The organism is Lentzea sp. NPDC058436 (genome assembly GCF_042721515.1).
GTDB lineage: Bacteria > Actinomycetota > Actinomycetes > Mycobacteriales > Pseudonocardiaceae > Lentzea.
Genome location: NZ_JBHXLF010000002.1, coordinates 1,025,715 through 1,081,551 on the forward strand (window position 1 = coordinate 1,025,715; position 55,837 = coordinate 1,081,551).

A 55,837-nucleotide genomic window follows, 5' to 3' on the forward strand; every position below is an offset into this window, starting at 1 on the left:
CGCACGGCAACGGTCTGCGATCATGCTGCGCCATGGACCGCTATGAACAGTTCCGCCTCGCGGCGATCGATCGAGGCATTCCCGAGGACGAGATCGCCGTGTTCGCCGACCAGCTCCGCTTCGCGATCTGGCTCGGCACCGGCGACCCCGACGAGCAGGCGGTCGGTCAGAAGGGCGGCCTTCCCCGGTTACCGGTGGGCGCGGAGTGGCCGGGCAGTGCGAACGGCTCCCCGCTGCCGTTCATCGCCTCGATCGACTGCGCCGCCCTCCCGAGAGCCGAGGGACTTCCTCTGCCGGCGGACGGCTCGCTGCTCTTCTTCCTGCACCACGAGGACGACGTGGAGGACGAGGCCCACACCAGCGTGCCGGTGCACGCGCGGGCCCTGCACGTCCCGGCCGGCACCGAAACGGCGGTCGCGTCACCGCCGTCCGACCACGACACCAGGACGTTCTTCCACGAGAACATCCCGTTCCTCCTCCCGGAGCACCCGATCTCCGCGTGGATCGAGACCGCGCTGCCGAAGTGGATCAGTGAGGAGGAGTACGACTTCAACTCGGAGGTCGAGGAACGGCTGTTCGACGACCTCAAGCACGTCGAACAGCTGCGCGAGCTGGTGGACGAGCTCTGGCCGGACTCGGGCCGGGGCGCGACGATCCGCATCGGCGGCTACGTCTCGAACATCGGCGGCCAGGACACCCCGTGGACGCAGATGGCGTACGCCGGCCTCACGAGCCAGCTGGACCACCCCGCCCTGCCCGGGCAGGAACGCCTGAACCGCAGCGAGGTGGAGGAGTACCGGCTGATCCGGGAGTGGCTGCCGCTCGCCCAGTTCTACACGACGAGCGAGTTCTACTACGGGTGCTTCCTGATCAGCTCCGACGACCTCGCCGGCGGGCACTTCGACCGGATGCTCTCGTTCACCATGTTCAGCGAGTAGTCAGCGGTGCGTCACGCGACGTTGGCGGCATGATGCGAACTCCGCCGGCAACGTCGCGAGCCACTCCGTCAGCGCAGGGCGGCTTCGATCGCCTCGACGACGGCGGCGTCCTCGGGCTCGGTCCGGGGACGGAACCGCCCGACGACCTGCCCGTCCCGCGAGACGAGGAACTTCTCGAAGTTCCACTGCACGTCACCGGCGGTGCCGTCGGCGTCGGCGTGCTGCGTCAGCTCCCGGTAGACGGGGTGCTGGTCGGGCCCGTTGACCTCGATCTTCTCGAACAGCGGGAACGACACCCCGTAGGTGGCCGAGCAGAACGTGGCGATCTCCTCGGACGTGCCCGGCTCCTGCCCCATGAACTGGTTGCACGGGAACCCGACCACGGAGAAGCCCTCGGCCCCGTACTTCGCCTGCAGCCGCTCCAGCCCGGCGTACTGCGGGGTGAGGCCGCAGCGCGAGGCGACGTTGACGACGAGCGCCACCTTGCCCCGCAACCCGCTCAGGTCACCGGCCTCACCGGCGAGGGTGCTGACGGGGATGTCGTAGATCTCCATGCCCCCAACGTAGTTCATGCCTCGCGCCCACCAGGGGCCGGCACGATCCGCTCACGCACCGCAGCCGGGGGAGCGGCCAGCCCTGGCCCGCCGGCGTCCACCCAGTCGATCACCCCGAGCACCGACTCGTCGTCCAGCACGCTCCCGACCCACACAGGCCGGGCGCCCTTCACCCGTGCGGCCCGGCTGGGCTGCACGACGACCACGTTCGACACCTCGCACGCGTCCAGGCAGTCCGCCACCCGCACCGACAACCGCCCCCGCAACACCTCGAGCTGCCGCTCGTGGTCGACCTCGGGATGCTTGCGCTCGGTGCCGCAACAACAACCGCGGCACACGGTGATCCGTGACTCCATGATCACCGTTCTACTCAGTCGACAGTCCGTTACACAACGCGCACGGTCCCCTCGCCGTCCGGGGACATCGCTCCGCCACCGTTGACGTCGTGGCTGGTAAAGCAACTTCGATCGCACTTGTAGTCCTGCTCACAACGGCCTGCGCCTCGCCGCCGACGAGCACCCCGGTCAAGCCGGACGCAGACGGCAGCATCCCGAAGAACGAGAGCATCTCGCTCGACGACGACACCCACGCCGCCATCGCCAACCTCGACCCCGCCCTCCTCTCCGCCATGCGCAAGGCGGCGGCCGACGCGAAGCTCGCGGGCGTCGAGTTCCGGGTGACCTCCGGCTGGCGCAGCAAAGAGCACCAGCAGCGCCTGCTGGACGAGGCCGTCGAGCTCTACCGCTCGGAGGAGGAAGCACGGCGGTGGGTGCACCCGCCCGAGAAGTCCGCGCACGTCACGGGCAAGGCGATCGACATCGGCCCGACGAACGCCGACGACTGGCTCATCCAGCACGGCTCCGACTACGGCCTGTGTCAGGCGTACGCGAACGAGATGTGGCACTTCGAGCTGCTGACGACGCCGGGCGGCGAATGCCCCCAACCGCAGAGCAACGCGGTGGAGTAGGCCTCACGCACCGTGGATGACAGCCAGCGCGTGCTCACGGGCCGGTGCGCTCAACGACCCGTTGAGCTGCTCGAACAACGCCTCAGCCGTGACCCCGTTCCACCCCGGGGGCAGCAACGCCAGCGGCAGTCCGGGATCGCTGTACGGCAACCGCCGCCAAGCGGTCAACATCGGCACGTAAGCCTGGAAGGCCTGCAGAACGGACAAGCCCTCACCCCCGAGAACAGGCCGATGCCGACGCACGAAGTCGGCGTACAGATCCGTCAGCTCGTCCAGATCCCACCAGGACCGGACCTTCGACCGCAGATCACCGAAAGCGAAGTGCTGCCCGGAGAACAGATCCACGTACTCGGCCAGCCCGCGCCGCTCCAACACCCGTCGCGTCTCCACGGCGAGGTTCCCAGGCGCCACCCACACGCCAGGCGCTGCCGTACCGAACCCGAGCTGCGTCAGGCAGGTCCGCAACGCGTGCCGCTTCTCCCGCTCCGACTCGGGCACCGAGAACACCACCACGAGCCAGCCGTCCTCGACGCCGGCCCGCCGCCGTTCGAAGATCCGCGTGTCCCCCTCGGCCAACGTCTCCAAAGTGGACTCGGCCAGCGCGTACCCGGCACCGTCACGACGTTCTGCCCGGACGACACCACGCCGCTTCAACCGGGAGATGGACGACCGGGCCGCCGCGCCCTCGACGCCGAGGTCGGCCATGAGCTGCACGACGGACGCCACGGAGAGCCAGTTGTGCTCCCCGCGCGCATAGAGGCCGAAGATCGTGATGATGAGCGGGCCGAGCCGGTCGCGCCCGGCGGGAGCCGCGGTCTCCACGGTCATGTCCGCGACGTCCAGTGCCCTCTCCTCACCTTGATCAGCCGAGCTTAACGTCCGCCGAGGTCCGTCAGCGTCACGGTGTTGCGCAGCTCGCCGAGCCCGCTGACCCGCGTCACCACGACGTCGCCGTCGCCCAGGAACACCTGCGGTTCGCGGGCCTGGCCGACGCCGCTGGGGGTGCCGGTCAGGACGACGTCGCCCGCGCGGAGGGTCATGCCCTCGCTCAGTTCGGCGATGATCTGCGCGAACGAGAACGCCATCTGCGCGCTCGACGCGTCCTGCATCAGCACGCCGTTGACCTTGCACTGCACCCGCATGCCGGTGAGATCGACGTCCTCCACGGTCGTGAGCCACGGGCCGAGCGGCATCGTCGCGTCGAGGCTCTTGCCCTTGAGCCACTGGCCGCCGTGCGCGCGTTGGAGGTCGCGTTGCGACACGTCGTTGGCCACGAGGAAGCCGAACACGTGGTCCAGCGCCTTCTCCTCCGGGATCGAACGGCCGTCGCGGCCGATGACCATCGCGATCTCGGCCTCGTAGTCCCACTTCTGCGACAACGACGGGTCGTAGGCGATGGGGTCGAACGGCCCGATGACCGTGTCCGGTCCCTTCGTGAAGAACGTCGGGCGCAGCGGGCGCGACACCGGGTCCTGCCCCTCGCGCTTGCCCGCCGACTCCTCGAAGTGGTCCCAGTAGTTCCAGCCGGTGCACAGCACGTCGCGGTTGAAGCGGTGCAACGGCGACTCCAGCCGCACCTCCGGCAACGGCAGGTCCCCGGCGACGACCACCGGCGCACCGCGCACGATGTCGTCGACCGTGGCGGACAACAACGAGACGGACCGTCTCGTCTCGTTGACGAGCGCACCACGACGCACGCCGTCGACGGTCACGGAAGCCAGCTTCACCCGCGCACCTCCAGGAAATATCGCGCACACGTTTCGTAGATCATGGAAACGCTATCGACAACGAGACGAGACGGTCCGTCTCGTTTCAGTGCGGCCTGACCAGGCGCTCGTCGGGGATCACCGCGACCCCGAGGATCTCGATCAGGGCCTCCGGCTGCCACAGCGCCGTGCAGCCGATGCCCGCCATGGACGGGTAGACCGCGCCGGCGAGCTCGCGCCACACCTTGCCGATCTCCTTGCCGTGTGCCTGGTAGTCCGGGATGTCCGTGAGGTAGATCGTGATGCTGACCAGGTCTTCCGGTTCGCCGCCCGCCGCGCGCAACGTCGTCAGCACGTTGCCGAACGCCTGGCGGAACTGCTCGACGATCCCGCCGGGGACGATCCTCATCTGAGCGTCCAGGGCGGTCTGGCCGCCGAGGTACAGGGTGTTGCCGGAGAGCGTGCCGTGGGAGTAGCCGCTCGGCGCGGGAAGGCTGGCCGGGTTCACTGCTGCGGGCCTCATGAGTATTGACACTATCTGACGGTCGTGAAGAATACGAGATATGGAGCCCGACCTCAGCAAGTACCGGCTCGAAGGCGACAACTCGATGTACCGGCTGCCCAGCGGACTGGTCGCGCCGGTCGTGACGCGCGGCGGTGCCGAGAACCCGGACACCGCGAACTCCGGTGGCGCGATCCGGATCTCGGGCGTGAGCGTCCAGCACACCCCGGCCACCCGGCTGTGGTTCGGCAAGGTCACCAACGAACCTGGCTACCGCTCGGTCACCCACCACCACGGCGAGGCCGAGACCGGCGGGTACGTGCTCTCCGGCCGCGCGCGGATCTACTTCGGCGAGAAGTTCGAGGACTACCTCGACATGGAGGAGGGCGACTGGGTCTTCGTCCCGCCCTTCATGCCGCACATCGAGTGCAACCTCGACCGCAACAACCCGCTCACGTGGATGACGACCCGGACGCCGGAGAACATCGTCGTGAACCTGGACGACGTGCCGGACGAGGACCTGCGCGACTGGCTGACCCGATGACGACCTCGGCGACGACTTCCGCGATCTTCACCGACGCCGTCGCGCTGGAGAAGGCCGAGCCCGAGCACTTCGACCTCGCCTTCACCGCCGTCACGCAGCCCTGCCCGTGGCCCAAGGCGTACGGGGGAGACCTGGTCGCCGCCGCTGCCGCCGCGGCCATGCGCTCGGTCACCGACGGCAAGACGCTGCACTCCATGCACAGCTACTTCCTGCGCCCCGCCGACATCGGCGCCCAGGTGCGGTACGAGGTCGAACTGCTGCGCGACGGACGCGGCTACAGCACCCGGCAGGTCCGCGGCTACCAGAACGGCAAGCCCCTCTACGTCGCCCTGGCGAACTTCGCCGCGGGGGAACCGGGCGGCAGCTACCGGGCCGAGACGACCGGGCTGGCAAGCCCTGAGGACCTGCCCAGCTCCGAAGCGTTCCTCGCCGAACGCTCAGGCGGCACGATGACCGACGAGTCGAAGCGGTACTGGATGCAGGGGCGCAGCTTCGACATGCGGCACGTGCCCGGCCCCGTCTACCTCGCCGTCGAGGGCGAGAAGGTGCCGCACCAGGCCGTCTGGGTCAAGCCGTTCGACCCGCTGCGCCCGGTCGACGGGCTGACCGATGCCCAGCGCGACCTCGCCGCGCTGGCCTACGTCTGCGACTACACGATCCTCGAACCGGTCCTGCGCGTGCTCGACCTGCCCTGGGCGCGTCCAGGACTCGTCACGGCGAGCCTCGACCACGCCATGTGGTTCCACCGCGAGGGTCCGGTCGACGACTGGCTGCTCTACGCGCAGGAGGCCGTCGCCGCCGACTCGGGCCGGGGCCTCGGCCTGGGCCGCTTCTTCACCCGCGATGGTCTCCACCTCGCCACCGTTGCCCAGGAGGGCATGATCCGCGCTTCCTGACCCGCCGCCCGCGGAAGGACTCACTGATGGACACCTTCGCCCGCGACCACTTACCCCCTTCGGCGCTGTGGCCGACGATCGAGTTCACGACGCCGGAACTGCGGTACCAGGACAGGCTCAACGCCGCCACCGAGCTGATCGACGTTCCGGTGGCGCGGTTCGGCCCCGGCCGCCCGGCGCTGCGCACGCCGGCGGGGGAGGTGTGGTCCTACGGCGAGCTGCTCACCCGCGCCAACCAGGTGGCTCGAGTGCTGACCGAGGACCTCGGTCTTGTTGCGGGACAACGGGTCCTGCTTCGCTCGCCCAACAACCCGTGGACCGTGGCGGCCTGGCTCGGCGTCCTCAAGGCGGGCGGTGTCGTGGTCACGACGATGGCTGCGTTGCGCGCCCGCGAACTCGCGCCGATCATCGAACGCACGCGCCCGTCGCTCGCGTTGGCGGACCCGAGGTTCGCCGACGAGATCCGCGACCTGCTGACCACTGTGGACTACGACGACCTCGCGGCATGCGCCGAGACCAAGCCGGGGGAGTTCACGGCCGTGGACACCGCCGCCGACGACGTGGCACTGCTCGCGCCCACGTCCGGCAGCACCGGGTCGCCCAAGATCACCGCGCACTTCCACCGCGACGTCCTGTCCATCGACAACACCTTCGGCCGGCACGTGCTGCGTCTGGACGAGAACGACCTCGTGGCCTGCACGGCCCCGTTCGCCTTCACGTTCGGCCTCGGCATGCTCGTCGTGTTCCCGCTCAGGGCGGGCGCCTGCGCGCTGCTGACCGAGGCCGCCACACCGGCCCAGGTCGCGGACTTCGTCGCACAGCAGGGAGTCACGGTCCTCGCGACGGCGCCGACCGCGTACAAGGCGATCCTGCGCGACGGCGTCGAGTCCAAGCTGAGCGGTCTGCGGACGGCGGTCTCGGCCGGCGAGCACATCCCCCGGGAGACCTGGCAACGGCTGCACGACCGGCTCGGGCTCCGCGTGATCGACGGCATCGGCGCCACGGAGCTGCTGCACATCTTCATCTCCGCCGCGGGAGACGACATCCGGCCGGGCTCGACAGGCAAGCCGGTGCCCGGCTACCGCGCCACCGTGCTCGGCCTCGACGGCGAGGAGCTCGGCCCAGGTGAGGTCGGACGGCTGGGCGTCATCGGCCCGGTCGGCTGCCGCTACCTCGACGACGAACGGCAGAAGGACTACGTGGTGGGCGGCTGGAACGTCACCGGCGACGTCTTCCACCGCGACGAGGACGGCTACTTCCACTACCACGCCCGCAGCGACCACATGATCGTCTCCTCCGGCTACAACATCGGCGGGCCCGAGGTGGAGGAGGCCATCGACACCCACCCGGACGTGCTGGAGTCCGCCGTCGTCGCCAAGCCCGACGACGAACGCGGCTCGGTCGTCTGCGCCTTCGTGGTGCTGCGAGAAGGTGTCGACGGGGACGACGCGAAGGCGCGCGAGATCCAGGACCACGTGAAGCGCACGATCGCGCCGTACAAGTACCCGCGCGAGGTGCGGTTCCGGACCTCGTTGCCCCGCAACGCGAGCGGCAAGCTGCAGCGCTTCGCACTCCGCGAGCTCGTCGAGGAGGAGGTGCCGCGATGAAGGTCGCGATCGTCGGAGGTGGCCCCGGTGGGCTGTACCTCGCCGCGCTGATGAAGCAGCTCGACCCGTCGCACGACGTCACCATCTGGGAACGCGACGCCGCCGACGTCACGTTCGGCTTCGGCGTGGTGTTCTCCGACGAGACGCTGGGCGGGATCGAGAACGCCGACCCGGAGTTCGCCGACGCCATGGCGCGCCGGTTCGCGCGGTGGACGGACATCGACATCCACCACCGCGGCGAGAGCCACACCGTCGGCGGGCAGGGGTTCGCCGCGATGAGCCGCAAGGAGCTGCTCGGCCTGCTGCAACAGCGGTGCCACGAGCTCGGGGTGGTCGTCCACTTCTCGACGCCGGCGCCCGCCGTCGAGGTCCTGCGCGCGGAGCACGACCTGGTCGTCGGCGCGGACGGCGTCAACTCCCTGGTGCGGCAGTCGTTCGCGGACGTCTTCAAATCCACTGTGGACCGCAGGCGCAACAAGTACATGTGGCTCGGCACGGACCGCGTCTTCGAGGCGTTCCAGTTCTTCATCAAGGACACGCCGTGGGGAACCATGCAGATCCACGGCTATCCCTACTCCGACGGCGGATCCACGTTCATCGTCGAGATGCACGAGGACGTCTGGAGCCGTGCAGGGTTCGACACCGGCGAGGAGTTCCCGCCGGGAGCCTCCGACGAACGCGCCGTCGACCGGATCCGCGAGCTGTTCGCCGAAGAGCTCGACGGCCACGAGCTGTTCGCCAACAACTCGAAGTGGCTCAGCTTCACCACCGTGCGCAACGAGCGCTGGCACCACGGCAACCTCGTCCTCGTCGGCGACGCCGCCCACACCGCGCACTTCTCCATCGGCTCGGGCACGAAGCTCGCGATGGAGGACTCGCTCGCCCTCGCGGCGTGCCTGCACGAGCACCGGGACGTCGAAGCCGCGCTGACCGCCTACGAGACCGAACGCCGCCCCGTCGTCGAGTCCACGCAACGCGCCGCGCAGGCGTCCCTGGAGTGGTTCGAGAACATCGGCATGTACGCGGACCAGGAGCCGGCCCGGTTCTGCTTCAACCTGCTCACCCGCTCGCGCCGCATCACCTACGACAACCTCCGCACCCGCGACCAGGAGTTCGCCGACCGCGTCGACGCCGCCTTCGCCGCCTCCCAGGGACTTCGGACCGTCGTGCCCGCGATGTTCCAGCCGTTCCGCCTGGGAGAGCTGGAACTCAAGAACCGCGTGATCGTCTCCGCGATGGACATGTACTCCGCTGTCGACGGCGTGCCGGGCGACTTCCACCTCGTCCACCTCGGCTCGAAGGCCATGGGCGGCGCGGGCCTGGTGATGACCGAGATGGTCTGCGTGTCCCCGGAGGGCCGCATCACGCCGGGCTGCACGGGCCTGTGGACCGACGAGCAGCGCGACTCGTGGGCGCGCATCGTGTCGTTCGCGCACGAGCGGAGCACTGCCCGAATCGGTCTGCAACTGGGCCACTCCGGCCGCAAGGGCTCCACCCGCCTGATGTGGGAGGGCATGGACGAACCGCTGCCCGAGGGCGGCTGGGACGTCGTCGGTCCCTCACCGCTGCCGTACGGCCCCGGATCGGCCGTGCCGTCCGAAGCGGGCCGCGAGGACCTTGACCGGATCACCGAGGAGTTCGTCGCGGCGGCCCGCCGAGGAGCCGAAGCGGGCTTCGACCTGCTCGAACTGCACTGCGCACACGGCTACCTGCTGTCGTCGTTCCTCTCACCGATCGCGAACCGGCGCACGGACGAGTACGGCGGCTCCGTCCAGAACCGCCTGAGGTATCCGCTGGAGGTCTTCGACGCCGTCCGCGCGGTGTGGCCGGCCGACCGGCCGATGATCGTGCGCATCTCCGCGACCGACTGGGTCGACGGCGGCAACACCGAGCACGACGCCGTGGAGATCGCCCGAGCGTTCGTCGCCCACGGCGCGGACGCGATCGACGTGTCCACCGGCCAGGTCACGGCCGACGAACGCCCTGCCTACGGCCGCAGCTACCAGACCCCGTTCGCCGACCGGATCCGCCACGAGGTGACGGGCGCGGCCGTGATCGCGGTCGGGGCCATCGCGTCGTACGACGACGTCAACTCCATCCTGCTGGCGGGCCGCGCCGACCTGTGCGCGCTCGGCCGCACGCACCTCTACGACCCGCACTGGACGCTGCACGCGGCCGCGGAACAGGGTCATCCTGCCGAGTGGCCGGTCCAGTACCGGGCGGGCAGCCGCAAGCCGCCCTCGGCGCGCACCGACGCCGTGCGCCCGCGGTTGTCGCTGCTGCGGGCCGACCCGCCGGACCGCACCGTCCACCTGCGCTGGACCCCGCACCGCGAACATTCGGTTCTCGGATAGGCACTTCGCACGCGTTCAGGTGAAAGTTGATTCGGCAATGAAATGGAATCCGTTGTCCGGTCACATGTTCCGCCGGTCCACGTTGGTCTGATGGGGCAGACATGCTGTGCACGCGGGTGAGGGGGTGTTTCGGGCACGGGCGACGTCCCTAGCGTCGGCGGTCGAGTTCCCACACCGCCACCGAAGGGATCATCGTGCGAAGACGTTTGCCGGCAATGGTGCTCGCGGGCGTGCTCGCCGGCGCCACCCTCACCGCCGCAGTTCCGGTGGTCGCCCAGCCACCCGTTTCCACGCTCACGAAGTCCGTGCAGGGCGTGTCCGATCCCGCCTCCCACGGCGACACGGCCACCTGGGTCGTGTCCTACGACAGCGGTGCCAACGGCGCCGCCACCATCACCGACCCGATCGGCGCCGGCCAGAGCTACCTGCAGGGTTCGCTGCAGGTGCCGCCGGGCTGGACCGGGACCGAGGGGAACCCGCTCAGCGCGACGAACCCCAACGTGCGCAACGGCGGCAGGGCCCTGTCCACCCTGCTCACGCCACCCGTGCAGGCCAGCGCCGCGTTCACCGGCGGTGACGGGTTCATCCCGATCCTGCACCGCACGCCGGAGGGCCGCCTGCAGGCGTGGAACATCTACCACCATTCGTTGGCCCCGGCCAGGAAGCTGGTGTGCACCGACGTCGCGACGAACGCGCCGTGCCCCGGTGGTCCGTGGCCGAAGCCTCTCAACACGACGCCCGGTCCGTTCGGGACGGGCAACACCGGCGACATCGCCAGCCCCATGGCGCCGCAGTACGTCCGCGACGCGGCCAACTCCGCGCGCGTGTACTACTCGGCCACCACCGCGACCTCGGTCGGCGTCGCCTGCCTCGACCTCGCCGCGCCCGGCAACTGCGGCTACTGGCCGCTGATGAACCGGTCCGCGCAGACGTTCGAGATGGCGGGACTCGTCCAGATCGGCGGAAACCTCTACGGCGTCGCGAACTCCGGCCACGTGCTGTGCTGGACGCCCGCGTCGCAGAGCGCCTGCGGTGGCCAGCCCTACGCGCCGATCGTGCCATTCACCAACCACGGCAACTACTACCTCGGCGCGCTGGCCGTCGCCGGGGGCAAGCTGTTCGCCTCGTCGTCGATGATGAGCGGCACCAACCCGATGATGGGCTGCTTCGACCCCGGCACCGCGGCCGCGTGCGCGGGCTGGCCGTCGCCGAAGTCGCTCGGGCCGCTGAACAACCACACCTACAACGCCTACACCGCTTACGGCACAACGGGTCAGGAGACCGGCGCGTGTGCCAGCACGGCCGGCTCCTTCAACGTGACCACGTGCTACGCCATAGACGGCTCGTCCCTGCCCGCGCCCGCCGCCGTGGCGAGCCTGGAGAGCCTGAGCCTGGTGTTCACCCCGGAGGTCGTCCGCACCGGCGACCGCGTCCGCAGCTACTTCGGCATCTGGGGCGGCCCGTACGCGGGTGTGACGGCCTGCCACGACTGGAGCACGGGAACGGCCTGCCCCGGCATGCCGTTGCGCACCACCCACCCGAACGTCAACAACGGTGTGACCCGTGACTACGGCTACGCCTACGACCCTCCCACCGGCTGCCTGCTCGGCCTCGGAGACGCCCAGGTGCTGTTCTCCCTCGATCCTGACACGGGGGTGTCGCCCTGCGTGCGCAGCGGCGCCTCCGTGTCGCTCAAACCCTCGCAGTTCTACTGCGACGGCAAACCGCACGCCACCACGTACACCAAGGCACGGCTCGTGGGCGTGACCCCGGCGAACGTCAACTTCGGCGCGTCCACCGCGAAGGTCGTGGACGGCGGCGGAAACCCCGTCACCACACCGGGTTTCGCCTCGGACGGCACCATCGACCTGTCCGGCGTCACGGCCGACGCGGTGACCGTCACGGCGTCGATCGTGCTCAACAACGCGGCGGACTTCGGTGGCGGCAACCAGCCGTCGCTGGCCGTGGAGTTCACCGGTGACGCGCCGCAGGTGTGCTTCCGCACGGCGATCTCCGCGGAGTGCCCGGTGACGTCGGTGGCGAACACCGCGAACGGGACGGACGCGACCGGTGCCGTCACGTCCAACACGGTGACGCGTCAGGTCGCACCCGGTTCGGGGTGCGCGCCGAACGTGGTGGTGGACAAGGAGATCTGCGGGTCGTACACGCCCGCGAACTGCAAGGCGGGCGGCGCAGGTCCGTGGGTCAAGCAAGCGCCCGTGGGTGTGCTCGGGTTGCTGAACGCGACGGCGTACTGGCGCGTCACGGTCAAGAACAACGGCCCGATCCCCGTTGTGGACGCGTACGTGGTCGACGACGTGGAACCGAACTGCCAGACCGGCCCGTTCACGCTGCAACCCGGTGAGTCCAAAGTGGTGCACTGCTCTACCTACGCACTGCTGGCGTTGTTCCCCTTGACCAACAAGGCGAAGGCGAAGTTCACGCCGGTCAACGGCACGAAGACGTACAGCGACTGGTCGTCCGCGAAGGCGTGCTCGTTGCTCTGCGTGCTGTGAGGGAGGTGGAGGAGCATCAGCCGTACTCGGCCAGGTAGGTCAGGACGGCCAGCACCCGGCGGTGCTCCTCCACGTTCGCCGCCAGACCCAGCTTGGCCATGATGCTGCCGACGTGGGTTTCCACGGTGCGTTCGGTGAGCCAGAGCCGCCGCGCGATGGCCACGTTCGTGCAGCCCTCGGCCATCAGACCGAGCACCTCGCGTTCGCGCGGGGTGAGCGCCCCGGTGGTGGGCCGTCCGAGCAGCCGGCCCACCACCTCGGGGTCGAGGGCGGACCCGCCCGCGGCGACGCGGGTGATCGACTCCAGGAAGTCGTCGACCTCCAGCACGCGGTCCTTGAGCAGGTACCCGAACGCGCCCTGGCTGACGAGGTCGACGGAGTGCCGCGTCTCGATGTGCTGGGAGAGCAGCAGGATCGCGACGCCGGGCTGCGACTTGCGGATCCTGCGAGCGGCTCGCGCACCGTCGTCGGTCAGGTCGGGCGGCATCCGGACGTCCACGATGGCCAGATCGGGTTCGTGCTCCGCCACCACGCTCACCAGCGTCTCGGCGTCCGCCGCCCGGCCCACCACCTCGTGGCCCGCGTGGGAGAGCAGGCTCGCGAGGCCCTCCCGGAACAGCGTCGAGTCCTCACCGATCACGATGCGCACGGCAGCACCGCCTGGATCGTCGTGCCGGCACCCGGCCGGCTGTGCAGTCGCAGCGATCCGCCCAGCGCCGCCACGCGGTCCGCCAGTCCCGCCAGGCCGGAACCGCTCCTCGGGTCGGCGCCCCCGCACCCGTCGTCCTTCACCCACACGTTGACCTCGTCGGCCTGCTGCGTGACGCGGACGGTGATGGCGCTGGCGTGCGCGTGCTTGGCGGCGTTCGTGATGGCCTCGGCGGCGACGTAGTAGGCGGTGATCGCGATGTCGTCGGCCAGCGGCTCGGGCATGATCTCCAGCCGCACCGGTACCGGCAGCTTGTGCGTGAGGGCGGCGAGTGCGGAGTGCAGGCCGTCGTCGAGGCTGGTGGGGCGCAGTCCGTGCGCGATCTGCCTGAGCTCGGCGATCGCGGTGGCCAGTTCGGCGACGCCCTGGTCGAGCAGTGCGTGCACGTCGAGGTCCTGGGACGGCAGCTGCCGCTGGGCGAGCCGCATCGCCATGCCCAATGACACCAGCCGTTGCTGGGCGCCGTCGTGCAGGTCGCGTTCGAGCCGGTGCCGTTCGGCGTCCCCTGCCTGGATGATCCGCGTGCGGCTGGCCTCAACCTCGCGCAGGGCGTGCGCGAGTTCGCCGCGCAGACGCGCCACCTCGACCAGGCTGGCAGCGGCACCTGCGACGATCTTCAGCACCGACGGGGTGGTACCGGACGCCGCGAGCACACCGATCTGCGTGCCGCCGAGGGTGATCGGGACCAGTCCGCTGTCGGCCACCGGCACGCCCCTGGCGTCGACGAAGCCCGAGGACGTCGGGATGAGCAGCCCGACCCGGAGCGTCGGGTCCTTGAGGGCCGCGCGCAGCGTCGCTTCGAGCTCTTCCGGTTGTGCGGCCTGGGTGTGCACGCGGTGTTGCAGGTCTTCGACGGCGAGGAGCGCGGCGCGCGTCCGGGGGAAGAGCCTCCGGTCCACGGCACGGTGCAGTCGACGGCGGAGCGGGGTGAGCAGCACGGCGCAGACCGCCGTGGCACCGGCCGCAGCGACGGGGGAGTCCCGGCCCGCGACGACGCCGAGGGTCAAGGCCGACACCGCGTACGCGCCGATCAGGACCAGCAGGACGATTGTGTAGCTGATCGTGTCGGCCAGCACGCGGTCGACGTCGTACAGGTCGTGGCGCAACATGGCGACACCGACCGAGCAGAACAGCGCCACGATCGTCACCACGCCGAAGACCGTTGCCACGACACCACTTCGGCCGGTCACGACGATCTCGGCGAGACACACCACCGGGTACGACGTCACGGCCAAACCGGCGAACGCGAGCCACTTCAGCTGTGCCCTCTCGACCCCGGAGGATCGGCGGAACCGCGCCACGAGCGAGGCACCGGCCGCGAGCAACGTCAGCAGCAGGCCGATGTTCACCACGTAGCTCAGCACGTGGGCCAGGTCGGACGGCGGTCCCCAGGGGTGCGCGAGCCCGTCCATCGGTTCGGTGAACGGTTCCCTCGGCCTGGCACCGAATCCCTGCTGGGCCAGGGCGAGCACGATGATCAGTGCTCGCAGCACCCGCCACCTCCGGCTGGGCAGCGCGCCGTTCGGGAAGTGGAGCAGCAGCAACGCCACGGCGGCGAGGAGCCACCAGCCGCTCTCGTTGAGCAGCGCCACCACGCGGGCGTCGAGCGGCACGGAGGCGGGGTCGGCGAGCCAGGTGCGGTAGTAGACGTCGCGCGCGGCCAGGAAGACCACGATCGCACCGACCCAGGCGAGGAGCGGGCCGACGGGGTTCGCCCGCACCCGGAGCTCGATCGTCACGCCGAGCGCGGCCATGGCGAGCCCGAGGAGTGCGAAACCGGCGAACGCGACAGGCTGCTCCGGCACGCGGAACAGCAGCCAGGCGCCGCCCGCCGCCAGCACGACGGAGACGCCCAGAAGACCCAGCGCTGCCGGTCGCGGCCACCTCATCGGCTCAGGGTAAGGCCGGTGCGGCCGGCCGGCCTCCGTGTCAGCACGGAGAACGCGTCCGGGGGCGGCACCGATGTGGCCGGCCTGCGCGCGGCGGTTGCATGGAGCCCGTCCCCGCACCCTCCGAAAGGACCGAGACCATGTCCGTCGACATCAGCGCGGCACCCGGCACCGCCGCGACCTCCACCCGCAGCCGTCTCGCCGTCCTCGCGTTCGTCCTCGGCGTCACGTCCGTCGCCGCCGTCGCGGGAGGACTGCTCTGGCCGGAACCGGCGGGCGGCGGCGAGACCTACTCCTACGCCGACATCGCGCCCGTCCGAGACCTGTGGTGGATGCTGCTCACCGGTCTCGCGGCCATGCAGGTGCTCAACATCCCGTTGCAGGCGCTGGCGACGATGGTCCTCGTCCGGCACCGCGGCAGCGCGTGGGCGACCTGGGGTGGTGCGCTCATGTGGATCGGCGGTGGGTTGCAGGGTGCCGCCGTCGCGGGCTGGGCGGCCGCGTACTTCTTCCCGACGGACCCCTCGGTCGGTGTGGCGGCGGGGGAGTCGGTCGTCCGGGCGGCGAACGAGTCCGCGCACCTGTTCGCGTTCATGATCCCCGGCGCCGTGCTGGTGCTGCTGGGAACCGTGCTGCAGTGCGTGGGGCTGTTCCGTTCGCGCGCGGTCCCGAAGTGGGTGCCGGTGCTCCTGCTGTTCATCGTGATCACGTTCGTGGTTCCGGGCAACGGACTCGCCGGTCTGCTGACGAGCGTCCCCATGGCAGTGGGCGCGATCGGTCTCGGTTACCACGCCTGGCGGACCAGCTGAGAGCGACGAGGGCCACCGCGACGGCGGGGATCGCCGCCGTCGCGGTGAACACCAGGATCACGAGCACGATGACGAACGCGACCGCCGCGGCGACCCGCACCCCGCCGGACAACAGTCTCCACGCGGCGGCCGTGCATCCCAGGTACACCACCAGGAACATCGCGCTCGGCACTGCCACCAGCGACTCCAGCTCCAGCACTCCGGTCCCGAGCAGGCTGAACAGGACCGCACCGGACACCAGGATCGCGACGTTCAACGGCCGTGGCGGGGTGTCCGAAGTCTGGTCGTGTGAGGTGAGGGACCGCGCCAGGGTGGCCGCGCCGGAGAGGTAGGCGTTGACGGTCCCGATGGTGAGGACGACCGCCGACACCGACGCCAGCACCACTCCGGCCGGGCCGACGGCGAGCACCAGCAGCTTCGCGACGGGGGTCGAGCCTCCGGCGTCCGGACCCAGCGCCCCGATGGTCACGGCGGCGAGCGACAGGTACAGCAGGCTGGTGACGGCCAGCGTGATCGCGACGATGCGCGGCAACTGGCGACGCGGGTTCGTGAGTCTCGCGGTCAGCGGTGCGGCCGCCTCCCAGCCGACGAACGACAGCATGAGCGGAGCGGCGGCCGTTCCGACGGCGGCCCAGCCGTGCGGGGCGAACGGCGTCCAGTGCTCGGCGCGTGCCGCGAACGCCCCGCCCACGACGCTGACGGCCACGACCGCGAGAAGCAGCAGCACGAGTCCGAACTGGACGGTCGACGACGTGCGCAGGCCCCGCGACGTGATCGCGAGGACGGCCAGCACGATCCCGGTGGCGATCAGGCAGGCCGTCCCTCGAGCGGCGCCGGCGAGGTCCGCCACGTAGCTGCCGCCGATCAGGCAGACGATCGGCGTCCCGGCCACGATCCCGGCGAGGAACGTCCACGACGTCGCGGTGGACGCCGTGCGGCCGAGACCGAGCGCGACGTACCCCTGCACGCCGTTCGCGGACGGCAGGTGGATGCCGAGTGCGGCGAAGACCCAACCGAGCAGGCCGGACAGCACGAGCAGGGCGGTCCAGGTCAGGACGGACGCCGGACCGGCGACGGCCGCGGTCAGGCCGGGCAGCATCAGCAGACCGGGACCCAGCAGGGCACCGACGTACATCGGCGATCCGCGCGACACGGTGAGTGGTGAGGACATGCTCGGAATTCTGAAGCGCTTGTCTGGACAGCCGCTGCGAAGATGAAGCGCGTTACCGTTGACTGACGCAACCTGATTGCGCTGATCGCGTGTTTGATCGAATACTGTGCGCATGGACAGGTTCGACGCGGTCGACCGGGCGATCCTGCGCCGGCTCCAGATCGACGGCCGGGTGCCCAACAACGAGCTCGCCGAGGCGGTGCGTCTCTCGCCCTCCGCGTGCCTGCGCCGGGTACGGGCGCTGGAGAACGCGGGGATCATCGCGGGCTACCGGGCCGAGCTGGATCCCGCGAAGGCAGGTCTGGGGCTCACGGTCTTCCTGGAGCTCAAGGTCAACAACCATTCCGCGGAGACCGCCCGCGAGGTGGAGGAGACGCTGCTCGGGATCCCGGCCGTGGTGGCGTGCCACCTGGTGACGGGTTCCGCCGACTTCTTCGCCGAGGGCGTGCTGCCGGACCTGCCGTCCTACGAGCCGTTGCTGCTGAAGCACGTTCTCGCCATCCCGGCGGTGGTCGACGTGCGCAGCTCGTTCGCCATCCGGACGATGCGCTCGCGCGGCCCGTTGCCGGTCGACCAGCTGAAATGAGCCTCACCGCGCGCCGACGACGTTGTGCGCGAGGAGACTCTCGGCCGTCTCGGCGATGCTGTCCGCGACCGGACGCGGCCGCCATCCCAGCACGCGCTCGGCCTTGGCGCTGGTCGCGTTGAAGTCCTGACCGAGCTGCGGCCGCAACGAGCGCATCTGCGGGTTGACCAGCGCCATCGCGCGGGCGACCGCCAGCGGGATCTCCCTCGTGGGTGCCTTGGCGGCGCGTTCGCCGAGCCGTGCCCGCAGGATCCGGGCGACCTCGACCATCCGCAGACTCGGCCCGGCGGTGGCCAGGAAGCGCTCACCGGCCGCGGCGGGGTCGGTCATGGCGCGCAGGTGCAGGTCCGCGACGTCCCGCACGTCGACCCAGCCCGTGCCGAACGGGGGACAGGCGGGCAGGCTGCCGTCGAGCATGCCGCGGATCGTGCGCAGCGAGGGCGGGTCGTCCGGCCCCAGCACCGGCCCGATGACCGCGGCCGGGTGCACCGCGGCCAGCTCCAGCCCGTCGCCCTCGTTCCGGACGAACTCCCAGGCCGCGCGCTCGGCCAGCGTCTTCGACCGCTGGTACGGCGCGATGTCGCCGTCCACGTTCGTCCAGTCCTCCTCGGTGAACGGCGTGGACCGGCGCGGGTGCCCGTAGGCGATGGCGCCCAACGCACTCGTGAGCACGACCCGCTTCACACAGGCGTCCCGCGACGCCTGCAACACCCGCAGCACGCCGTCGCGAGCGGCGGAGACCATCGCGTCCTCGCTCACCGGCGCGGTGCGCAGCGTCGGTGAGGCGACGTGCAGCACGAAGTCACAGCCCGCGACCGCCTCCGCCCACCCGTCGTCGCTGCCGAGGTCGGCCCGCACGACGGTCAGCCGCTCGTCCTCGAAGTCGGTCGAGGCGTGCAGCAGCGCTCGCAGCTCCGGTTCCCGTTTCAGGTCGCGGACCGTGGTGCGCACGTCGTGCCCGGCCTCCAGCAACGCCCTCGCGCACCAGCTGCCGATGAACCCGGTGCCGCCCGTGACCAGCACGTTCGCCATCTCTGCCTCCTCTTTGGGGTACTTGCGGAGGATCCTCCGCAAGTGATGCCGAAACTAGCGGAGGATTGTCCGCATGTCAAAGGCAGGGCATCATCGACGGCATGAACGACCAGACGCCGGGCACGTACGGGCCGCAGCGCAAGGCCGCCGCGCGCAACCGCGTCGCGATCATCGAGGCCGCGCACGAGCTGTTCGCGGAGAACCCGCTCGTGACGCTGAGCGAGGTCGCCAAACGCGCGGGCGTCGGGCCGGCAACGCTCTACCGGCACTTCCCGACCCGCGAGGACCTGATCCTCGGCGCGTACCAGCACGACATCGAACGCATGACCACCGCCGCCGACGAGGTGCTGGCCCGCAACACCTCGGCCAGGGTGGCGTTCGTGGAGTGGTTCGAGATGCTGTCGGCCTACATCCGGCTCAAGCACGGACTCGGCGACGCGCTGCACAGCGAGGCGGCCCAGGAGATGGTCCGCGCGTCCTGGGGGTCGGCGACGGAGGCGGTGACGAAGCTGGTCGACGCCTGTGTGGCCGAGGGGACCGTTGCTGCGGGGCACGACCCGGCGGACATCATCATGCTGATGAGCTTCTTGTGGCGCGTGCCGAACAGTGAGGCGGGGGTGGCGCAGGGGCGGCGGTTGATCGCCGCTGTGTTCTCGGGGCTGGAGAACGCGCCGAAGCCGCTGTGACCTGAGGGGTTCGGTGTGCGCACCGAATCCGGTCCGGCCTGACTCTGGCCCCTCTGGGTGTCGTCCTTGCCACGCTCTCTGTCTCAGCCGCGCTTGCTGTGCTCCCGCCCGGTCCATGCGCATACCCGCTCGCCACCGCCATTCAGATGTTGAGGTAATCTGAATGGCGAGAACATCCCAGGCGTGAGCGGGAGTGGCGATGGTGCGGCTGACGAGGGTGCAGCAGCAGGCGCGGACGCGTGCCGCGGTGCTGGCGGCGGCGCGGGAGGAGTTCGCCGAGCACGGGTTCGTGCCGGCCAAGGTCGATCGGATCGCCGAGCGCGCGGAGTTGACGCGCGGCGCGGTGTACTCGAACTTCCCGAGCAAGCGGGCGCTGTACCTGGCGGTCTTGATCGACCTGGTCGAGAAGGCCGCGCAGGAGGAGGCGACGGTGTCGCCGGACTCCCCGGCCGACGCGCTCGGGGTGTTCGCGCGGGTGTGGCTCGAACGGTTGCCGCTGGTCGGTGACTCGGCGCCGGGCGGGCGGTTGCAGCTCAGGTCGTTGGACGGGGTGTTCGAGGACGGGCACGGGCCCGCGGTGCTGGCGCAGGTCGCTCGGCTGGAGGCGTTGTTGCTGGCCATCGCGCTCGAAGGGGGCGCGCCGGTGCGGCGGGTGCGGGTGGCCGAGTTGGTGCTGACCGTGCTGGACGGCGCCGGGCACCGGGCTGAGACGGCGCCGGGGTTCGGTGATCCGTTCGACGTGGCGCACGCGTGCAGGCACCTGGCCGGGATCGACCTCGGGGACGTCTGGGCTCCGCCGCACCTGCCGTACGTCGCGCCGGCTCTGGTCTGTGCGGACGCGTGGACCGCGCCCCGAGGGCTCGTCGACCGGATCAGCGGTGAGCCGGTCGACCTCGCGAACGGGCTGGTGGTCGTGCTGGGCGCGAACCGTCTCGGCGCGGCCGAGGAGGCCGTACGTGCCGCGCGGCCCGGCGAGCAGGTCGTGGTGGTCGTCGTGTCGGGCGACCGGGAGGAGATCGGTCGCCTCGTCCGGCTCCGGGTGGCCGATGCCGTCGGCTGTCTGCGGAAGGTGTTCGCGGCCGAGGCCTGGCAGCACGTTCGGGTGGTGCTCGACGACGGCGAGCTGGTTGCGTCCGCGCTCGGAGTCACCGACATCGGCGACGAGACCGAGTCCGCGGTCAGCGTGCGCGACGGGGTGATCGTCGCCCGTGCCCACGGACGCGGCGCCGGCCACGCCGCCGGAGCGCGCCGGCGGGAGGCGACGTCGTGAACCTGTTGGTACTGCACGCTTTGCGATGCGTCGGCAGCACCGGACTCACTCGCGTGGCCTCGTTCACCGGGCTGGCGGAGTCCGAGGTCGAGTCCGAGCTGATCGACCTGGCGGTGGCCGGTCTCGTCACGCACGACAGGGGTTTCGGCGGCTGGTCGCTGACCGAGTCGGGCCGCGAGACCGACGCGGCCGGGACCAAGGCGGAGCTGGAGTCGGCCGGTGGTCGTCCCGCGCTGGCCGAGACGTTCGACGAGTTCCTCGTGCTCAACCCGGAACTGCTCGACCTCTGCACGGCGTGGCAGATGCGGTCCGTCGACGGCGTCACGACCGTCAACGACCACAGCGACACCGCCTACGACGCCCGCGTCCTAGGGTTGTTCGTCGACCTGCATGAGCGCGCTGTCGTCGTCATCGCGGCGCTGGCGGCGGTCGTGCCGCGGTTCGCTCGATATGAACCGCGTCTGACGTCCGCCCTCGCCCGTGCGCGGGCGGGGGAGCTGGCGTGCCTGGCCGACAGCATGGACTCGTTCCACACGATCTGGGCCGAGCTGCACGAAGATCTGCTCGCGACGCTGGGGATCGCGCGATGGGGTCGGTGAGGCACCTCTCCGCCGAGCTGTCCGAACCGCCGGAAGTGCTGGGAGGCAAGGCTCACGGGCTCGTGCTGCTGCACCGGCTCGGTCTGCCGGTGCCCGCCGGGGTCGTCGTCACCACCGAGGCGTGCCGGGCGTTCCTCCGCGACGGCGAGCTGCCCGACGGCCTTGTCGACGAACTCGTCGCCGCCGTCGGCTCCCTGGGCGCGTCCATGGTCTCGGTGCGGTCCGGGGCGGCCGTCTCGATGCCCGGCATGATGGACACGATCCTCAACCTCCGCCCCACGCCGGAAGCTCTGGCGGACGCGCTGAAGTCGGTGTTCTCGTCGTGGAACACGCCTCGCGCCCGCACCTACCGCACGTTGCACGGCATCCCGCACGACCTGGGCACGGCCGTCGTCGTGCAGCGGATGGTGTTCGGCGACCGCGACGGCCGCAGCGGCTCCGGCGTGGCGTTCAGCCGCGATCCGAACACCGGCGAGAACGTGCCGTTCGGCGAAGTCCTCTTCGGACACCAGGGCGACGACGTGGTGTCCGGCCGTTCGCTGACCAGGCCGCTGCACGAGCTCGCCGCCGAACCTGGTGTGCGGCAAGATCTTCTCGACGCGCTGCACCGCCTGGAGCAGCACTACCGCGACGCCTGCTACGTCGAGTTCACGTTCGAGTCGGGCAGGCTGTGGCTGCTGCAGGTGCGGCCGGGGAGGTTCACCGGTGCCGCCGCCGTCCGGCTGGCCACCGACCTCGCCGGCGAAGGCGTGATCACCAAGGCCGAAGCGCTCCTCCGCGTTGCGCCCCAACACCTTCACCAGGTCCGCACACCGCGGATCACCCCAGGTGTCGACGTCATCGGACGTGGTCTGGGCGTCTGCCCGGGAGTGGCGGCGGGCAGGGTCGCGGTCACGGCGGACGAGGCCGTGCGCCTCGCCGCCGAGGGCCCGGTCGTGCTGGTGCGGCCGGAGACCTCACCGGACGACATCCGCGGCCTGGCGGCGGCCACCGGAATCGTCACCGCGCGAGGCGGCCCGGCCAGTCACGCGGCGGTCGTGGCGCGTTCGATGGGCAAACCCGCCGTCGTGGGCGTGGCCAGCCTCGTGGTGGGCACGGACTCCGTAGCGTTGGGCGGCACCACCATCGCGGTGGGCACGACGATCAGCATCGACGGGACCAGCGGCGACGTCGTCCTCGGCACACCACCCGTCGTCACGGCGGGAGCGGGCGACCACCTGCGCCGCCTGCTGGAGTGGGCGGACGAGGTGTCGGGGGACCGTTCCGAACGCGAAGAACCAGAGCGGCTCGCTGCCGCACAGGCCGTGCTGGGTGCTACCGGTCGTCCCACGGGGACGTGACCGACTCGTCCCAGTCGTCCTCGACAGGAGCGGGCCGGCGTGCCTGCGGCGGATCCAGCACGGCCGCCGCCCCTGCCAGTGCCCCCACCGCCTCAGCGCGCTGTTCGGGCGACGTCGACTCCACGGTGGCGACCCCGTCCGAGATCGCCTGGGTGAACATCTCGCCGTAGGCGAGGCTGTTTCCCGCGTCCCGCAACGACATCCGTCCGGCCAGCACCTCGCGCGCCATCTCCGCGGCCGGGTCGCGCTGCCCGCCACCTGACAGCAGCCGGAGAACCGACTGCAGCACGCGCTTCTCGTCCACCGGGGGAAGGGTCACAGCGGCGACCCCGGCGACAGCAGCATCGCGGGAACCCGCAACTGGCTGATCCGGCGGTAGTCGACCGTCGCGAGCCACCCCGCGATCCCGTCGTAGAGCTTCGAGACCTCGGACTGCTTGCCCGACAGGTACTCGTAGGCCTGCCGGAACTTGTCGATCCAGTAGTAGAGGATCCCGAGCAGCGCCACGAAGATCGCCGGGTTCGCCGCGCGGGTCAGGGCCTTGCTGGTCAGACCGAACGCGACGGCCGCGTCCACCATCTCTCCGACCACCGTGGTGACCACCTTGCTGAAGCTGCGCACGGCGGTCACGGCGTCCTGGTAGCGCTTGGCGACCTCCTGGCACACCGGCGCGAAGTCCGTCGCGGCGTCGGCGAGGGCGAGCAGGTACTCCCTGGCCTCGTTGCCGGACCGTCCCTCCCAGACCCACTCGGACCCGGCGCCCGCGATGGCGATGTTGCGCCCGATGCCCTCCGCCGCCCTGCCGATCTGGCCCCAGACGATCGCGCAGCGCTGAAACCCGGCCCAGTCGCCGGTGAGCCACGTGAACGCCTCCTGGAACGGGTCCTTGCCCACCATCCACACGGCGGCGCCCCGCACCGCCGCGCTGACGCTGAGCAGGTCGTGCCGCCAGTCGTACTCGAACAGCGGCGTGGTCGCGTGCAGTTCGGGGTCGGTCAACAGGTCCGAGGGCTCGCCCTGGTCGGTGAACGACGGAGCGTCGTTCGACCCGCCGTACCGGCGCGTGAAGTTGGGGCGCGGTCCCTTCATCTCCTGGAACAACCGGTCGAACTTCTGCTGCTGCTCGCCGTCCAGCTTCCCGAAGGCGTCGGCGGTCTGGTCGACGGCTCTGGCCGCGTGGCTGGTCCGGTGGGCGAGCTCCTTGGCCGCGCCGCTCATCATCTGGAAGATCCGCTCGTGGTGACGGGCCGCCACCGTGTCCAGGAGCACGCCGTGCTCCACCCAGCTCAGGTCGCCGTACTTGGCGACGTGCTTGGCACCGTTCTCGCCGTCGGACCCTGCGCGGTGCAGTTGTGCGGTCATCTGCCGCACGCCGTCGAAATCCATCCGGAATTCGTCCGCCACGACACAAGTCCACCACCGCTCCTGGATCGGTACGAGCTGCCGACGGGCCAAGCCGCGCTACGCCGTCCGCTCAGGTGACGGGCATGTAAAGTGCTTTACGTGAAACGCTTGACTGCGGGAGGCCGGCGAGGCAGATTGGAGTTCGTGCCCTTCGATGCCGCCGTGCAGACCTTTCTCGACAGCGCGCCCGAGCTGCCGCCGGACCTCTCCGTCGTCGAGCAGCGGCGCTTCCTGCGCCTGCTGATCGACCTGAACTTCCTGCGGTACGCCGCCCCCGGTCCCGAGCTGCCGGTCGTCACGGACCACCGGGTGAACGACGACGTCCGCGTGCGCGTCTACCGGCCGGCGGCAGGGCGGTTGCCGGTGCACCTGTCGCTGCACGGAGGCGGCTGGTGGACGGGGTCGATCGACGAGGACGTGGTCGACGCGATCCACCGGACGCGCTGCCGGGACAGCCACTGCGTCGTCGTCGCCATCGAGTACCGGCTGGCGCCCGAGCACCGTTTCCCCGCACCGGTCGACGACGCGTTCGCGACGCTGGCGTGGGTGCACGAGAACGCGGACGAGCTGGGGATCGACCCGGCCCGCGTGTCGATCGGCGGGTCCTCGGCCGGGGCGAACATCGCCGCCGCGACGGCGTTGCGGGCGCGGGACGAGTGGGACGGTCCGCCGTTGGTGTTCCAGCTGCTGGAGGTGCCGGCGCTGGACCTGACCTGCGCGACGTTCCTGGCGGAGCTCGACACCCCGGACCTGCGGGACCTCCGTCTGGAGAACCTTCCTGCAGCGGTGGCGGTCTACCTGAACGCGGCCGACGAAGCGCTCTCACCGTTCGCGTCACCGCTGCTCGCGCCCGACCTCACCGGGTTGCCGCCCGCGCACGTGATGACGGCGCAGTACGACGGTCTGCGTGCGGAGGGGGAGGAGTACGGCCGCAGGTTGCTCGCGGCCGGGGTTCCCGCGGTCGTGCGGCGCTACGACGGTGCGTTGCACGGCTCGGCGATGCTCACGAGGACGTGGGCTCCGGCGGCCGAATGGCAGCGCGACGCGGGTGCCGCGCTGCGCGCAGCCCAGTGGAAGAACGACGTTCCGCCAGAGGAGAACCGGTGAACGACCTTATGCAGACCCTGCTGCCCCTGATGGCCGCTGCCGAGGCCGCGGTGCCGTTGCCCGTGCCCGCGAGCCGCGTCCAGCAGCGCGACAGGATCAACCGCGTGACGGATCACCTCGGCGCGCAAGGGGTCGAGCCCGGCCCGGAGGTCGCGTCGGTCGTCGACCACTCCGTACCGGTCGCCGGTGGCGTGATCGACGTGCGGGTGTACTCGTCCGGTTCGGGCGAGCCGCGGCCGTTGTACGTCTACCTCCACGGCGGTTCCTTCTGGCAGGGCTCCGCGGTGTCGTTCGTCGTGGACGCCCTGTGCAGGGAGCGGTCCGCGCTCGGCTTCGTGGTGGCGTCGGTCGAGTACCGCCTCGCGCCCGAGCACCGCTTCCCCGGCCCCGTCGAGGACTGCCACGCGGCACTGGCGTGGCTCGTCGCCGAACACGCGCGCCTCGGCATCGACCCGGACCGCGTGGTGATCGGCGGTGCGTCGGCCGGAGGCAACCTCGCCGCCGCCGTCACGCTGCTCGCCCGCACCCGAGGCCCACGCCTGATGGCGCAACTGCTTGAGGTACCGGCTCTCGACCTGACCGGCGGGCACCTCGTCGACACGGGCAACGGCATGGCGCTGGGCGACGCCGCGATGCGGGAGGTCCGCGAGCTGTACCTGGCGGAACCGGGCCAGGAGTCGGACGAACTGGCCTCCCCGTTGCTCGCCGCGGACCTCACCGGCCTGCCTCCGGCGCTGGTGATGGTCGCCGAGCACGACGAACTGCGCGGCGACGGCGAGGCCTACGCACGCCGCCTCGGCGAGCACGGGGTGAAGGCCGAACTGCGGTGCGTCTCCGGGCACGTGCACGTGTCGCCGCAGTTCACGGCCCTGCTGGAGTCGGCACGGGTGTGGCGCGGTGTCGTTCACGAGTGGCTCACCCGCGTCGCCGCGGGCTGATGGCACGATCACCCGCATGAGTACCGGGGAGCCCGACCGGCACGTGACGATCTACGACGTCGCGTCGCGGGCGGGTGTGTCGATCACGACGGTGTCGAACGTGCTGAACCGGCCCGGCAGGGTCGGCGCGGCGACGTTGCGGAAGGTCCTGGCCGTCATCGACGAGCTCGGCTTCACCCCGAAGGCGGCCGCCGTCAGCCAGGCCCGCAAGGGCGTGGGCCGGATCGGCGTGCTGGCACCCTTCTCGTCCTACACCTCGTACCACGAAAGGCTTTGCGGCGTCCTGCGCGCGGTGCGGGACACCGCGTTCGAGGTCGTGGTGTACGACCAGGAGTCCGCCGCCTCTGCGAGTTCGCCGTTGCTCAGCTCGTTGCCGACGACCGGGCGGCTCGACGGACTGCTGGTGCTCGGCCTGCCGCTGGACCCCGAGATGGCCGACCGGCTCGTGCAGCGGAACCTGCCGACCGTGCTGGTCGACAGCTTCCAGCGCGGGCTGTCGACCGTGAACGTCGACGACGAGCACGGCGGGTTCGTGCTCGGCCAACACCTCGTCGGCCAGGGGTACCGGCGGTTCGTCTACGTGTCCGAGGCACAGCGGTCCGACGCCTTCGTCTCACCGGGACAGTTGCGGCTGCGGGGTCTGCGGCGCGCCTTCGCGCGGGGCGGGCTGCCGGAGGAGTCGCTCAGCCACGTGATCACCAGTCACGACATCGCCGGGGGACGGGCGGCCGCCAAGGAGATCGCGGGGTGGGTGGAGCGGCCCGACGTGGTGATCGCGCACTTCGACGACATCGCCGCGGGGGTGGTCGCGGGGTTCCAGGAGGCGGGGATCCGGGTTCCCTCGGACGTCGCCGTCGCCGGGTACGACGACGGGCCGGTCGCCGAGGCGATGGGGATCACGACCGTGCGGCAGCCGTTCTTCGAGACCGGACGGGTCGGGGGAGCGTTGCTGATCGACCAGGTGCAGGGTGTGTCGAGCAGCGTCCAGCACGTGGAGCTGGCGGCGGAGCTGGTGGTGCGGACGAGCGCCTGACGCGCTGGGTGTGCGCGGGCAACCGTCTTGCCGCAGGGGGCGCGCGCAAGTTGTCGGCCCGCAGCGTGTGCGCGGGCGTGGCGAGTTGTCGGCGCGGGTGCCGTCAGGCCTGTGGCCGGGCTACGGCCGCGCGCTCGGCTTGCGGCCGCAAGCCCGGCCTACGGCCGCGTGCCCGGCCCGAACCCGGTCCACCGCAGCTCCTCCGGCAGGTGGCCCATGTCGTTGTACAGCAACAGATCCGGCGGCATGCCCTCCCGGAACTGGAGCACGGTGAGCCCGGTGTTGCCGCAGCTCATCGACAGCCACCGGTCCGCAGGCGCGCCCAGGGCGTGGCGCACCAGCCAGGCCACCGGGTAGGCGTGCGTGACCAGCACCTCGTGGGACTTCGCCCCTCCCGGCCGCGCGAACCGGTCGGTCAGGGCCTCGGCCAGGCGGGCGCCGGCCGCTGCCTCGGCGGCGTCGTAGCCGTCGAAGAAGCCGGCCCACGCGGGCGGGGGATCGGCCGGGACGTGCGGGACGTGGTCGACGAGTTCCGCCGCCTCGTCGACCAGGACGCCCGGCAGGTGTTCGCCCAGGATCTCGGCGGTGCGCGCGGCCCTGGGCAGGGGTGAGTGCCACACGACGTCGATCGGCAGTCCGGCCAGCCGTTCGCCGAGCAGGTGTGCCTGACGCTCGCCCGTTGGGGTCAGCGTGCCGAACGGGTCTGCCGCGCCGTGACGCGCCACGTAGAGGTGCCGGGTCATCTCACCATTCCTCATGTTGACAACATTGGGATGTTATCAACATCCGAAAAGCATAGGTGTACCGAATGCGCTGCGTCGGACGGGTGAACTGCGGACGACTCGTCATGCAGCGAGGGGACAGTCGTTTGACCATGACTGAGTTGTGGTTGTCGCAACACGAAATTCCAGGTGCGGGGGCACAGTCGGGGTCGACTGCGAAGGAGGCAGGAGTCGATGCAGCGGCTCGACGACGTGCAGGCCAGGGAGCTCACCCTGGCCGCGGTGGGCGCGATCAACAGGAGCGACCACCCGTGGTCCATCGAAGCCGTGCGGTGCCTGGCATCGGATGAGCGGACGCGGGTGGTGGCGATCGACACGTGTGCGGCGATCCTGTTGCGCGGGGTGCCGCGCGGGTCGCTCGACCCGTCCGCGCGGATACCGGTCTCCACGACGGCGGCACAGGACGACACGAGTGCGCAGGCGGCTTCGGACGTGCTGAGCGCTCTGGCGTGTGGTGATGACCAGAGGGTCGCCCTCGTGCTGGCGAGGTTGTCCGAGGAACAGCAGTACGACGCGTTGCTGGTGCTCGTTCGTGGTGCCGCCGCGTGGATCGACGTGTACGTGGGCATCGACGGTGACACCGTGGACGCTTACTACGCGATCGCCAAGGCGGACACGACCTGACCGCCGTTGTGCAGAGTCACCGCACCGCCCATACGGTTTTCGTGGGAGGTCGGCGATGCGAAGCCAGTACGAGTACCTGGCGGTGCTGGGTGTGTGCGTGCTCATCACGGTGCCGTTGGAGTGGATGGGACGCGGCGTCTACCGCCGTGGCCCGGAACTGGCCCGTGCGATCGCGCCGGTGCTGGTCGTTCTCGCGGTCTGGGACGTCGTGGCCATCCTTCGTGGACACTGGAGCTTCCACCCGGAGGCGACGACCGGGTTGCTGATCGGCGGGGTGCTGCCGATCGAGGAAGTCCTGTTCTTCGTTGCGATCCCGCTCTGCGCGGTGCTGACCTACGAGGCTGTGCGCGGGCGGTCGGAACGTTGGTTGCGTGATGGTTGAGGAGTACTCGTTCGCCGCGTTGGCGTCGGTGGCCGTGGTGTTGTCGCTGGAGTTCTTCGTGCTGCGCACGGGGTTGTTCAAGCGGCCCGCCTACTGGGTCACGATGGCGATCGTGCTCGGCTTCCAGGTGCCGGTGGACGGGTGGCTGACGAAGCTCGACGAACCGATCGTGCTCTACGCGGACTGGGCGATCAGCGGGGTGCGGGTGCCGTGGGACATCCCGGTGGAGGACTTCCTCTACGGGTTCGCCATGGTCACGGCGGTGTTGCTGTTGTGGGAACGGGGAAGGCTGGCACGTGAACAAGCTTGAGGTTCCGGGGAAGTTCGACCGCGCCGCGCGCGGCTACGACCTCCTCGTCGGGCTCAACCCCGGCTACCACCAGGCGCTGCGGCGCTCCGCGAGAGCGCTCGGCCTGCGTCCCGGCATGCGGGTGCTCGACCTCGGTTGCGGCACGGGCGCCTCGACCGCCGCACTGGTCGCGGCCGCTCCCGGTGTCGAGATCGTCGCCGTGGACGCGTCGGCGGGCATGATCGAACGGGCGAAGCAGAAGCGCTGGCCTTCTACCGTGCGGTTCGTGCACAGCCGGGCCGAGGACGTGGACGAGGGCGAGTTCGACGCGGTCTTCGCCGCCTACCTGGTGCGCAACCTGCCCGAGCCGGACGGCACGCTCAAGCGCATCCGAGGTCTCGTGAAGCCGGGCGGAACGCTGGTGCTGCACGAGTACTCGGTGCGCGACTCGCTGGTCAGCACGGCACTGTGGACGGTGCTGTGCGGGTTCATCGTGCCGGCCGGCTGGCTGGTCACCGGCGACCGCTCGCTGTACACCTACCTGTGGCGCAGCGTGATGGACTTCGACGGCGCGTCCGCGCTGCGGGACCGGTTGCGGCGCAACGGCTTCACCGGCGTCCGCAGTGCGCCGTTGCCCGGCCTTCAACTCGGCGTGGTGCACACCTTCCGCGGCCACGTGCCGGAACAGGAGCAGCGGTGAGGGATCGCAGGGCCGTGCGGATCCCGGCACCGGCCGGGCGTCCGCAGTTCGGCGGTGACGCGCCCGTCGTGGTCGTGGTGGGCGGTGGCATCGCCGGGCTCTCCGCCGCCGCGCTGCTCGCCGAACGGGGTGCGCGCGTCGTGCTGTGCGAGCGCGAGAAGTACCTCGGCGGACGCGTCGGTGGCTGGAGCACCAGGCTCGCCGACGGCAGCGAGGCGACGATGACGCGCGGCTTCCACGCGTTCTTCCGCCAGTACTACAACCTGCGGGCGTTGCTGAAGCGCGTCGACCCGGCCGGACGTGCCCTGACCGGGCTGCCGGACTACCCGTTGCAGCACGCATCCGGCCACCGCGACGGCTTCGCGAACCTGCCGACCGCCGTGCCGTGGAACGCGCTCGCGTTCCTGCGCAGCAGCCCCACGTTCCGGTGGCGCGACCTGCCCGACGTCAACGCGCGGGCGGCGCTGTCGCTGCTCGACGTGTCCGTGCCGAGGGTGTACGAGGAGCTCGACGGCCTCAACGCCGCGTCCTACCTGGAACAGATCCGCTTCCCGGAGGCCGCGCACGCCCTCGCGTTCGAGGTGTTCTCCCGCAGCTTCTTCGCGCACCCCACGCGGATGTCGGCCGCGGAGCTCGCGGTCATGTTCCACATCTACTTCCTCGGCTCCGGCGAGGGCCTGCTGTTCGACGTGGCCGCCGACCCGTTCCCGCACGGCCTGTGGGAACCGCTCAGGCGCCACCTCACCTCGCTCGGGACGACGGTGTGCACGGGCGTCGAGGTCAGGTCCGTGCTACCGGGGGAGGAGAAGCGGTTCTCCGTCACCATCGGCGACGGCGCGATCGAGGCGGACGCCGTGGTGCTCGCCGCGGACGTCCCCGGCCTGCGGGCACTCGTCGGGGAGTCGCCGTCGCTCGGTGACACGGCTTGGCGCGAGAACATCGGGACCCTGGAGACCGCACCTCGGTTCCTCGTGTCGAGGTACTGGCTCGACACGCCGGTCGACGCGGACCGGCCGGGCTTCCTCGGTACCGGCGGCCACGACCTGCTCGACAACATCAGCGTGCTCAACCACTACGAGCACGAGGCACGGGCCTGGGCCGCGCGCACCGGCGGAAGCGTCGTGGAGCTGCACGGCTACGCGCTGCCGTCCGATGTGGACGAACAGTCGGCGCGAAGGAGGCTCTGGGAGCAGCTCACCGAGGTCTACCCGGAGACCAAGCAGGCCGGTGTCGTCGACGAACGCCACGAGCTGCGCGAGGACTGCCCGCTGTTCCCCGCCGGCGGGTACGCCCGCAGGCCCGCGGTGACCACCCCGGACGAGTTCCTGGTGATGGCGGGCGATCTCGTGCGCATCGACCTGCCCGTCGCGCTCATGGAACGCGCGGCCACGACCGGGTTCGCCGCCGCGAACCACCTGCTGAGCCGCTGGGGCGTCGCGGGCACCGAGCTGTGGTCCGTGCCGACCGAGGGCCGCGTTCCGCTGCTGCGCTCGGCCGCCCGTCGCTGGAGGACGTTGTGATCGTCGTCGTGGGAGCCGGTCTGGCCGGGCTGAGCGCCGCACTGGAACTGGCCGGGGCGGGCGTCGAGGTCACCGTCCTGGAGGCGTCGGACGAGGTCGGCGGCCGGGTGCGGACCGACGTCGAGGACGGCGTGCGGTTCGACCGGGGCTTCCAGATCCTGCTGCCCGCCTATCCCGAGCTGGAACGCCTGAACCTGGACCCGTTCCCGCTCCGGCACTTCCGGCCGGGTGCGTTCGTGCACGACGACGGCAGGCACGACCTGCTCGCCGACCCGCGCAGCGGCCCTTCCGCGTGGGACGGGTTCCTGCGCCAGCACGTCCTGGGCGCGCGGGACGTCGCGGCGATCGCGAAGTTCTCCGCGCCGGACGCCTTCGGGCCGGTGCTGCCGTTGCTGAAGCGGCCCGAACGCACGACCCGCGAGGCGTTGCGGGATCTGGGCGTCTCCGACCGCGCGGTCGAGGCGGTGTTCCGGCCGTTCCTGTCCGGTGTGTTCCTGGAACGCGAGCTGAGCACCTCGTCGAGGTTCTTCCACCTGGTGTGGCGCAGTTTCGCCCGAGGCGGTGCCGCGGTGCCCGCGCTCGGCATGGGGGAGTTGCCCAAGGCGATGGCCGACCGCCTGCCCAGGAACACCGTCCGCCTGGAGACCGCCGTGAAAGCCGTGCACGGCAACGGAGTCGACCTGGAGGACGGCGAACGCCTTGCCGCCGACGCCGTGGTGGTCGCGACGGACGGCACGACCGCGGCCCGCCTGCTGCCGGGACTGGCCGAACCCCGGTGGAACGGTGTGACGACCTGGTACTTCCGACCGCCGCGTTCTCCGTTGCGCGACGGGTGCCTGGTGATCGACGCCAACGGCGGTCCGGTCGTGAACACCGCTGTGATGTCCGAGGTGTCACGTCCGTACTCGCCGCACGCGCCGCTGGTGCAGGCCTCGGTGGTCGGCGAGGCCGACGAGAAGGCCGTCCGGGCACACCTGGACCGCCTGTACGGCACGGACACCAGCCGGTGGGAGGTGCTCAAGCGGTCCGACATCCCGCACGCCATCCCGGCGATGACCGCGCCGCACCGGCTGAAGCAGTCCGTCCGCGCGGGCGAACGGCGGTACGTGTGCGGCGACCACCGCGACACCAGCTCGATCCAGGGAGCCCTGCACTCGGGACGCAGAGCCGCACACGCCGTGCTGACCGACCTGCGCGGTGGTCAGTGACGCTGCTGCTGTTCGGCGACCAGTTGGGGCCGCACTTCTACACCGGCCACGACGAGATCGTCATGATCGAGTCGGCGGCGGCGTTGCGCCGCAGGCCGTACCACCGGCAGAAGCTGCACCTGGTGCTGTCCGGCATGCGGCACCTCGCCGCCGAGTTCCCGGAACGCATCACGCTCGTGCGCGCGAACACCTACCGCGAGGCCATCCGCGAGCTCGACGGCCCGCTGGTCGCCTACCAGCCGGGTTCGGTCGCCGCGCACCGGATGCTGACCGAACTCGGCGTCGAAGTGCTGCCCACACCGGCGTTCGCGTTGTCCCGCGACGAGTTCACGGCGTGGGCGGGGCCGCGCGAGCGGTTCCTGATGGAGGACTTCTACCACTTCCAACGAGCGCGGTTCGACGTGCTGATGGAGGGCGACAGCCCGGTGGGCGGCCGGTGGAACTTCGACGCCGAGAACCGCGAACCACCACCGAAACGCGGCAGGCTGGGCGTTCCGGCGCCGTGGTGGCCTGAAGAGGACGACATCGACGCGCGGGTGCGGGCCGACCTCGACGCGATGGACCTGCCGGCGGTGGGCAGGGACGGCCCGCGCCGGTTCGCCATCACGCGCGAGGAGGCGTTGAAGGCGTTGGAGGTCTTCCTGCGCGACCGTCTCCCGCACTTCGGCCCGCACGAGGACGCCGTGCTGACCAAGGACTGGACGATGGCGCACTCGCTGCTGTCGGTGCCGCTCAACCACGGGCTCCTGCACCCGCTGGAGGTCGTCTACGCGGCGGAGGACGCCTACCGCAACGGTGGCGCGCCGCTGGCGAGCGTCGAGGGGTTCGTCCGGCAGGTGCTCGGCTGGCGCGAGTACGTGTGGAACCTGTACTGGCACCTCGGCCCGGACTACCGCGACCACAACGGTTTCGGCGCCACGACGGCGCTGCCGGACTGGTGGGCGGAGCTGCGGCCGGCGATGGTGCGGGCGGCGTGCCTGCGGACCGCGTTGGAGGGCGTCCGCGACCACGGCTGGGTGCACCACATCCAACGGCTGATGGTGCTGGGGAACCACGCGCTGCAACGGGGTTACGACCCGGCGGCGCTCAACGACTGGTTCGTCACGTCCTTCGTGGACGGTTTCCCGTGGGTGATGCCGGTGAACGTGATCGGCATGAGCCAGCACGCGGACGGCGGCGTGATCGCGACCAAGCCGTACCTCAGCGGCGGCGCCTACCTCAACCGCATGACCGACCACTGCAAGACGTGCTGGTTCGACCCGAAGCTGCGCACGGGAGAACGCGCGTGCCCGTTCACCGCGGGCTACTGGGCGTGGCTCGACCGGCACGAGAAGCAGGTGAGCGGCAACCACCGGATGATCCGCGCCGTGCAGGGCCTGCGCCGCCTCGCCGACCTGGACGAGGTCCGCGTGGGGGAACGGGACCGGCAGGTCTTCTAGGCCGTGGGTCGCGTGACCGACGACTAACGGACGCGGTTCAGCACGATCGCGATCGCCTCGGTCAGGGACTTCGGCCGGCGCACGGACGGCGGCAGCGGCACGCCCTCCCAGCCAGCCCCCGCGACCGCGATCAGCGCACCGGACCGCGTGCCGAGCACCTCCAGCGGAACGCGCAGCGCGAGGTCGGTGCTGTGCGCCCAGACCAGCACCACGGTGGGGCGCAGGCGTTCCACGGCGTCGCACAACGCCTCGGCTGGCACCCGTGCGCCGAGGTTGCCCCAGGTGCAGCCCTCTTCGGACAGTGCCGCGCCCAACGCCTCCAGCGGCAGCCAGTGCTGCTCGTCCGGCGCGCACGACAGCAGTGCTGAGAGCGCTCCCGTTCCGCCGGCACGGGGAATACCGCGCAGTGCGTGCAACACGCTTCCGCTGGCGAGATGTTCGATCTCCACGCCCTGGCCGCTGGTCACGACCAGGTCACCCAGTTCCACGAGGGCGGGCACGAACACCGCTTCCCACGCGGACACGACACCGTGGTCGCTGAGGAGCCCCGAGGCGAGGCCGGACATCGCGGGTTCGTCGAGACGTTTCGCCGCTGTGAGGAAACTGTGTTGCGCCACCAGGGCTTCCGCGGAACCGATCGGGGTGCGCGGGCCGGTCGGCGCGGCGACGGGCTTCTGCCGGGCCAGCACCGCCGCGGCGGCCGCGGCCACGCCCTGCGCGGTCAGCACGACCATCCGGCGCAGCACCTCGACGTCCGCGTCCTCGTAACGGCGGTGGCCGCCGTCGGTGCGGATCGAGGGGCCCAGGCCGTAGCGCTGGTCCCAGGTTCGGAGCGTGGTGGGCGCGACGCCGAGCATGCCGGCCACCGCTCGTGGCGTGTACGTCACGTCCTACGAGCACGTTTCGCGAGAATCGCCCTCAACTCACTTTCCCCGAGTCCACCCCAGATGCCGAAGGTCTCGTGCACCTCCAGCGCGTGCGATCGACATTTTTCCATGACCGGGCAGCGCTGGCAGATGGCCTTGGCCGCGGCCTCGCGCTGGTCCCGTGCGGAGCCGCGTTCGTTGGGCGTGTGGAAGAAGTAGGTGCTGTCCATGCCACGGCAGAGACCGCGGAGCTGCCAGTCCCACGACTCCGCGACCGGCTGAGGCAGACGGGACAGTTCGGGCATGACGCACGTCCTCTGATGAGTCGACCTCGATGGTGGAGCACCATCCTAAAATCGACTCAGAAACGACGCAACTCGGGTCGGTCAGTCCGGGAACCGACCCACCTGGCGCAGTGCGTACCGGCGTTCGGCGTAGGCGAGGTCGTCGCGCCACAACCGGGCAGCCGCCCAGCTCATGACAGGGCGCAACGCCCCCGCCGCAGGCTTGGCCAGCGCGAACCCGCGCCGTCCCGAGTGCGCGATGGTGGCCTCCACGACCGCCGTGCGGCCGTCGCGGATCGGCGTCGCGTGCGTCTCGACGACGCTGCCCTCACCCTCGCCCTCGACGATGTGCATCACGACCGTGCGCGGCTCCGGGCAGGTGAACGCGGCGATGACCGGCACCCCGACCCGTCCGGCGAGCCGGAACGTCACCTCCACCAGGAACCGGTCGTCCGCCTCCGTGGGTGTCTCCAGCACGTGCAGGTTCGCGAACGAGTAGGGGTGGAACCAGGCGCCGTGCCACGGGTCGAGCCTGTTCGCGACCACGTCCTCCGGGTCGCAGCGGCCGATGAGCGTGGCCACCGCGTCGATCGACCCCGCCGGCGGGCGTTCCGGCAGCACGGGCGCGTCCAGCGGCTCCTCACCGCCTGCCTGGTCGAGGCGGACCCACACCAGCACGCCGTCGTCGTGCGAGGGGAACGGTGTCCACGCGCCGAACCGCGTGCCGTCGAGCGCGAGCCCGTGCCAGCGGCAGATCAGCTTGCCCTCGGCCACGGCGCCGTCGCACAGAGGGGCGCCGAGGTGCGGGCACGAACCCGATCCGGCCATCAGCACGCCGTGGGGTCCGCGCCAGAGCACGACCTCCTGGCCCGCGATGGTGCGGCCGCACGGCTTGCCCTTCACGACGTCACGACTGGCGCCCGCGACGAACCAGTTGCCCGACGGCCGCGCGGTGGCGCGCTTGAGCGCCGCCTCGATCAGCGCGGGCTTGGCGTCCTGCCACGTCGGCCGCTGCTCGCGCCACGGAGGGCTGGAGTAGATCCGCAACGGGATCCGGTCGCGCATGGTCTTCCTCTCTTCAGGCCGCACGGGCGAACACCGCCCTCGCCAGCGCGGGCAGGGCGACGGCGAGGCGCCTGCCGTTCGACACGACGACGCGGCGCGACAGCACGTCGCAGTCCGCGCCCTCGACGAGGTCGAGGATCCGCCCGTACAGGCGGTAGGCGGTGAGCACGCACGGCCGGGAGCGCGGCGCGAGCATGCCGATGCCCGGCCACGCCCGTTCGTAGTGCTGCCGGGCCCTGCGCACCTGGTCGCGCAGGGCGGCCCGCACCTGCTGGTCGGCGTGGCCCGCGGCCCGCGCGTGCAGCAGGCGCTCGCGGTCCACACCGAACTCCGCGAGCTCGTCGGCGGGCAGGTACACCCGGCCGCGGTCGAGGTCCTCGCCGACGTCGCGGATGAAGTTCGTGAGCTGGAACGCCACCCCGAGCGCCGCGGCGGCGGGCTCGGCCTCCTCCCTCGGCACGCTCGTGCCCAGCACCGGGAGCACCTGCAGACCGATCACGGCGGCGGAACCGTGCACGTACCGGTCTAGATCGGCGAACGTGGGGTAGTCGGTGACGGTGAGATCCATCCGCATCGACGCCATGAAGTCCCGGAAGTGCTGAACCGGGATGTCGTAGCGGTGCACGGTGTCGATCAGCGCCGCCAGCACGGGGTCGTCCGTGGCTCCGGCGTCGAGCGCGGCCTGGAGGCGAGCGTCGATCGCGCCGAGCTCAGCGACCTTGGCGTCGATTCCACTGTGGACGTCGTCGACCACGTCGTCCACCCACCGGGCGAACCCGTAGAGGGCGTGCACGGCGGGTCGCTGCTCCGCGCCGAGCAACCTCGTTGCGAGGTAATAGGTCCGGCCGTGCAGTGCGTTGAGCTCGCGGCAGCGCCGGTACGCGTCGCGCAACGCCGGTGCGGTGATGCCCGCGGCGTCCAGTTCGCGTTCAGCCGACATCAGCGGTCCTTTCCGCGGGGTGAGTGCCTCCACGCTAAGTCCGCGAGTTGCCCTCCGCACAACGACAGAACTCATCATGCAGACCCGTCACCGCGCTGCTTAGCTCGGGACACCGATCTCCCGCCGACTCCCGAGGGAACGCCGATGTCGCTGCTGACCAGCGTGGACGCTCGCCCGTCGCAGGTGGACGACTTCCGCGTCCTGCTCGACGAAGCACTGCACGACTTCCTGCGCACCCGTCAGGACCTGGCCCCCGAGCTCACCGCGGAGCTGCGCGAGCTGATCCTCGCAGGCGGCAAGAGGATCAGGCCCACGTTCGCCTGGTGGGGCTGGCGCGCGGGAGGGGGTGCGCCTCCGGTGGACGCCGTGGTGCGCGCCCTGGTGGCCCTCGAACTCCTCCAGTGCTGCGCGCTGGTGCACGACGACGTCATGGACCGTTCGGCGACCAGGCGTGGCAAGCCCTCCGTGCACGAGTCCTTCGCGGCGCGGCACCGGCGGGAACGCTGGGCCGGGAGCGCCCGCCAGTACGGCGACTCGGCGGCCGTCCTGGTCGGTGACCTCGCGCTGGCCTGGGCGGACGACGCGCTGGTGACCGCCGGTCTGCCCGGCGACGCGCTGACCCGCGCTTGGGCGCCATGGCAGGCGATGCGCACCGAGATGATCATGGGACAGCACCTCGACCTGCTCGGCGTCGCGCGGCGCGAGGAGTCCCTGGAGGCCGCTGTCCGCGTGGCGGCGCTGAAGACCGCCGCCTACACCGTCGAACGGCCGTTGCACCTCGGGGCGGCGCTCGCGGGGGCGGACGACGACGTCGTGGACAGCCTGCGCGCGTACGGCCACGACATCGGCGTCGCATTCCAGTTGCGCGACGACCTGATGGGCGTCTTCGGCGACACCTCGCTCACCGGGAAGCCGGTGGGGGAGGACCTGAGGGAGGGCAAGCGGACGCCGTTGATGGCGATCGCCTTCTCTCGCGCGCAGGACAAACCCGCCGCGCAGAGGCTGCTGCGGCGCTGCCTGGAGAGCGGGAGCGTGAGCGACCGGACGGTCAGCGACGTGGCCGCGTTGCTCGTGGACCTCGGGGCCGTCGCGGCGGTGGAGCAGCACATCGAACGGCTGGCGGCGTCCGGGGTCGCGGCGCTGGAGCGCGCGGCGATCGACGATGATGCCCGTCATGAACTGGTGCGCCTCGCAGGCCGTGCCGTAGCTCGAACGACCTGAGTGGGGAACGCAGTGGTGCACGTGGTGAAGGGCCGCACGGACCGCGTGGTCGTGGTCGGCGCGGGGCTCTCGGGGTTGTCGGCGGCGTTGCACCTGCGCGGTGCCGGCCACGAGGTGACCGTCGTCGAACGGCATCCGCACCCCGGCGGGCTTGCGGGCAGGCTCGACGTGGACGGCCACCGGATCGACACCGGGCCGACCGTGCTCACCATGCCGGAACTGCTGGACGACGCGTTCGCCGCGGTGGGGCGCAGGCGTGAGGACCACCTCGAACTGCTGCCGCTGCACCCCGCCTACCGCGCGACGTTCGCCGACGGCACGGCGCTCGACGTGCACACCGACGGGGACCGCATGGAGCAGGCGGTCCGCGAGTTCGCGGGCGATCGGGAGGCGCAGGGGTACCGCGACCTGCGGGCGTGGCTCACGAAGCTCTACGAGGTGGAGCGCGACCGGTTCATCGGCGCGAGCTTCGACTCGCCGCTGGACCTCGTCGGACCCGACCTGGTGAAGCTCACCCGGCTCGGTGGGTTCGGTTCGCTGGGCAAGGCCGTGGGGCGGTTCCTGAAGGACGACCGGCTCCGGCGGGTGTTCACGTTCCAGGCGCTCTACGCCGGTGTCGCACCGAAGGACGCTCTCGCCGCCTATGCCGTCATCGCCTACATGGACACCATTGCGGGAGTGTGGTTTCCGCGCGGTGGCATGCGGGCGGTGCCGCAGGCGATGGCCGATGCCGCTGCTTCGGCCGGAGTGCAGTTCCACTACGGCGTGGAAGTCGACTCGTTGGAACGGGTCGGCAACCGGGTCAACGCCGTGCGCACCGCCGACGCGCGCATCCCTTGTGACGCGGTGGTTCTGGCCACGGGCCCGGCGCAGAGCAGCAGGCTGTTGCACGGACGGCCGCGCCGGATCCTGCCGCTGCGCTGGTCGCCGTCCGCGGTGGTCGTGCACCTGAGCGCCGGCAGGGTGGCGGACGACCTCGCCCACCACACGATCTCGTTCGGGGAGAAGTGGGACGGGACGTTCGACGAGATCGTCCGGCGGGGCGAGCTGATGAGCGATCCGTCACTGCTGCTCACCACGCCCACGCTGACCGATCCCGCGCTGGCACCGGAGGGGCGGCACCTGCAGTACCTGCTGGCGCCGTGCCCGAACCTCGACGCCGCGCCGTTGCGCTGGGACGCGCTGGCGCGGCGGTACGCCGAGCAGATCATCGACGAGATGTCGGCGCGCAAGCTCCTCGTCGACGCCGAGCCGCTGGCCGTGGTGACACCGGACGACTGGGCTCGTGACGGGCAGGCCGCCGGCACGCCGTTCTCCGCCGCCCACACGTTCGCCCAGACCGGGCCGTTCCGGCCGGGCAACCTGCCGTTCCGCGACGGCAACGTGGTGCTGGCGGGCAGCGGCACCACGCCCGGCGTCGGGATCCCGCCGGTGCTGATCTCCGGACGGCTGGCGGCCGAACGGCTGCGGCGGTGAGCACGGTCGCGCGACGGCTTGAGCAGTCGATCCTGGATCTGCTGGAGGCACGCGGCCCGGCCAAGTCGATCTGTCCCTCGGAAGCCGCACGTGCCGTCGGTGACGAGGGGTGGCATGACCTCATGGAACCGGCGCGCGAGGTCGCGCGGGAGTTGGCCGTGCAGGGGAGGGTCGTGGTCACGAGCGGGGAGAAGGTGCTCTCACCCGACGAAGAATGGCGTGGACCCGTCCGCATCCGCTGGCCGTGAAAGCGCTTTCTCTCCTAGGGTGAGCCGCTCCACGGCCGAACTGGAGGGGGCACCGTGCGGGCGTTGAGGCGAGCAGTTGCGGTATCCGCCGCGATCCTGATCATCTCCACGGGAGCGGCACACGCCGAACCCGTGGAGTCCATCGCCTGGGCGCCGTGCCCGGACAACCCCGAGGGCCAGTGCGGGACGCTGAGCGTGCCGCTCAACTGGAACAAGCCCCGAGGTCAGCGCATCGACCTCGCCATCGCACGCCATCGCGCGACCGATCCCGCACGACGGATCGGCGTCCTGGTGGTGGATCCCGGCGGACCCGGTGGCTCCGCGGCCGAGTTCGCGTTGTCGAGCCTGTTCAGCCCTGAGGTCCGCGCCCGGTTCGACATCGTCGGAGTCGACCAGCGCGGCACCGGGGGCAGTCTCGCGATCCGGTGCGCCGACCTCGTCGGCGGCGGGCCGTCGATCCACCCGCAGGACGAGGCCGGGTTCACCGCGTTGCTGCGGCACAACCAGAAGGCGCTGGCGCAGTGCCGTGAACGGAGTGGTCCGGTCTTCGACCACGCCGATGGCGCCACCGTGGTGCGGGACATCGACGCGGCGCGGAGGGCGCTCGGCGAACGGAAGATCAGCTACTTCGGCCTGTCGTACGGCACGACGTTCGGCCAGGTGTACGCAGAGAAGTTCGGCCGCAACGTCCGGGCGATGGTCCTCGACAGCGTCGTCGACCACAGCGCGGACCTCCGGCGGTTTGTCGGAGACCGCGCGGCCGCATCGGACGACTCATTCCGGGAGTTCGAGAAGTGGTGTGCCGGCTCGACGTCCTGCGCGTTGCACGGGCAGGACGTCCGGGCGGCCTGGGAGGCGGCCCTCGTCCGCGCGGACGCGCGGCCGGGCGGACGGCAGGACCTGCTGGACAACATGTACTTCGCGTTGCGTGGCCCCGACTGGCTCTACGCGGTGGACCTGATCACCGGCGCGCTGACGTTGCGAACGCAGTCCTTCGAACCGAACTACGAGTCGGTCCGGCTGGCTTCCGTGTGTCAGGACTTCTCGTTGCGCCTCAAGGACTTCCGCGACTACGAGCGGATGCGGGCCGAGGAGCTGCGCCGGTCGCCGATCCTGCGCGGCAGCTTCCTCGGCCACGACGAGGCCACCGCGTGCATCGGCGTGCCAGGACAGCCCGCCAACCCGCCGCACCGCCTCGACATCGGCGACGCGCCGAAGATCATGGTCATCAACTCGCGGTACGACCCGACGACCCCGCACGAGTGGGCCGTCAGCATCAAGAGGCAGGCACCGCGCAACACGGCGTTGCTCACCTACGAGGGCTGGGGCCACATCGCCTACCCGCGCAGTGCCTGCACCAGGACCAACGTCGACGACTACCTGATCAACCTGACGACCCCCGCGGTCAGCTGCCCTGCCGTGCCTCAGTGATGAAGTCGCGGTACCAGCGGTAACTGGCGCGCGGAGTGCGTTGCAGCGTCTGGTAGTCGACGTGCACCAGACCGAACCGGTGCTTGTAGCCGTGCGCCCACTCGAAGTTGTCGAGCAGCGACCAGCAGAAGTAGCCGCGCAGGTCGACGTCCGCCGCCTGCGCCGCCGCGATGTGGTCGCGCAGGTACGCGATGCGGTCGGTGTCCTCGAACCCGTCCACGTCGGGGTAGACGCAGCCGTTCTCGGTGACGTAGATCGGCGGCAGGTCGGGGTGCCGTGCCTTGAGGTCCGCGAGTGCGGTCGTCATGCCGACGGGTTCGACCGGCCAGCCCATGCCGGAGCGCGGCACGTCCGGGAGCTGGGTCGTGTCGACGCCGATGTCGTGGGCCGTCCGCCTGGCCGGGTCGGGCTCGCGGTGCGGCGCGTCGGCGACGTGCAGGCGGTAGTAGTAGTTGAGGCCCACGTAGTCGAGCGGCTCGCCGATGATCACCAGGTCTCCGTCCTGCTGGAACGAGAAGTCGGTGATGTCGCCGAACATCGACGTCAGCTCGTCCGGGTAGGCCCCGCCGAACAGCGGGTCGGAGAACTGCCTGCGCAGCAGGACGTCCTGGCGGGTCGCGGCGGCGGCGTCGGCGGGGGAGTCCGTGACCGGCACGGTGGGGGACTGGTTGAGCACGATCCCGAACTCCTGCTCGGCCAGCCCGTTCGCCCGCATCGCCTGCACGGCCAGACCGTGGCCCAGCAGCTGGTGGTGCACCGCCGCCAGCGCGCCGTGGCCCTCACGCGCACCGGGGGCGTGCCGGCCCTCGCCGTAGCCCACGATCGACGAGCAGTACGGCTCGTTCAGCGTGGTCCACTTCCGGACGACGTCCCCGAGTGACTCGTGCACGAGGGCGGCGTAGTCGGCGAACCAGTGCGACGTCTCGCGGTCGCGCCACCCGCCCTGGTCCTCCAACGCCTGCGGCAGGTCCCAGTGGTACAGCGTCAGGAACGGCTCGATGCCCTTGCTCAGCAACGCTTCGACGAGCCGCCGGTAGAAGTCGAGGCCGCGCTGCTCGACCTTGCCGTGCCCCTCTGGCAGGATCCGCGACCACGACACCGAGAACCGGTACGAGTCGACACCCAGGTCCGCGAGCAGCCGCACGTCCTCGGCCCAGCGGTGGTAGTGGTCGGCCGCGACGTCCCCGGTGTCGCCGGACGCGACGGCGCCGGGGACCCGGGAGAACGTGTCCCAGATGGACGGACCGCGGCCGTCGAGCGCGGCCGCTCCCTCGATCTGGTAGGCCGAGGTCGCCACACCCCAGCGAAAGCCGTCCGGAAAGCTCACAGAAGTCTCCAACCCTCAGCCCTTGACGGCGCCCGACATGATGCCGCCGACGATCTGGCGGCCGAACAACAGGAAGACGGCCAGCACGGGCACCGTGCCGATCGTCGCGGCGGTCAGCACCAGCGTGTAGTCGGTGGTGTAGCCGCTGGCCAAAGTGGACAGAGCGGTCTGGACGGTCGGGTTCTCCGGCGTGAGCACCACGAGCGGCCAGAAGAAGTCGTTCCACGCCTGCATGAACGTGAACAGCCCGAGCACCGCTGCCGCGGGACGTGCGGCCGGCAGCGCGACGTGCCAGAACAGCCGCAGCGAGTGGCAGCCGTCCATCCGGCCCGCCTCCAGCAGCTCGTCCGGGATCGCCCGCTCGAAGTACTGGCGCATGAAGAACACGCCGAACGCGGTGACGAGCCCCGGCACGATCACCGCGTGGATCTCACCGGCCCAGCCGAACTCGGCCATCATCATGTAGAGCGGGATGATGCCGAGCTCGGTCGGGATCGCCTGCGTGCCGATGATCAGCAGTAGCAACACGTTGCGGCCGCGGAACTTCAGCTTGGCGAACGCGAAACCGGCCAGTGTCGAGAACAGCACCACCGAGACGGTCACAGTGCCCGACACCACGATGGAGTTCAGCAACGCGAGCGCGAAGTCGGTGGTGTCGAAGACGCGGGCGATGTTCGCGAAGAGGTGGCCGCCCGGCACCAGGACCGGGGGCACGCTGTCGATCGCGTCCGGTGTCTGCGAGGACACCACGAACGACCAGTACACGGGGAAGGCCGACCCGGCCAGCACGGCGATCAGGGCGGCGTACGTCCACGGCCCCGCGACGCGCCTGGCCAGCCTGCGCGCCCTCGTGGCGGGGCCGGTGGACGGCGCCGGCGCGGGACGTTCCAGCACTGCGGTCATGGGGTCACTCCGTCCGGATCCGTTTGGTCACCAGGTAACCGATGCCGGCGACGATGACCGTGGCGATGGCCAGCACGACCGCGATCGACGAGCTGTAGCCGAAGTCGTACTTCGTGAAGCCCTGCTCGTAGAGGTACAGCGCGGCGGTCTGGAACTGCCGGTCGGAGCCACCGGTCGCGGCCGCGGCACCGGGGTTGAACAGCAGCGGTTCGGCGAGCAGCCGCATGTTGCCGGTGGTCGCGATGATCGTCGTGAAGATGATCTGCGGCCGCAGCAGCGGAACGGTGATGCGCCAGAACTGCTGGCGGCCGCTCGCACCGTCCAGCGTGGCTGCCTCGTACAGGCTCGGCGAGATCGCCTGCATGGAGGCCAGGAAGATCAGCGCGTGGTAGCCGGTCCAGCGCCACACCACCATCACCGCGATCGCGATGTGCGACGACGCCGTGCCCGCCTGCCAGTCGATCTGCCCGGCGCCGAAGAGCCCCAGCACCCAGTTGAAGAGACCGAAGTCCCGCCCGAACAGCTGCGCGAAGATGATCGTCACCGCCGCCACCGAGGTGATGTTCGGCAGGATCACGCCCATCCGGAACAGCGTGCGGGTGCGGACCTTGCGGTTGAGCAGCTGCGCGATGAACAGCGCGAACAGGATCTGCGGCACCGTCGTGAGGAGCCACAGGCTGAGCGTGTTGCCCATGGCGTTCCAGAAGTACGGGTCCGCCATCAGCTTGGCGTAGTTGTCGAACCACACGAGCTTCGCCGCGGCCTCGTCGAGCAGGTTGCGCTCCTGCAACGAGACCCAGATGGTGTAGAGCAGGGGGAACAGCCCGAAGACACCGAAGATCAGGAAGTACGGCGCCACGTACCCGTACGGCGCGAACTTCGTGTCCCAGCGGTGCCTCCGGGTCGCCTTGTCCATCAAGACCATGTCAGCGCGTCACTTCTGCACGTCGCCGACGAACTGGTTCCACGAGTCCTGACCGTTCTGCTTGCCCTGCTCGACGCGCTGCATGGCGTTGCCGATCGCGGTCTGGATGTCGCCCGCCTTCGGGCCCTGGTACTGCGGGTTCAGCTTCTTCGCCGCGTCGGTGAACAGCTTGCCGATCGGCGCGTCGTTGAAGTACGGGTTCTTGTAGTCCACGATGGACGGGTCCTCGTACAGCTTCGGGATCGACGGCAGCAGCCCGGCGCTCTTGAACACCTTGGCCTGCTGCTCGGGCGCGGTCAGCCACGCCGCCAGCTCCACGGCCTTGTCGACGTTCTTGCCGGACTTGGGCACCGTGAGGTACGAGCCGCCCCAGTTGCCACCGCCGCCGGGCACGGACGTGACGTCCCACTTGCCCGCGGCCTCCGGACCGGCCTGGTCCTTGATCTTGGCCATCTGCCAGGCGGGGCACGTCACGGTCGCGAACTGGCCCTGCTTGAACCCGGTGTTCCAGACGGGCGTCGAGTACAGCAGCTTCGAGGACAGGCCCGAGTTCACGCCGTCGACGACGAGGTCCCAGCCGGCCTTGATCTCCTTGTTGTCACCGACGACGATCTTGTCGGACTTGTCGTAGTACCCGACGGGCGCCTGGCCGACGATCGCGTTGAGCACGGTCGGCCCGCCGTCGAACCACTTCACGCCCTCTGGCGCCTTCTCCTGGAACTTCTTGCCCGCGGCCATGAACTCCTGCCACGTCGGCCACAGCGCGGCGACCTGGTCGCGGTCGGCAGGCAGTCCGGCGTTCTGCAGCAGGTCGCGGCGGTAGCAGATGGCGAGGCCGCCGACGTCCGTGCCGTAGCCGATCTGCTTGCCGTCCTTGCTGATCGAGCCCTCCCACTTCCACGGCAGCCAGCGGTCCTTGAGCTGGTCACCGCCCTTGGTGTTGAGGTCGACGAACTTGTCCGGCGTGGCCTTGAACTGGTTGATGTAGCCCGTGTCCACGGCCTCGATGTCCGCGGAGCCGCTGTTGGTGGCGAGGTGCGCGGCGAGGTTCTTGTGGTGGTCGGAGTACGACGCGGTGCGGTCGGAGATCTCGACGTCCGGGTGCGCGGCGGCGTACTCCTTGAGCAGTTCGGCGTACCCGAAGTTGCCGAACAACCCGATGGTCAGCTTGGTCTTGCCGCCGGACGCGGTGTCGCTGCCGCAACCGCTGAGCACCAGCGCCGACGCCAGTGCGGCGCAGCCGAGTGCGAGTGCTGTGGGGCGCATTTTCCAGGCCTCCGTTGGTTTTTGGGCGCGCTGAAGCAGGAGAAGTGGTTCTCCGGGAGATGTGCGGCGCGAATGTGTGGCGCCTATGACAGCGGGGTTACACGGCGCCCGTCAAGTAACGAAACGATAAACGCTTCTGCGGTCGTAGCGGTTTGACGTGGATAACTGCTGCTCGTAAGGTCTATGTAACCGCTTACGGTCAATCAGGAGGTGCCGATGGCGACCGGGCGAGAGATCGCCCAGCTCTGCGGCGTGTCCGTGGCGACGGTGTCGCGCGTCTTCAACCAGCCGGAAACGGTCAACGAGGAGACGCGGGAACGCGTGCTGCGCGTCGCGAAGGAGCTGGACTACCGGCCCAACGAGTCCGCCAGGGCGTTGTCGACGAAGCAGTCGACGATGATCGGGCTGGTCTGGGACACCGACCACCGCAGGCCCGGCTGGCGCCACCCGTACCTCCAGGACCTGTTGATAGGCCTGAAATCCGCGTTGAGCGCACACGGCTACCACCTGCTGATGCTCGCGACGAGCGGCGACGCCCGCGAGGTCGGCGCCTCACTCGCCGACCCGGTCGGCTACGTCAACATGACCCGCCGACACCACCTCGGCGGCCTGGTCCTGATCGACAGCGGCTCGGACGCCGACGCGTTCTCGGCCTTCGCGCAGTCCGGATTCCCCTGCGTGGCACTGGACGTCGCCGTGGACGGCCCGCGCGCCACCCACGTCACGTCGGACAACCTAGGCGGTGCCGAGTCGGCCGTCCGGCACCTCCTCGGCTTGGGGCACACGCGGATCGCCACGATCACCGGCCCGGTGGGCAACCAGCCGTCCGAGGCCCGTGTTTCCGGCTACCGCAAGGCTTTGCTCGACGCCGGGGTCCTTGTGCGTGACGAGTACGTGGTGGCTGGCGACTTCTACCGGGCCAGCGGAAGTGCTGCCCTGCAACGACTCCTGGCGTTGCCCGAGCCGCCCACCGCGGTGTTCGCGGCCAGCGACGAGATGGCCGTGGGAGCGCTGCTCGCCGCTCGTGCCGCCGGGCTGCGGGTGCCGGAGGACCTGGCACTGGTGGGGTTCGACGACATCGAGATCGCCTCGGTGGTGGAGCCGGCGTTGACGACGGTGGCGCAGGACAAGCCGGAGTTCGGGGTGGCGGCGGCGAAGGCGATCATGGCGATGATCACCGGGGGTGAGCGGGAGGAACCCGTCGTGCTGCCGACCCGGCTCGTGGTGAGGGGGTCTTGCGGCGCGAGCTAGGGGGAGTGGGGGTGCGGCGCCGCGGCGGTGGGCAGGCCGCCCGGCGCCGGCACCCGCTCGGCTTTACTGCAGGCACTCGTCGCACGGCCGGGGTCATGCGCCCGGCACTCGCAGCGCGAGCAGGCGAGGTGTTTTCCACACGCCGCACGACGACCAGGCCAGACCACGCTAGGCGCCCAGTCCTCACGACACCGCGAACGGGTTCGCGCGCGTCCAGTCGTCCACGTGGAACGGTGAGCCGCCGGTCGCACGAGAGGCGTGCGCGACCACCCCGTCCGGCAACGGCCCGTCGGTCATGCCCAGCCGCTCCCGGTAGTCCGCCACGAACGCCGCCGCGACATCCGAGGAGCTCAGCCCCGAAGCGTAGTCGGCCAGCCCCGCGATGGAGCTCTCCCGCAGGTCGTACCCGAGCGCCTTCGACACGTCCGCGATCACGGCCCGCACCCGGTCCGACACCTCGACCTGGACCACGGTGCTGAACAGCGACCCGGTCGACGTCACGCGCTGCGCCGAGCCGACGACCTTCGTGTCGCCGCCGACGTTGATGCTGTACTCGCCGGGGCAGTACTCGCCGTCGACCTCGCCGATGCGGGCGTCGACGTCACCGAGGTCGCGCAGTACCCGGACGTGGGCCTCGGCGTTCGCCGCGAAGGTCGCGCTGCCGGCGTGGCGGATGTCCGTGGTGCTGTCGAGGTGGTCGATCACGACGGCGCCCGTGTCGTAGGCGACCATCCGGCCGCCCGGTGACCTGACCACCGGTTCGAAGCCGGCGGCGCGGGCCACCGCGGTGGCGTCGGCGATGCCGGGCGAGCGGAGGTCGCGGCCGCTGAACGCGACGGTGGGACCTTGGGGCACGTAGATGTGGACGAGTTGGGCCCACGGCGCGTGGGGTGTGCGCAGCAGCAGCGCCGGGACCAGCAGTTCTGTGATCGCGGGTCCGGCGCTGCTGGACACCGGCGCGTCCACGATCACGGACCCGGCGCCCCCGGACACCAGCGGGCCCGCGATCACGGACCCGGCACTCCCGGACACCAGCAGGTTCTCAGCCACGCCGTGATTCTCGACCACGGCACGTCAGCCCGCGGCGCGATGTGCCTCACCCGGCCGCGCGATATGCCTCACCCGCCTGGTTCGGGGTGCCGCCGGGCGCGTACAGGCCGGTGCCCGGCTTCTCCGCGGGCAGCGCGAACCACGCGTAGCGCTCGACGTAGGGGAGGCCCTCCATCATGGCGCTGGAGCCGCGGGCGAACGCCGCGAGCTGCTCCTGGTTCGGGAAGCGGGCCTGGCCGCCGGAGAAGTCGATCAGCGCGTACTCGGTCAGCCAGATCGGCTTGCCGTAGCGGGCGTGCACGGCCGCGAGGTAGTTCTTGAGGTGGCCGACGGCCGCCTCGCTGAAGTCCGAGCCGTACCAGTGCACCGCGATGAAGTCGACGCGCAGGCCGCGCTGGGCGGCGCCGGACATGAACCTGTCCAGCCAGCCGCCTGCCTTGTCGCCGCTGTGCGCGACGGCGGGGCTGCCGAGCCGCAGGCCGGTCGCCTGCAGCTTGGGCCACAGGTCGAGTGCCTGCTCCGGGGTCATGTTCGCCTGGTCGGGGAAGTCCGGCTCGTTGAACCCGAGCAGCACCTTGCCGTTCGCCTTCGCGCGGGCGAGCGTCGCGTCGTCGGTGAACTTCGTGCCCCAGATCATCGGCACGAACTCGACGTTCGGCGGGGTCGTGATGCCGTCGGTCTGCGCGGCCCAGTTGTAGTACCAGCCCGCGCGGACGTCGGTCAGCGCCTTGCCGACGCCGTCGAAGTTCCAGGTGCTGACGCCCTTCTTCACCGACGCCGTGGCGGGGATCGCGGGCGGGGGAGCGGGCTTGGGGGCCGTGGTGGTGGTCACCGGGACGGACGACGAGGCGGACGTCGGCGTTGTCGTGGGAGGCACGGTGGTCGGTGTCGTGCTCGTCGTGGCGATCGGGAGCGCGCGGGCCACCGGTTCCTCGGCCGACGGCAGCACGGCGACCACGATGCCCGTGACCAGCACGGTGGCCGCCGCGGCCGCCAGCACCTTGGCCGTCGCGCCCTGCAGGAACAGGCCGAACTTGCCCGCCGTCACGGGAGCGGTGCCGACCTGCGTGGCCTGTGCCCCCAGCAGCGCGGACTGGTCCAGGCCGAACCCGAACGCGGCCGGCAGCGGCACCAGCGGCAGCCGGGCGAGCAGCCCCTCGACGGACGCCAGGTCGTGCCCGCACCGCTCGCACCGGACGCAGTCGCGGCTGTGCCGGGCGATCCGCTTGCGCCACAACGGACTGGGCGCGCCGTCCCACTCCGCGACGATGTACGCCAGCTCGGGGCAGCGCGGTGTCCGCTCCAGCGTCCGCACGACGATGCGCGCGGCGTCGAGCTGGGCCTTGACCCGCTGCACGCGCACGGCGGTGTGCTGGGTGGTGAGTTCCAGCGCGTTCGCGACCTCCGTGCGGGTCAGCCGCCCGGCCGCCTCCAGCCACCACAGCGACAGCAGCTCGCGCTCGTCCTCGCTGAGCCAGCGGGTGGCGGTGACGACCTCGCGGCGCTGTCCGGACAGCTGCAGGCGCATGATCGTGAGGTCGACGAAGTCCGCACCGGGGTCGGCCACGTCCTCCGGCACCGGGCCGGTGATCGGCACGCGCAGGTGCTCGCGGTGCCGCAGGCGGATCTGGTTCATCGCGATCACGACGAGCCACGACCGGAACCCGGCGGGGTCGCGCAGGCCGGGCAGCCCGTGCACCGCCCTGAGCATGGTCTCCTGGACCACGTCGTCGGTGTCGGGATGTCCGCCCAGCGCGTGCCCGACGATGTTGTAGACCAGTGGCAGGTATCCGCTCACCAGGTCGTCCAACGCGCGCTGGTCGCCGTCGCGCGCGGCCACCACCGTCGCGACGCCGGGTTCCTCCGGTGCTGCCATGCCCACCTCACCTGCCGGTCCGCTCGTCTCCTGACCAGGAGATGCGGGATGCATCCGGCGATAACAGAAATTTCTCGAACCCGAAGGCCGCGCCTGCTTTCTAGTCGACGCGAGTGGTCATGACCAGTGCCGGGACCGCCCGGCGAATTGCCGGTTCTGTCCCACGTTCAGCGCTGCCACCAGGCAAAAGCGCGGATTAACGTATCGCCGTGTGCGGGAAACAGCTGGTGAGGTGCGGATTCTCGGTCCGGTGGAGGTGTGCGGCCCTCACGGCCGTGCGGAGCTGACCGGTGCCCGGCAGCGCAGCATCGTCGCGGTGCTCGCACTGCGCGCGGGCTCGCCGGTCGCGGTCGACCGCCTCGTGGACGTGCTGTGGGGTGAGGACCCGCCGCGCACGGCCGTCCGGTCGCTGCACAGCCACGTCGCACGGGTGCGGCAGGCGCTCGCCGACTGCGGCCTGCCCGGCGCGCTCGTCACCAAGCCCGGCGGGTACCAGCTCGACGCGTCGGTCGACGCGGAGACGTTCGGGCGGACCAGGGACCTCGGGCTGTGGCGGGGCGAGCCGCTGGCGGGCACCGAGCTGTTCGGGTGGGGCCGCGCGGAGATCGACCGGTTGCGGGAGCAGCGGATCGCGGCGCTGGAGGCGCACTGGGGTGAGCGGCTCGACCGGCCGGACGCCGTCGAGGAGCTCGAACGGCTGGTCGTCGGCCACCCGACCAGGGAACGGCTGGTCGGACTGCTGATGCGGGCGCTGCACCAGGACGGCAGGCACGCCGACGCCTTGGAGGCGTTCCGAAGACTCAGACAGCGGCTCGCCGACGAGCTCGGCGTTGATCCCGGCCCTGAGCTCACCGCCCTGCACACCGCCATCCTGCGCCGCGACCCCTCCCTGCACAGCGCGCGGCCCGCCCAGCTGCCGGCCCGCGCCGGGCACTTCACCGGTCGTGCCGCCGAGTTCGCCGCCCTCGCGGACCTGCCGCCGATCGTCGTGGTCTCCGGTGTCGCCGGGGTCGGCAAGACGACGTTCGCCGTCGAGTGGGCGCGCCGCGTCGCCGGTCGCTTCCCGGACGGCCAGGTGTTCCTCGACCTCCAACGGCTCACGCCCGCGCAGGCGCTCACCGAGATGCTGCACAGCCTCGGCGTTCCCGCGGACCGGGTGCCGGCCGACCCCACCGCGCTGTACCGGACGTTGTTGCACGGCAAGAAGGTGCTCATCGTGCTGGACGACGTGCGCCGCGCGCGGGACGTGCTGCCGCTCGTGCCCGGCGACCAGGGGAACCTGCTGCTGATCACGAGCCGCGACACGCTCTCGGCGCTCGGCACCCGCCACGCCGTGCACACCGTGAACCTCGACCTGCTCACCGACTCCGAGGCGCACGACCTGCTGACCGACATCCTCGGCGAGGAACGGGTGAGCGCCGAACCCGCCGCGACGGCGGAACTCGTGGTCCGTTGTGGACGGTTGCCGCTGGCGCTGCGCATCGCGGCCGCCCGCCTCGCGATCAGGCCGGGCAGGCGTATCTCCGACCTGGTGAGGGAGCTGACCCGTAACGACCCGCTGGACGTGCTGACGGTCGACGGCGACGACCGCACGGTCCGCACCGTGTTCGCCAGCGCGCACCGCACGTTGAGCGCGCAGGCCGCCGAGCTGTTCCGCGTGCTCGGCGAACACCCCGGCGCGAGCTTCCCCGCCGACCTCGCCGACGCGATGGGGCCAGGCCTCGACGAGCTCGTCGCGTCGCACCTCGTCAGCGAGGTGGGCAACGGCCGGTACGCCCTGCACGACCTGATCCGGCTCTTCGCGCGGCAGAGCGGTGACATCGGCGACGGCGTGGAACGCCTGCTGGACCGCTACCTCACCATCGCACATGCGGCAGGCGAGGTGCTCAACCCGCGCCATGATCTCGTCGCGCGGCCGCACTCGGACGACCTCCCGTTCGGCTCCGAGCGCGTCGAGGTGCTGGCCTACCTCGACGCCGAACGCGACAACATGCTGCACGTGATCCGGCTCGCCGCCCGCGAGGAACTGCACCGCGAGACGTGGCAGCTGGCCTACCTTCTCACGAGCTACTTCGAGGCGCGCGGCAACTGGGCGGCGCGCGTCGAGCAGTGCGAACACGCCGTCCGAGCCGCCCGCGCGCTCGGTGACCGACGGGCAGAGGCGGAAATGCTGCGGGGACAGGGGATCGCGCTGCAGATGACCTCACGCATCGCCGAAGCCATGGTGGTGCAACGGGAAGCGCTCCAGCTGGTGCGCGAGGCGGGCGACCTGCGCGGAGAAGCGCGGCTGCACAACAACATCGCCAACGCGCACTCCGAGCTGCGCGAGTTCGACCGGGCGCTGGAGTCCTACCGCGCGGCCATGGACGTGCACGGTACCGCCGGTGACGAGGTCGGTGTCGCGCTGGCCCGGCGCAACCTCGGCTACACCTACGTCAGGATGGGCAGGCCGGAACTGGCGGCCGAGCCGTTGTTCGCGGCGCTGGACACGTTCCGCGCCAAGGAGAACCAGCGTCTGGAGGCGGCGACCCTGATGACGCTGGGCGGCGCCTTCCACCAGCTCGCCGACCTCGAACCGGCCCTGCGCTACTTCGGCGACGCCCTGCGGATCAGTCGTGAGATCACCGACCACCGCTTCGAGGCGGACGCGTTGAGCGGCTTGGGCATCACCCAGCTAGCGCTCGGAGATCCTGCCGTGGCGAGGGACTGCCTCACCGACGCGCTCGTGGTGTGCCGCACGCTCGGCGACGGGCACCGCGAGGCGTCCACGTCGCGGCAGCTGGCCGAGGCCGACCTGGCGCTGGGTGACCTGGCCGCCGCCCGCGAGCACCTCGACGCCGCGCTGGCGGCGAGGACCCAGGCGCCGGACGCGTTCGAACAGGCCCAGGTCCACCGCACGCTCGCCGGCCTGGAGAGCCGGTGCGGGCGGTGGACCGAGGCTGCCAGGCACCTGGCTCAGGCCGTCACGCTGTTCACCTCTTGCCGGCGATCGTGAACACCGCGACGCGCTTGCCGGCCTGACCGTTCTTGACCGACGTGATCTCCAGGGTGAACTGCTTCTTCTGGTCCGTCACGCGCAGCACCCGGTACGGCACACCGGCCTGGGTCTGCCCGCTCTTGACCGTCACCGTTCCGCGCGGTGCGGCCTGGTAGTCCTCACCCTGCTTCGCCGTGCCGTCGACGAACCGGTAGGACACCTCGACGTCCTGCTTCGCCGCGCCGTTGCGCAGTTTCAGCACCGCCGCGTACGAGTCCGCCGACTCGTGCACCGGTCCGTCGATCGCGTCCACGACGACCGGGCACTCCGGCGGGTCGCAGTCCGCTGCTCCGTGCGCGGGCACGATCCCGAGCAGAAGCAGCAACAACACCATGATGGTCTTCATTGACAACCCTTTCGGTGGGTCCGTCTCCGAGTAACGGAGACGGACCCACCGGGGTTGATACTCAGTCCTTCTCGTTGATCAGGTACTGCGCCCCGCCGAGGTCCACGCCCTGGGCGTCGGTCTGGCGCACGTGCAGCTCCGCCGGTCCCGTCTCCCGGTCGGTCTCGAACGTCAGCGCGGTCTCGACGCGCTCGTCACCCTTGAGCACCAGTCCGTCGAAGCGGGCCTTGGGGTCGACGACCTGGAACTGCGTCTCGCCGACCTGCTTCACGCCGGTCGCCCTGCCGCCGGCGGCCTTCCAGCGGGCCGTGAGCTCCTGGCCGAGGTCGAACGTGATCGCGCCGGCGAACGGGCGCGGCTGTTCGAGGATCAGCGCCTGGCGGGCGTCGGTGCGGTCGGGGTTGCCGATCGTGTACGGCACGCGGACGGGTTCGAACGGCCGAACTCGGACCGAGTCGACGTTGCGCCACGCGATGTTGTTGTTCCGCTGTGCGTTCTGCTGGGTGTTGCTGGTCTCGGCGAACGTCATCGGGTCCGCGTTCGACACCCAGCGGGCGAGCAGGCAGAAGTGCGCCGGGCCGGGGACGTTCCAGCCGGGCCAGGTGATCATGACCGTGGTGCCGCTCACCGGCACGGTCGAGCCGGCGGTGCCGATGTAGGTCCAGCCGGCCGGCCACGCCGTGCCGCCACCGAGGTTGCTGCGGTACAGGTGGAGGCTGCCGTCGACGTTGCCGACGGCGCCCGCCTTTCGTCTCAGGGTGACGAAGACGTAGTTGTTCACGCCCACCACCGGGTTCTGCGACACCGCGCACGGCACCGGAGTCGAGCAGACCTTGATGTCCGGGCTGTAGTAGATGCTGCCGGTGCTGGGCTCGTTGCCGACGTCGCTCACGTTGTCGCGGACGAAGACGTCGCGCTGGTACGGCGTGGCGTTGACGGCCGGCGCGATGAGCGTCGCGACCGCCAGTAGCCCTGCCAGCACCGTTGCCAGTTTGGCTTTCACCATGGTCTCCCTCGGTTGTGGGTCCTGCTGACCGAAGAAGTACCGCCGTGCTGTTGTGGCGACGTTGTCGTGCGGTTGTCAGTACGGCCCGATGAGCCGGTAGCCGGGCCACAGGTCGTTCCACGGCGCCTTCTGGCCGCGGCACACCGAGATCGCCCTGCCCTGTTCCGTGGTCGCCAGCCCGTAGCCGTTGTCGATGCGCGCGAACACGGAGCACTCGCGGAAGTCCTGCGCCAGCCGGTCCTCGGCCACGCCCACCGCGATCACGACGTCCGCGGTGTCCGGTGGCGGTCCGTCGAAGTAGAGCTCGTTGTGCCCGCTGTAGATCCGGGGGACGGGGTGCTCGTCGCGCATCCAGTGCAACGCGCCGGCCTCGCCGAAGTTCCGCGTCAGCACGACTGCCCGCGACTGTTCCCCGGCGGGCAGGGAGGCGTAGGCGTCGGCCACCTGCCGGGTCAGCCGCTCCCAGCCGAAGGTCTCGGTCGTCAGGCTGGAGGCGGGGTACTTCACGAACACCCGTGCGGGCACCACCGGCAGCGTCACGACCACCTGGATCACCGCGAAGACCGAGAGCAGGGTGATCGTGGCGGGCAACCGCTTCCTGCCTCGCGCCAGCCACTCGTCGAGGAGCACGCAGCCCGCCGCGATCAACGGCACGAGGTAGCCCTCGGTGTAGTCGATGCCGCTGGGCGCGATGGCGAGCACCAGGGCCGTGCCGAGGAGGTAGGCGGCACCCAGCGCGCGGATCGGTTGCCACTGCGGGCGGCGCAGCACCCCCACCAGTCCGACGACCATGATCACGGCCACCGCCGGTCCCGCCAGGATCGCGACGTCGAGGGGGAACATCAGCCCGTCGGTCCAGACCCCGTCCGACAGGGCCCGCGCCATGACGAGCTGGGGCCAGCCGTTGACCACCTGGTAGACGAGGTTCGGCGCGCTGATCAGCAGCGTCAGCCCGGCGCCTGCCCACGGCCACGGGCTGCGCAGCTCCTTGCGCGGGCCCACGATCAACAGCGCCACCACCAGCGTCACCGGAAGCAGGAGCACGACGTACTTGGCGTAGGTCGCCACTCCGCACGTGACACCGGCGACCAGCCACCACCGGCCGTCGCCGCGCTGCAACGCTTTGAGGACGAACAACGTGACTGCGCACCACGCGACGAGGTCCGGGCTGTTGGTCAGCAGGAAGTGACCCATCGCGAGCACCATGCCCGAGGTGCC

Annotated in this window: 54 protein-coding genes (1 of these 54 running past the window's edge); 29 read left to right on the forward strand and 25 right to left on the reverse strand. The window is 70.7% G+C overall.

What is annotated here, in order from left to right; all coding sequences use genetic code 11:
- The first annotated feature begins 32 nt into the window (after window positions 1-32).
- The gene (locus ACFWN2_RS12060; RefSeq protein WP_382426927.1) at window positions 33-938 is read left to right on the forward strand and encodes a DUF1963 domain-containing protein; all 906 of its coding nucleotides are present in this window, start codon (window positions 33-35) and stop codon (window positions 936-938) included.
- Between the two features lie 68 nt (window positions 939-1,006).
- Here ACFWN2_RS12060 and ACFWN2_RS12065 read toward each other — a convergent pair whose 3' ends face one another.
- Window positions 1,007-1,492 (reverse strand): glutathione peroxidase, encoded by a 486-nt coding sequence (locus ACFWN2_RS12065; RefSeq protein WP_382427448.1) that lies wholly within the window; start codon window positions 1,490-1,492, stop codon window positions 1,007-1,009.
- A gap of 14 nt (window positions 1,493-1,506) precedes the next feature.
- The gene (locus ACFWN2_RS12070) at window positions 1,507-1,848 is read right to left on the reverse strand and encodes a hypothetical protein (RefSeq protein WP_382426929.1); all 342 of its coding nucleotides are present in this window, start codon (window positions 1,846-1,848) and stop codon (window positions 1,507-1,509) included.
- Window positions 1,849-1,937: 89 nt separating this feature from the next.
- Here ACFWN2_RS12070 and ACFWN2_RS12075 point away from each other — a divergent pair, with 89 nt between their 5' ends.
- On the forward strand, window positions 1,938-2,459 hold the full coding sequence (locus ACFWN2_RS12075) for a M15 family metallopeptidase (protein WP_382426930.1): 522 nt from the start codon (window positions 1,938-1,940) through the stop codon (window positions 2,457-2,459).
- Between the two features lie 3 nt (window positions 2,460-2,462).
- Here the strand turns inward: ACFWN2_RS12075 and ACFWN2_RS12080 are convergent, their stop codons facing one another.
- The 3 genes from ACFWN2_RS12080 to ACFWN2_RS12090 form a co-directional block, all read right to left on the reverse strand.
- Window positions 2,463-3,287, reverse strand: a complete 825-nt coding sequence (locus ACFWN2_RS12080; protein ID WP_382426931.1) for a PaaX family transcriptional regulator C-terminal domain-containing protein — start codon at window positions 3,285-3,287, stop codon at window positions 2,463-2,465.
- A 44-nt stretch (window positions 3,288-3,331) separates the two neighbouring features.
- Window positions 3,332-4,186 carry a fumarylacetoacetate hydrolase family protein gene (locus ACFWN2_RS12085; RefSeq protein WP_382426932.1) on the reverse strand — a complete coding sequence of 285 codons (855 nt, stop codon included), beginning with the start codon at window positions 4,184-4,186 and terminating at the stop codon, window positions 3,332-3,334.
- 85 nt (window positions 4,187-4,271) lie between these two features.
- Window positions 4,272-4,688, reverse strand: a complete 417-nt coding sequence (locus ACFWN2_RS12090) for a RidA family protein (RefSeq protein WP_382426934.1) — start codon at window positions 4,686-4,688, stop codon at window positions 4,272-4,274.
- Between the two features lie 40 nt (window positions 4,689-4,728).
- Here ACFWN2_RS12090 and ACFWN2_RS12095 point away from each other — a divergent pair, with 40 nt between their 5' ends.
- From ACFWN2_RS12095 to ACFWN2_RS12115, 5 genes are all read left to right on the forward strand, one after another.
- Window positions 4,729-5,211 (forward strand): cupin domain-containing protein, encoded by a 483-nt coding sequence (locus tag ACFWN2_RS12095; protein WP_382426936.1) that lies wholly within the window; start codon window positions 4,729-4,731, stop codon window positions 5,209-5,211.
- A complete protein-coding gene (locus ACFWN2_RS12100) occupies window positions 5,208-6,107 on the forward strand; it encodes an acyl-CoA thioesterase (protein WP_382426937.1) in 900 nt (299 codons plus the stop codon). Before ACFWN2_RS12095 ends, ACFWN2_RS12100 begins: the two co-directional genes overlap by 4 nt.
- A gap of 26 nt (window positions 6,108-6,133) precedes the next feature.
- Complete coding sequence (locus ACFWN2_RS12105; protein ID WP_382426939.1) at window positions 6,134-7,714, forward strand: AMP-binding protein; 1,581 nt, start codon at window positions 6,134-6,136, stop codon at window positions 7,712-7,714.
- A complete protein-coding gene (locus ACFWN2_RS12110; protein ID WP_382426940.1) occupies window positions 7,711-10,068 on the forward strand; it encodes a bifunctional salicylyl-CoA 5-hydroxylase/oxidoreductase in 2,358 nt (785 codons plus the stop codon). Before ACFWN2_RS12105 ends, ACFWN2_RS12110 begins: the two co-directional genes overlap by 4 nt.
- Before the next feature lie 194 nt (window positions 10,069-10,262).
- Window positions 10,263-12,584: a hypothetical protein gene (locus ACFWN2_RS12115; RefSeq protein WP_382426942.1), complete on the forward strand. Its 2,322-nt coding sequence runs from the start codon at window positions 10,263-10,265 to the stop codon at window positions 12,582-12,584.
- A 16-nt stretch (window positions 12,585-12,600) separates the two neighbouring features.
- On the opposite strand, the gene ACFWN2_RS12120 is transcribed toward ACFWN2_RS12115, so the two are convergent.
- Both ACFWN2_RS12120 and ACFWN2_RS12125 read right to left on the reverse strand, forming a co-directional pair.
- A complete protein-coding gene (locus ACFWN2_RS12120) occupies window positions 12,601-13,233 on the reverse strand; it encodes a response regulator (protein ID WP_382426944.1) in 633 nt (210 codons plus the stop codon).
- The gene (locus tag ACFWN2_RS12125; RefSeq protein WP_382426945.1) at window positions 13,221-15,182 is read right to left on the reverse strand and encodes a sensor histidine kinase; all 1,962 of its coding nucleotides are present in this window, start codon (window positions 15,180-15,182) and stop codon (window positions 13,221-13,223) included. Before ACFWN2_RS12125 ends, ACFWN2_RS12120 begins: the two co-directional genes overlap by 13 nt.
- A gap of 140 nt (window positions 15,183-15,322) precedes the next feature.
- On the opposite strand from ACFWN2_RS12125, the gene ACFWN2_RS12130 reads away from it, so the two are divergent.
- A complete protein-coding gene (locus tag ACFWN2_RS12130; RefSeq protein WP_382426946.1) occupies window positions 15,323-15,991 on the forward strand; it encodes a hypothetical protein in 669 nt (222 codons plus the stop codon).
- Here the strand turns inward: ACFWN2_RS12130 and ACFWN2_RS12135 are convergent.
- Entirely contained in the window at window positions 15,888-17,162 is a 1,275-nt protein-coding gene (locus ACFWN2_RS12135) for an APC family permease (RefSeq protein WP_382426948.1), read from the reverse strand. The two genes, ACFWN2_RS12130 and ACFWN2_RS12135, sit on opposite strands and share 104 nt — an antisense overlap.
- Before the next feature lie 112 nt (window positions 17,163-17,274).
- Between ACFWN2_RS12135 and ACFWN2_RS12140 the strand changes: the two genes are divergently transcribed.
- The gene (locus ACFWN2_RS12140) at window positions 17,275-17,748 is read left to right on the forward strand and encodes an Lrp/AsnC family transcriptional regulator (protein WP_382426950.1); all 474 of its coding nucleotides are present in this window, start codon (window positions 17,275-17,277) and stop codon (window positions 17,746-17,748) included.
- Window positions 17,749-17,751: 3 nt separating this feature from the next.
- On the opposite strand, the gene ACFWN2_RS12145 is transcribed toward ACFWN2_RS12140, so the two are convergent.
- Window positions 17,752-18,780, reverse strand: coding sequence for an SDR family oxidoreductase (locus tag ACFWN2_RS12145; RefSeq protein ID WP_382426951.1), 1,029 nt, complete (start codon window positions 18,778-18,780; stop codon window positions 17,752-17,754).
- A gap of 101 nt (window positions 18,781-18,881) precedes the next feature.
- Here ACFWN2_RS12145 and ACFWN2_RS12150 point away from each other — a divergent pair, with 101 nt between their 5' ends.
- From ACFWN2_RS12150 to ACFWN2_RS12165, 4 genes are all read left to right on the forward strand, one after another.
- Complete coding sequence (locus ACFWN2_RS12150; protein ID WP_382426952.1) at window positions 18,882-19,466, forward strand: TetR/AcrR family transcriptional regulator; 585 nt, start codon at window positions 18,882-18,884, stop codon at window positions 19,464-19,466.
- Window positions 19,467-19,665: 199 nt separating this feature from the next.
- The gene (locus ACFWN2_RS12155; RefSeq protein WP_382426954.1) at window positions 19,666-20,736 is read left to right on the forward strand and encodes a TetR/AcrR family transcriptional regulator; all 1,071 of its coding nucleotides are present in this window, start codon (window positions 19,666-19,668) and stop codon (window positions 20,734-20,736) included.
- Window positions 20,733-21,335 carry a transcriptional regulator gene (locus tag ACFWN2_RS12160; protein ID WP_382426956.1) on the forward strand — a complete coding sequence of 201 codons (603 nt, stop codon included), beginning with the start codon at window positions 20,733-20,735 and terminating at the stop codon, window positions 21,333-21,335. Before ACFWN2_RS12155 ends, ACFWN2_RS12160 begins: the two co-directional genes overlap by 4 nt.
- On the forward strand, window positions 21,323-22,675 hold the full coding sequence (locus tag ACFWN2_RS12165; RefSeq protein WP_382426957.1) for a PEP/pyruvate-binding domain-containing protein: 1,353 nt from the start codon (window positions 21,323-21,325) through the stop codon (window positions 22,673-22,675). The genes ACFWN2_RS12160 and ACFWN2_RS12165 overlap by 13 nt, the downstream gene beginning before the upstream one ends.
- Here ACFWN2_RS12165 and ACFWN2_RS12170 read toward each other — a convergent pair.
- Both ACFWN2_RS12170 and ACFWN2_RS12175 read right to left on the reverse strand, forming a co-directional pair.
- On the reverse strand, window positions 22,650-22,979 hold the full coding sequence (locus tag ACFWN2_RS12170; RefSeq protein ID WP_382426958.1) for a hypothetical protein: 330 nt from the start codon (window positions 22,977-22,979) through the stop codon (window positions 22,650-22,652). The two genes, ACFWN2_RS12165 and ACFWN2_RS12170, sit on opposite strands and share 26 nt — an antisense overlap.
- Window positions 22,980-22,990: 11 nt before the next feature.
- On the reverse strand, window positions 22,991-24,079 hold the full coding sequence (locus ACFWN2_RS12175; protein WP_382426959.1) for a hypothetical protein: 1,089 nt from the start codon (window positions 24,077-24,079) through the stop codon (window positions 22,991-22,993).
- A gap of 144 nt (window positions 24,080-24,223) precedes the next feature.
- Here ACFWN2_RS12175 and ACFWN2_RS12180 point away from each other — a divergent pair, with 144 nt between their 5' ends.
- Genes ACFWN2_RS12180 through ACFWN2_RS12190 form a run of 3 tightly spaced genes read left to right on the forward strand, consistent with a single transcriptional unit; the run spans window position 24,224 to window position 27,157 of the window.
- On the forward strand, window positions 24,224-25,186 hold the full coding sequence (locus ACFWN2_RS12180) for an alpha/beta hydrolase (protein WP_382426960.1): 963 nt from the start codon (window positions 24,224-24,226) through the stop codon (window positions 25,184-25,186).
- Entirely contained in the window at window positions 25,183-26,124 is a 942-nt protein-coding gene (locus ACFWN2_RS12185) for an alpha/beta hydrolase (RefSeq protein ID WP_382426961.1), read from the forward strand. The genes ACFWN2_RS12180 and ACFWN2_RS12185 overlap by 4 nt, the downstream gene beginning before the upstream one ends.
- 16 nt (window positions 26,125-26,140) lie before the next feature.
- Window positions 26,141-27,157 (forward strand): LacI family DNA-binding transcriptional regulator, encoded by a 1,017-nt coding sequence (locus ACFWN2_RS12190; protein WP_382426962.1) that lies wholly within the window; start codon window positions 26,141-26,143, stop codon window positions 27,155-27,157.
- 158 nt (window positions 27,158-27,315) lie between these two features.
- Here the strand turns inward: ACFWN2_RS12190 and ACFWN2_RS12195 are convergent, their stop codons facing one another.
- Window positions 27,316-27,915, reverse strand: coding sequence for a histidine phosphatase family protein (locus tag ACFWN2_RS12195; RefSeq protein WP_382426963.1), 600 nt, complete (start codon window positions 27,913-27,915; stop codon window positions 27,316-27,318).
- Between the two features lie 198 nt (window positions 27,916-28,113).
- Here ACFWN2_RS12195 and ACFWN2_RS12200 point away from each other — a divergent pair, with 198 nt between their 5' ends.
- The 7 genes from ACFWN2_RS12200 to ACFWN2_RS12230 are packed head-to-tail and all read left to right on the forward strand — an operon-like array spanning window position 28,114 to window position 34,101.
- Window positions 28,114-28,563: a hypothetical protein gene (locus ACFWN2_RS12200; protein ID WP_382426965.1), complete on the forward strand. Its 450-nt coding sequence runs from the start codon at window positions 28,114-28,116 to the stop codon at window positions 28,561-28,563.
- 55 nt (window positions 28,564-28,618) lie between these two features.
- On the forward strand, window positions 28,619-28,945 hold the full coding sequence (locus ACFWN2_RS12205) for a lycopene cyclase domain-containing protein (RefSeq protein ID WP_382426966.1): 327 nt from the start codon (window positions 28,619-28,621) through the stop codon (window positions 28,943-28,945).
- Window positions 28,938-29,255, forward strand: coding sequence for a lycopene cyclase domain-containing protein (locus ACFWN2_RS12210; protein WP_382427450.1), 318 nt, complete (start codon window positions 28,938-28,940; stop codon window positions 29,253-29,255). The genes ACFWN2_RS12205 and ACFWN2_RS12210 overlap by 8 nt, the downstream gene beginning before the upstream one ends.
- Window positions 29,242-29,934: a class I SAM-dependent methyltransferase gene (locus ACFWN2_RS12215; RefSeq protein WP_382426967.1), complete on the forward strand. Its 693-nt coding sequence runs from the start codon at window positions 29,242-29,244 to the stop codon at window positions 29,932-29,934. The genes ACFWN2_RS12210 and ACFWN2_RS12215 overlap by 14 nt, the downstream gene beginning before the upstream one ends.
- Window positions 29,931-31,454, forward strand: a complete 1,524-nt coding sequence (locus tag ACFWN2_RS12220; protein ID WP_382426968.1) for an FAD-dependent oxidoreductase — start codon at window positions 29,931-29,933, stop codon at window positions 31,452-31,454. The genes ACFWN2_RS12215 and ACFWN2_RS12220 overlap by 4 nt, the downstream gene beginning before the upstream one ends.
- The gene (locus tag ACFWN2_RS12225; protein ID WP_382426970.1) at window positions 31,451-32,662 is read left to right on the forward strand and encodes an NAD(P)/FAD-dependent oxidoreductase; all 1,212 of its coding nucleotides are present in this window, start codon (window positions 31,451-31,453) and stop codon (window positions 32,660-32,662) included. The genes ACFWN2_RS12220 and ACFWN2_RS12225 overlap by 4 nt, the downstream gene beginning before the upstream one ends.
- A complete protein-coding gene (locus ACFWN2_RS12230; RefSeq protein ID WP_382426971.1) occupies window positions 32,659-34,101 on the forward strand; it encodes a cryptochrome/photolyase family protein in 1,443 nt (480 codons plus the stop codon). Before ACFWN2_RS12225 ends, ACFWN2_RS12230 begins: the two co-directional genes overlap by 4 nt.
- Window positions 34,102-34,124: 23 nt before the next feature.
- Here ACFWN2_RS12230 and ACFWN2_RS12235 read toward each other — a convergent pair whose 3' ends face one another.
- The 4 genes from ACFWN2_RS12235 to ACFWN2_RS12250 form a co-directional block, all read right to left on the reverse strand.
- Entirely contained in the window at window positions 34,125-34,988 is an 864-nt protein-coding gene (locus ACFWN2_RS12235; protein WP_382426973.1) for a MerR family transcriptional regulator, read from the reverse strand.
- Entirely contained in the window at window positions 34,985-35,272 is a 288-nt protein-coding gene (locus ACFWN2_RS12240) for a WhiB family transcriptional regulator (protein WP_382426975.1), read from the reverse strand. Before ACFWN2_RS12240 ends, ACFWN2_RS12235 begins: the two co-directional genes overlap by 4 nt.
- 81 nt (window positions 35,273-35,353) lie before the next feature.
- On the reverse strand, window positions 35,354-36,316 hold the full coding sequence (locus tag ACFWN2_RS12245; protein ID WP_382426976.1) for a DUF5914 domain-containing protein: 963 nt from the start codon (window positions 36,314-36,316) through the stop codon (window positions 35,354-35,356).
- A 13-nt stretch (window positions 36,317-36,329) separates the two neighbouring features.
- Window positions 36,330-37,256 carry a phytoene/squalene synthase family protein gene (locus ACFWN2_RS12250; protein WP_382426978.1) on the reverse strand — a complete coding sequence of 309 codons (927 nt, stop codon included), beginning with the start codon at window positions 37,254-37,256 and terminating at the stop codon, window positions 36,330-36,332.
- A 144-nt stretch (window positions 37,257-37,400) separates the two neighbouring features.
- On the opposite strand from ACFWN2_RS12250, the gene ACFWN2_RS12255 reads away from it, so the two are divergent.
- The 4 genes from ACFWN2_RS12255 to ACFWN2_RS12270 all read left to right on the forward strand — a co-directional run bounded on the left by ACFWN2_RS12255 (window position 37,401) and on the right by ACFWN2_RS12270 (window position 41,632).
- Window positions 37,401-38,477: a polyprenyl synthetase family protein gene (locus ACFWN2_RS12255; RefSeq protein ID WP_382426979.1), complete on the forward strand. Its 1,077-nt coding sequence runs from the start codon at window positions 37,401-37,403 to the stop codon at window positions 38,475-38,477.
- A gap of 15 nt (window positions 38,478-38,492) precedes the next feature.
- Window positions 38,493-39,953, forward strand: a complete 1,461-nt coding sequence (crtI, locus tag ACFWN2_RS12260; protein ID WP_382427452.1) for a phytoene desaturase family protein — start codon at window positions 38,493-38,495, stop codon at window positions 39,951-39,953.
- Window positions 39,950-40,201, forward strand: a complete 252-nt coding sequence (locus ACFWN2_RS12265; RefSeq protein ID WP_382426980.1) for a DUF3253 domain-containing protein — start codon at window positions 39,950-39,952, stop codon at window positions 40,199-40,201. Before crtI ends, ACFWN2_RS12265 begins: the two co-directional genes overlap by 4 nt.
- Before the next feature lie 63 nt (window positions 40,202-40,264).
- Window positions 40,265-41,632 (forward strand): alpha/beta hydrolase, encoded by a 1,368-nt coding sequence (locus tag ACFWN2_RS12270; protein ID WP_382426982.1) that lies wholly within the window; start codon window positions 40,265-40,267, stop codon window positions 41,630-41,632.
- On the opposite strand, the gene ACFWN2_RS12275 is transcribed toward ACFWN2_RS12270, so the two are convergent.
- From ACFWN2_RS12275 to ACFWN2_RS12290, 4 genes are read right to left on the reverse strand one after another with little or no spacing between them, the layout of a single operon-like run.
- On the reverse strand, window positions 41,607-42,959 hold the full coding sequence (locus ACFWN2_RS12275; RefSeq protein ID WP_382426984.1) for a GH1 family beta-glucosidase: 1,353 nt from the start codon (window positions 42,957-42,959) through the stop codon (window positions 41,607-41,609). The two genes, ACFWN2_RS12270 and ACFWN2_RS12275, sit on opposite strands and share 26 nt — an antisense overlap.
- A gap of 15 nt (window positions 42,960-42,974) precedes the next feature.
- The gene (locus ACFWN2_RS12280) at window positions 42,975-43,862 is read right to left on the reverse strand and encodes a carbohydrate ABC transporter permease (protein WP_382426986.1); all 888 of its coding nucleotides are present in this window, start codon (window positions 43,860-43,862) and stop codon (window positions 42,975-42,977) included.
- A gap of 4 nt (window positions 43,863-43,866) precedes the next feature.
- Window positions 43,867-44,778: a carbohydrate ABC transporter permease gene (locus ACFWN2_RS12285; protein WP_382426988.1), complete on the reverse strand. Its 912-nt coding sequence runs from the start codon at window positions 44,776-44,778 to the stop codon at window positions 43,867-43,869.
- An 18-nt stretch (window positions 44,779-44,796) separates the two neighbouring features.
- The gene (locus tag ACFWN2_RS12290) at window positions 44,797-46,053 is read right to left on the reverse strand and encodes an extracellular solute-binding protein (RefSeq protein WP_382426990.1); all 1,257 of its coding nucleotides are present in this window, start codon (window positions 46,051-46,053) and stop codon (window positions 44,797-44,799) included.
- A gap of 216 nt (window positions 46,054-46,269) precedes the next feature.
- Here ACFWN2_RS12290 and ACFWN2_RS12295 point away from each other — a divergent pair, with 216 nt between their 5' ends.
- The gene (locus tag ACFWN2_RS12295) at window positions 46,270-47,304 is read left to right on the forward strand and encodes a LacI family DNA-binding transcriptional regulator (protein ID WP_382426992.1); all 1,035 of its coding nucleotides are present in this window, start codon (window positions 46,270-46,272) and stop codon (window positions 47,302-47,304) included.
- A 183-nt stretch (window positions 47,305-47,487) separates the two neighbouring features.
- Here ACFWN2_RS12295 and ACFWN2_RS12300 read toward each other — a convergent pair whose 3' ends face one another.
- Complete coding sequence (locus ACFWN2_RS12300; protein ID WP_382426993.1) at window positions 47,488-48,354, reverse strand: hypothetical protein; 867 nt, start codon at window positions 48,352-48,354, stop codon at window positions 47,488-47,490.
- Window positions 48,355-48,400: 46 nt separating this feature from the next.
- Entirely contained in the window at window positions 48,401-50,230 is a 1,830-nt protein-coding gene (locus ACFWN2_RS12305; protein WP_382426994.1) for a sigma-70 family RNA polymerase sigma factor, read from the reverse strand.
- 211 nt (window positions 50,231-50,441) lie between these two features.
- On the opposite strand from ACFWN2_RS12305, the gene ACFWN2_RS12310 reads away from it, so the two are divergent.
- The gene (locus ACFWN2_RS12310; RefSeq protein ID WP_382426996.1) at window positions 50,442-53,225 is read left to right on the forward strand and encodes a BTAD domain-containing putative transcriptional regulator; all 2,784 of its coding nucleotides are present in this window, start codon (window positions 50,442-50,444) and stop codon (window positions 53,223-53,225) included.
- Here ACFWN2_RS12310 and ACFWN2_RS12315 read toward each other — a convergent pair.
- The 3 genes from ACFWN2_RS12315 to ACFWN2_RS12325 form a co-directional block, all read right to left on the reverse strand.
- Window positions 53,203-53,613 (reverse strand): Calx-beta domain-containing protein, encoded by a 411-nt coding sequence (locus tag ACFWN2_RS12315; protein ID WP_382426997.1) that lies wholly within the window; start codon window positions 53,611-53,613, stop codon window positions 53,203-53,205. The two genes, ACFWN2_RS12310 and ACFWN2_RS12315, sit on opposite strands and share 23 nt — an antisense overlap.
- Window positions 53,614-53,674: 61 nt before the next feature.
- Window positions 53,675-54,619, reverse strand: coding sequence for a hypothetical protein (locus ACFWN2_RS12320; protein WP_382426999.1), 945 nt, complete (start codon window positions 54,617-54,619; stop codon window positions 53,675-53,677).
- Window positions 54,620-54,694: 75 nt separating this feature from the next.
- A protein-coding gene (locus ACFWN2_RS12325; protein WP_382427001.1) for an ArnT family glycosyltransferase crosses the window boundary here: on the reverse strand, window positions 54,695-55,837 show its 3' portion. The gene runs 345 nt beyond the window's last position; only the last 1,143 of its 1,488 coding nucleotides appear in the window; its start codon lies beyond the right edge, outside the window; it ends in the stop codon at window positions 54,695-54,697.

Coding starts and splice junctions, on each gene's coding strand:
- ACFWN2_RS12060 (WP_382426927.1), top strand. CDS start 33: ATGGACCGCTATGAACAGTTCCGCCTCGCGGCGATCGATCGAGGCATT.
- ACFWN2_RS12065 (WP_382427448.1), bottom strand. CDS start 1,492: ATGGAGATCTACGACATCCCCGTCAGCACCCTCGCCGGTGAGGCCGGT.
- ACFWN2_RS12070 (WP_382426929.1), bottom strand. CDS start 1,848: ATGGAGTCACGGATCACCGTGTGCCGCGGTTGTTGTTGCGGCACCGAG.
- ACFWN2_RS12080 (WP_382426931.1), bottom strand. CDS start 3,287: ATGACCGTGGAGACCGCGGCTCCCGCCGGGCGCGACCGGCTCGGCCCG.
- ACFWN2_RS12090 (WP_382426934.1), bottom strand. CDS start 4,688: ATGAGGCCCGCAGCAGTGAACCCGGCCAGCCTTCCCGCGCCGAGCGGC.
- ACFWN2_RS12095 (WP_382426936.1), top strand. CDS start 4,729: ATGGAGCCCGACCTCAGCAAGTACCGGCTCGAAGGCGACAACTCGATG.
- ACFWN2_RS12100 (WP_382426937.1), top strand. CDS start 5,208: ATGACGACCTCGGCGACGACTTCCGCGATCTTCACCGACGCCGTCGCG.
- ACFWN2_RS12105 (WP_382426939.1), top strand. CDS start 6,134: ATGGACACCTTCGCCCGCGACCACTTACCCCCTTCGGCGCTGTGGCCG.
- ACFWN2_RS12110 (WP_382426940.1), top strand. CDS start 7,711: ATGAAGGTCGCGATCGTCGGAGGTGGCCCCGGTGGGCTGTACCTCGCC.
- ACFWN2_RS12125 (WP_382426945.1), bottom strand. CDS start 15,182: ATGAGGTGGCCGCGACCGGCAGCGCTGGGTCTTCTGGGCGTCTCCGTC.
- ACFWN2_RS12130 (WP_382426946.1), top strand. CDS start 15,323: ATGTCCGTCGACATCAGCGCGGCACCCGGCACCGCCGCGACCTCCACC.
- ACFWN2_RS12135 (WP_382426948.1), bottom strand. CDS start 17,162: ATGTCCTCACCACTCACCGTGTCGCGCGGATCGCCGATGTACGTCGGT.
- ACFWN2_RS12140 (WP_382426950.1), top strand. CDS start 17,275: ATGGACAGGTTCGACGCGGTCGACCGGGCGATCCTGCGCCGGCTCCAG.
- ACFWN2_RS12145 (WP_382426951.1), bottom strand. CDS start 18,780: ATGGCGAACGTGCTGGTCACGGGCGGCACCGGGTTCATCGGCAGCTGG.
- ACFWN2_RS12150 (WP_382426952.1), top strand. CDS start 18,882: ATGAACGACCAGACGCCGGGCACGTACGGGCCGCAGCGCAAGGCCGCC.
- ACFWN2_RS12155 (WP_382426954.1), top strand. CDS start 19,666: ATGGTGCGGCTGACGAGGGTGCAGCAGCAGGCGCGGACGCGTGCCGCG.
- ACFWN2_RS12165 (WP_382426957.1), top strand. CDS start 21,323: ATGGGGTCGGTGAGGCACCTCTCCGCCGAGCTGTCCGAACCGCCGGAA.
- ACFWN2_RS12190 (WP_382426962.1), top strand. CDS start 26,141: ATGAGTACCGGGGAGCCCGACCGGCACGTGACGATCTACGACGTCGCG.
- ACFWN2_RS12195 (WP_382426963.1), bottom strand. CDS start 27,915: ATGAGGAATGGTGAGATGACCCGGCACCTCTACGTGGCGCGTCACGGC.
- ACFWN2_RS12200 (WP_382426965.1), top strand. CDS start 28,114: ATGCAGCGGCTCGACGACGTGCAGGCCAGGGAGCTCACCCTGGCCGCG.
- ACFWN2_RS12205 (WP_382426966.1), top strand. CDS start 28,619: ATGCGAAGCCAGTACGAGTACCTGGCGGTGCTGGGTGTGTGCGTGCTC.
- ACFWN2_RS12210 (WP_382427450.1), top strand. CDS start 28,938: ATGGTTGAGGAGTACTCGTTCGCCGCGTTGGCGTCGGTGGCCGTGGTG.
- ACFWN2_RS12240 (WP_382426975.1), bottom strand. CDS start 35,272: ATGCCCGAACTGTCCCGTCTGCCTCAGCCGGTCGCGGAGTCGTGGGAC.
- ACFWN2_RS12245 (WP_382426976.1), bottom strand. CDS start 36,316: ATGCGCGACCGGATCCCGTTGCGGATCTACTCCAGCCCTCCGTGGCGC.
- ACFWN2_RS12250 (WP_382426978.1), bottom strand. CDS start 37,256: ATGTCGGCTGAACGCGAACTGGACGCCGCGGGCATCACCGCACCGGCG.
- ACFWN2_RS12255 (WP_382426979.1), top strand. CDS start 37,401: ATGTCGCTGCTGACCAGCGTGGACGCTCGCCCGTCGCAGGTGGACGAC.
- ACFWN2_RS12280 (WP_382426986.1), bottom strand. CDS start 43,862: ATGACCGCAGTGCTGGAACGTCCCGCGCCGGCGCCGTCCACCGGCCCC.
- ACFWN2_RS12285 (WP_382426988.1), bottom strand. CDS start 44,778: ATGGACAAGGCGACCCGGAGGCACCGCTGGGACACGAAGTTCGCGCCG.
- ACFWN2_RS12290 (WP_382426990.1), bottom strand. CDS start 46,053: ATGCGCCCCACAGCACTCGCACTCGGCTGCGCCGCACTGGCGTCGGCG.
- ACFWN2_RS12295 (WP_382426992.1), top strand. CDS start 46,270: ATGGCGACCGGGCGAGAGATCGCCCAGCTCTGCGGCGTGTCCGTGGCG.
- ACFWN2_RS12305 (WP_382426994.1), bottom strand. CDS start 50,230: ATGGCAGCACCGGAGGAACCCGGCGTCGCGACGGTGGTGGCCGCGCGC.
- ACFWN2_RS12315 (WP_382426997.1), bottom strand. CDS start 53,613: ATGAAGACCATCATGGTGTTGTTGCTGCTTCTGCTCGGGATCGTGCCC.
- ACFWN2_RS12320 (WP_382426999.1), bottom strand. CDS start 54,619: ATGGTGAAAGCCAAACTGGCAACGGTGCTGGCAGGGCTACTGGCGGTC.